The 57134-nt window shown below is 68.2% G+C and carries 53 protein-coding genes (3 of these 53 running past the window's edge); 21 read left to right on the forward strand and 32 right to left on the reverse strand.

Translation table 11 applies throughout. From position 1 onward, the window contains the following. The 3 genes in view from HQ312_RS03615 to HQ312_RS03625 are tightly spaced (each overlapping or abutting the next) and all read right to left on the reverse strand, a layout consistent with a single transcriptional unit that may run on beyond the window. Positions 1-1241, reverse strand: the 5' portion of a protein-coding gene (locus tag HQ312_RS03615; RefSeq protein WP_222637853.1) for a tripartite tricarboxylate transporter permease. Its footprint begins 265 nt before the window's first position; 1241 of the gene's 1506 nt are visible here — the first part of the coding sequence; it begins with the start codon at positions 1239-1241; its stop codon lies off the left edge, out of view. Beyond that, positions 1241-1789: a tripartite tricarboxylate transporter TctB family protein gene (locus tag HQ312_RS03620; RefSeq protein WP_222637854.1), complete on the reverse strand. Its 549-nt coding sequence runs from the start codon at positions 1787-1789 to the stop codon at positions 1241-1243. Before HQ312_RS03620 ends, HQ312_RS03615 begins: the two co-directional genes overlap by 1 nt. Further along, the gene (locus HQ312_RS03625) at positions 1786-2769 is read right to left on the reverse strand and encodes a tripartite tricarboxylate transporter substrate binding protein (protein WP_231476358.1); all 984 of its coding nucleotides are present in this window, start codon (positions 2767-2769) and stop codon (positions 1786-1788) included. Before HQ312_RS03625 ends, HQ312_RS03620 begins: the two co-directional genes overlap by 4 nt. A 177-nt stretch (positions 2770-2946) precedes the next feature. On the opposite strand from HQ312_RS03625, the gene HQ312_RS03630 reads away from it, so the two are divergent. Next, positions 2947-3333 (forward strand): universal stress protein, encoded by a 387-nt coding sequence (locus HQ312_RS03630; RefSeq protein WP_027505984.1) that lies wholly within the window; start codon positions 2947-2949, stop codon positions 3331-3333. A 24-nt stretch (positions 3334-3357) separates the two neighbouring features. Here HQ312_RS03630 and HQ312_RS03635 read toward each other — a convergent pair whose 3' ends face one another. After that, positions 3358-4029 (reverse strand): SDR family oxidoreductase, encoded by a 672-nt coding sequence (locus HQ312_RS03635; protein WP_027505985.1) that lies wholly within the window; start codon positions 4027-4029, stop codon positions 3358-3360. A 9-nt stretch (positions 4030-4038) separates the two neighbouring features. Continuing rightward, on the reverse strand, positions 4039-4497 hold the full coding sequence (locus HQ312_RS03640) for a MarR family winged helix-turn-helix transcriptional regulator (RefSeq protein WP_027505986.1): 459 nt from the start codon (positions 4495-4497) through the stop codon (positions 4039-4041). Positions 4498-4596: 99 nt separating this feature from the next. Between HQ312_RS03640 and HQ312_RS03645 the strand changes: the two genes are divergently transcribed. Genes HQ312_RS03645 through HQ312_RS03655 form a run of 3 tightly spaced genes read left to right on the forward strand, consistent with a single transcriptional unit; the run spans position 4597 to position 6561 of the window. Further along, positions 4597-5103 carry a VOC family protein gene (locus HQ312_RS03645; protein ID WP_027505987.1) on the forward strand — a complete coding sequence of 169 codons (507 nt, stop codon included), beginning with the start codon at positions 4597-4599 and terminating at the stop codon, positions 5101-5103. A gap of 45 nt (positions 5104-5148) precedes the next feature. Beyond that, positions 5149-5748 carry an NAD(P)H:quinone oxidoreductase gene (gene wrbA / locus HQ312_RS03650; RefSeq protein WP_222637855.1) on the forward strand — a complete coding sequence of 200 codons (600 nt, stop codon included), beginning with the start codon at positions 5149-5151 and terminating at the stop codon, positions 5746-5748. 30 nt (positions 5749-5778) lie between these two features. Continuing rightward, the gene (locus HQ312_RS03655; RefSeq protein WP_222637856.1) at positions 5779-6561 is read left to right on the forward strand and encodes a pirin-like bicupin family protein; all 783 of its coding nucleotides are present in this window, start codon (positions 5779-5781) and stop codon (positions 6559-6561) included. A 14-nt stretch (positions 6562-6575) separates the two neighbouring features. Here HQ312_RS03655 and HQ312_RS03660 read toward each other — a convergent pair whose 3' ends face one another. After that, the gene (locus HQ312_RS03660) at positions 6576-8006 is read right to left on the reverse strand and encodes an amino acid permease (protein ID WP_222637857.1); all 1431 of its coding nucleotides are present in this window, start codon (positions 8004-8006) and stop codon (positions 6576-6578) included. Between the two features lie 23 nt (positions 8007-8029). Beyond that, the gene (locus HQ312_RS03665) at positions 8030-8971 is read right to left on the reverse strand and encodes a universal stress protein (RefSeq protein ID WP_222637858.1); all 942 of its coding nucleotides are present in this window, start codon (positions 8969-8971) and stop codon (positions 8030-8032) included. 133 nt (positions 8972-9104) lie between these two features. Between HQ312_RS03665 and HQ312_RS03670 the strand changes: the two genes are divergently transcribed. Further along, positions 9105-10442 carry an amylo-alpha-1,6-glucosidase gene (locus tag HQ312_RS03670; RefSeq protein WP_204869410.1) on the forward strand — a complete coding sequence of 446 codons (1338 nt, stop codon included), beginning with the start codon at positions 9105-9107 and terminating at the stop codon, positions 10440-10442. Positions 10443-10469: 27 nt separating this feature from the next. On the opposite strand, the gene HQ312_RS03675 is transcribed toward HQ312_RS03670, so the two are convergent. Beyond that, positions 10470-12524, reverse strand: coding sequence for a PhoX family phosphatase (locus HQ312_RS03675; RefSeq protein WP_222637860.1), 2055 nt, complete (start codon positions 12522-12524; stop codon positions 10470-10472). 153 nt (positions 12525-12677) lie between these two features. Here HQ312_RS03675 and HQ312_RS03680 point away from each other — a divergent pair, with 153 nt between their 5' ends. Beyond that, positions 12678-13508 (forward strand): alpha/beta fold hydrolase, encoded by an 831-nt coding sequence (locus HQ312_RS03680; protein WP_222637861.1) that lies wholly within the window; start codon positions 12678-12680, stop codon positions 13506-13508. Between the two features lie 46 nt (positions 13509-13554). On the opposite strand, the gene fdhA is transcribed toward HQ312_RS03680, so the two are convergent. From fdhA to HQ312_RS03695, 3 genes are all read right to left on the reverse strand, one after another. After that, positions 13555-14775: a formaldehyde dehydrogenase, glutathione-independent gene (fdhA, locus tag HQ312_RS03685; protein WP_027505994.1), complete on the reverse strand. Its 1221-nt coding sequence runs from the start codon at positions 14773-14775 to the stop codon at positions 13555-13557. Between the two features lie 112 nt (positions 14776-14887). Next, complete coding sequence (locus HQ312_RS03690; RefSeq protein WP_056440906.1) at positions 14888-15643, reverse strand: amino acid ABC transporter ATP-binding protein; 756 nt, start codon at positions 15641-15643, stop codon at positions 14888-14890. A 3-nt stretch (positions 15644-15646) separates the two neighbouring features. Then, positions 15647-17470 (reverse strand): ABC transporter substrate-binding protein/permease, encoded by a 1824-nt coding sequence (locus tag HQ312_RS03695; protein ID WP_037185965.1) that lies wholly within the window; start codon positions 17468-17470, stop codon positions 15647-15649. 190 nt (positions 17471-17660) lie between these two features. On the opposite strand from HQ312_RS03695, the gene HQ312_RS03700 reads away from it, so the two are divergent. Then, positions 17661-19025, forward strand: a complete 1365-nt coding sequence (locus tag HQ312_RS03700; protein WP_027505997.1) for an ammonium transporter — start codon at positions 17661-17663, stop codon at positions 19023-19025. Between the two features lie 3 nt (positions 19026-19028). On the opposite strand, the gene HQ312_RS03705 is transcribed toward HQ312_RS03700, so the two are convergent. From HQ312_RS03705 to HQ312_RS03720, 4 genes are all read right to left on the reverse strand, one after another. Then, a complete protein-coding gene (locus HQ312_RS03705; protein ID WP_027505998.1) occupies positions 19029-19796 on the reverse strand; it encodes an LLM class F420-dependent oxidoreductase in 768 nt (255 codons plus the stop codon). A 52-nt stretch (positions 19797-19848) separates the two neighbouring features. Continuing rightward, a complete protein-coding gene (locus HQ312_RS03710) occupies positions 19849-20367 on the reverse strand; it encodes a TIGR04338 family metallohydrolase (RefSeq protein WP_056440909.1) in 519 nt (172 codons plus the stop codon). Next, complete coding sequence (locus tag HQ312_RS03715; protein WP_222637862.1) at positions 20364-21179, reverse strand: DUF2786 domain-containing protein; 816 nt, start codon at positions 21177-21179, stop codon at positions 20364-20366. The genes HQ312_RS03710 and HQ312_RS03715 overlap by 4 nt, the downstream gene beginning before the upstream one ends. 113 nt (positions 21180-21292) lie before the next feature. After that, positions 21293-24742: a BREX system ATP-binding domain-containing protein gene (locus HQ312_RS03720; protein WP_222637863.1), complete on the reverse strand. Its 3450-nt coding sequence runs from the start codon at positions 24740-24742 to the stop codon at positions 21293-21295. A gap of 134 nt (positions 24743-24876) precedes the next feature. Here HQ312_RS03720 and HQ312_RS03725 point away from each other — a divergent pair, with 134 nt between their 5' ends. Next, positions 24877-25419 (forward strand): hypothetical protein, encoded by a 543-nt coding sequence (locus HQ312_RS03725; RefSeq protein ID WP_056440918.1) that lies wholly within the window; start codon positions 24877-24879, stop codon positions 25417-25419. Between the two features lie 67 nt (positions 25420-25486). On the opposite strand, the gene HQ312_RS03730 is transcribed toward HQ312_RS03725, so the two are convergent. The 4 genes from HQ312_RS03730 to HQ312_RS03745 form a co-directional block, all read right to left on the reverse strand. Next, entirely contained in the window at positions 25487-26578 is a 1092-nt protein-coding gene (locus tag HQ312_RS03730) for an inositol-3-phosphate synthase (protein WP_027506003.1), read from the reverse strand. After that, positions 26571-27209, reverse strand: coding sequence for a PadR family transcriptional regulator (locus HQ312_RS03735; protein ID WP_027506004.1), 639 nt, complete (start codon positions 27207-27209; stop codon positions 26571-26573). The genes HQ312_RS03730 and HQ312_RS03735 overlap by 8 nt, the downstream gene beginning before the upstream one ends. Positions 27210-27336: 127 nt before the next feature. Further along, positions 27337-28176, reverse strand: a complete 840-nt coding sequence (locus HQ312_RS03740; protein WP_222637864.1) for a DUF1707 domain-containing protein — start codon at positions 28174-28176, stop codon at positions 27337-27339. 9 nt (positions 28177-28185) lie between these two features. Further along, on the reverse strand, positions 28186-28983 hold the full coding sequence (locus HQ312_RS03745; protein ID WP_222637865.1) for a DUF1707 domain-containing protein: 798 nt from the start codon (positions 28981-28983) through the stop codon (positions 28186-28188). A gap of 138 nt (positions 28984-29121) precedes the next feature. Between HQ312_RS03745 and HQ312_RS03750 the strand changes: the two genes are divergently transcribed. The 3 genes from HQ312_RS03750 to HQ312_RS03760 all read left to right on the forward strand — a co-directional run bounded on the left by HQ312_RS03750 (position 29122) and on the right by HQ312_RS03760 (position 33930). After that, on the forward strand, positions 29122-29541 hold the full coding sequence (locus tag HQ312_RS03750; protein WP_056695695.1) for a DUF5318 domain-containing protein: 420 nt from the start codon (positions 29122-29124) through the stop codon (positions 29539-29541). A gap of 655 nt (positions 29542-30196) precedes the next feature. Then, positions 30197-32287: a transglycosylase domain-containing protein gene (locus tag HQ312_RS03755; RefSeq protein ID WP_081821327.1), complete on the forward strand. Its 2091-nt coding sequence runs from the start codon at positions 30197-30199 to the stop codon at positions 32285-32287. Between the two features lie 125 nt (positions 32288-32412). Beyond that, the gene (locus tag HQ312_RS03760; RefSeq protein WP_222638091.1) at positions 32413-33930 is read left to right on the forward strand and encodes a glycosyltransferase family 87 protein; all 1518 of its coding nucleotides are present in this window, start codon (positions 32413-32415) and stop codon (positions 33928-33930) included. Here the strand turns inward: HQ312_RS03760 and HQ312_RS03765 are convergent. The 7 genes from HQ312_RS03765 to HQ312_RS03795 are packed head-to-tail and all read right to left on the reverse strand — an operon-like array spanning position 33893 to position 41393. After that, positions 33893-34360 carry a universal stress protein gene (locus tag HQ312_RS03765; protein ID WP_027506008.1) on the reverse strand — a complete coding sequence of 156 codons (468 nt, stop codon included), beginning with the start codon at positions 34358-34360 and terminating at the stop codon, positions 33893-33895. The genes HQ312_RS03760 and HQ312_RS03765 overlap by 38 nt on opposite strands. A gap of 22 nt (positions 34361-34382) precedes the next feature. Beyond that, positions 34383-35612, reverse strand: a complete 1230-nt coding sequence (locus tag HQ312_RS03770; protein WP_231476359.1) for a TerD family protein — start codon at positions 35610-35612, stop codon at positions 34383-34385. Positions 35613-35650: 38 nt separating this feature from the next. Then, the gene (locus tag HQ312_RS03775; protein WP_222638092.1) at positions 35651-36478 is read right to left on the reverse strand and encodes an HAD family hydrolase; all 828 of its coding nucleotides are present in this window, start codon (positions 36476-36478) and stop codon (positions 35651-35653) included. Positions 36479-36522: 44 nt separating this feature from the next. Next, entirely contained in the window at positions 36523-37632 is a 1110-nt protein-coding gene (locus HQ312_RS03780) for a cysteine protease StiP family protein (RefSeq protein WP_222637866.1), read from the reverse strand. Beyond that, entirely contained in the window at positions 37629-38903 is a 1275-nt protein-coding gene (locus tag HQ312_RS03785) for a phosphoribosyltransferase family protein (RefSeq protein WP_222637867.1), read from the reverse strand. The genes HQ312_RS03780 and HQ312_RS03785 overlap by 4 nt, the downstream gene beginning before the upstream one ends. Beyond that, positions 38900-40084 (reverse strand): HpcH/HpaI aldolase/citrate lyase family protein, encoded by a 1185-nt coding sequence (locus tag HQ312_RS03790; RefSeq protein ID WP_056440932.1) that lies wholly within the window; start codon positions 40082-40084, stop codon positions 38900-38902. Before HQ312_RS03790 ends, HQ312_RS03785 begins: the two co-directional genes overlap by 4 nt. A gap of 16 nt (positions 40085-40100) precedes the next feature. Continuing rightward, complete coding sequence (locus HQ312_RS03795; protein ID WP_056440935.1) at positions 40101-41393, reverse strand: hypothetical protein; 1293 nt, start codon at positions 41391-41393, stop codon at positions 40101-40103. Between the two features lie 77 nt (positions 41394-41470). Here HQ312_RS03795 and HQ312_RS03800 point away from each other — a divergent pair, with 77 nt between their 5' ends. Together HQ312_RS03800 and HQ312_RS03805 are read left to right on the forward strand one after the other, a co-directional pair. Continuing rightward, positions 41471-42046: a TerD family protein gene (locus HQ312_RS03800; RefSeq protein ID WP_027506015.1), complete on the forward strand. Its 576-nt coding sequence runs from the start codon at positions 41471-41473 to the stop codon at positions 42044-42046. A gap of 171 nt (positions 42047-42217) precedes the next feature. Continuing rightward, a complete protein-coding gene (locus HQ312_RS03805; protein ID WP_027506016.1) occupies positions 42218-43333 on the forward strand; it encodes a DUF475 domain-containing protein in 1116 nt (371 codons plus the stop codon). Positions 43334-43343: 10 nt separating this feature from the next. Here HQ312_RS03805 and HQ312_RS03810 read toward each other — a convergent pair whose 3' ends face one another. The 3 genes from HQ312_RS03810 to HQ312_RS03820 all read right to left on the reverse strand — a co-directional run bounded on the left by HQ312_RS03810 (position 43344) and on the right by HQ312_RS03820 (position 45810). Next, positions 43344-43655, reverse strand: a complete 312-nt coding sequence (locus tag HQ312_RS03810) for a LuxR C-terminal-related transcriptional regulator (RefSeq protein WP_081821310.1) — start codon at positions 43653-43655, stop codon at positions 43344-43346. Positions 43656-43822: 167 nt separating this feature from the next. Continuing rightward, positions 43823-44404 (reverse strand): GNAT family N-acetyltransferase, encoded by a 582-nt coding sequence (locus HQ312_RS03815; protein WP_056440941.1) that lies wholly within the window; start codon positions 44402-44404, stop codon positions 43823-43825. Continuing rightward, a complete protein-coding gene (locus HQ312_RS03820) occupies positions 44401-45810 on the reverse strand; it encodes a hypothetical protein (protein ID WP_222637868.1) in 1410 nt (469 codons plus the stop codon). The genes HQ312_RS03815 and HQ312_RS03820 overlap by 4 nt, the downstream gene beginning before the upstream one ends. Positions 45811-45981: 171 nt before the next feature. Here HQ312_RS03820 and rpsF point away from each other — a divergent pair, with 171 nt between their 5' ends. The 6 genes from rpsF (at position 45982) to dnaB (ending at position 53480) form a co-directional block, all read left to right on the forward strand. Beyond that, positions 45982-46269 carry a 30S ribosomal protein S6 gene (gene rpsF / locus HQ312_RS03825; RefSeq protein WP_027506019.1) on the forward strand — a complete coding sequence of 96 codons (288 nt, stop codon included), beginning with the start codon at positions 45982-45984 and terminating at the stop codon, positions 46267-46269. A gap of 79 nt (positions 46270-46348) precedes the next feature. Continuing rightward, on the forward strand, positions 46349-46900 hold the full coding sequence (locus HQ312_RS03830; protein WP_027506020.1) for a single-stranded DNA-binding protein: 552 nt from the start codon (positions 46349-46351) through the stop codon (positions 46898-46900). Positions 46901-46947: 47 nt separating this feature from the next. Further along, a complete protein-coding gene (gene rpsR / locus HQ312_RS03835) occupies positions 46948-47190 on the forward strand; it encodes a 30S ribosomal protein S18 (protein ID WP_027506021.1) in 243 nt (80 codons plus the stop codon). A 14-nt stretch (positions 47191-47204) separates the two neighbouring features. Continuing rightward, positions 47205-47657, forward strand: coding sequence for a 50S ribosomal protein L9 (gene rplI / locus HQ312_RS03840; RefSeq protein WP_027506022.1), 453 nt, complete (start codon positions 47205-47207; stop codon positions 47655-47657). A 338-nt stretch (positions 47658-47995) separates the two neighbouring features. Beyond that, a complete protein-coding gene (locus tag HQ312_RS03845) occupies positions 47996-50269 on the forward strand; it encodes a SulP family inorganic anion transporter (protein ID WP_373428244.1) in 2274 nt (757 codons plus the stop codon). 571 nt (positions 50270-50840) lie between these two features. After that, the gene (dnaB, locus tag HQ312_RS03850) at positions 50841-53480 is read left to right on the forward strand and encodes a replicative DNA helicase (RefSeq protein ID WP_222637870.1); all 2640 of its coding nucleotides are present in this window, start codon (positions 50841-50843) and stop codon (positions 53478-53480) included. On the opposite strand, the gene HQ312_RS03855 is transcribed toward dnaB, so the two are convergent. After that, positions 53477-54037, reverse strand: coding sequence for a YceI family protein (locus HQ312_RS03855; RefSeq protein WP_027506024.1), 561 nt, complete (start codon positions 54035-54037; stop codon positions 53477-53479). The two genes, dnaB and HQ312_RS03855, sit on opposite strands and share 4 nt — an antisense overlap. A gap of 41 nt (positions 54038-54078) precedes the next feature. Between HQ312_RS03855 and HQ312_RS03860 the strand changes: the two genes are divergently transcribed. After that, positions 54079-54786 (forward strand): YoaK family protein, encoded by a 708-nt coding sequence (locus HQ312_RS03860; protein WP_222637871.1) that lies wholly within the window; start codon positions 54079-54081, stop codon positions 54784-54786. 6 nt (positions 54787-54792) lie between these two features. Here HQ312_RS03860 and HQ312_RS03865 read toward each other — a convergent pair whose 3' ends face one another. Beyond that, positions 54793-56208, reverse strand: a complete 1416-nt coding sequence (locus HQ312_RS03865) for a diguanylate cyclase (protein WP_222637872.1) — start codon at positions 56206-56208, stop codon at positions 54793-54795. A 242-nt stretch (positions 56209-56450) separates the two neighbouring features. Between HQ312_RS03865 and HQ312_RS03870 the strand changes: the two genes are divergently transcribed. After that, positions 56451-57134, forward strand: the 5' portion of a protein-coding gene (locus HQ312_RS03870; RefSeq protein ID WP_222637873.1) for a YitT family protein. Its footprint extends 12 nt past the window's final position; the window shows 684 of its 696 coding nt (coding positions 1-684); it begins with the start codon at positions 56451-56453; the stop codon falls past the right edge of the window. After that, a protein-coding gene (locus tag HQ312_RS03875) for a hypothetical protein (protein ID WP_027506026.1) crosses the window boundary here: on the reverse strand, positions 57089-57134 show its 3' portion. 347 nt of this gene lie beyond the right edge of the window; 46 of the gene's 393 nt are visible here — the last part of the coding sequence; its start codon lies beyond the right edge, outside the window; it ends in the stop codon at positions 57089-57091. The genes HQ312_RS03870 and HQ312_RS03875 overlap by 58 nt on opposite strands.

A 57134-nucleotide genomic window follows, 5' to 3' on the forward strand; every position in this document is an offset into this window, starting at 1 on the left:
ATCGAGGCGCTCACCGCGTAGACGCCGAGCGAGGCGAACACGGTGATGCCGGCGTACAGGTAGTTCTTGGGGATCTTGAGCAGCTGCGCCCACAGGGGGGCGAACGGCAGATTCAGGATCAACAGGACCACCATGCCGACGAAGAGGCTGGCGAGCAGTGCCCAGACGACCTCACCGTTGCGCTCGAACAGCAACGGTCCCGGTTGGATCCCGTACTGCTGGAACGCTGCGAGCAGGATCGCTGCCGTCGCCGACGTGGGGAGCCCGAGAGCGAGAAGTGCACCCATCGCGGTACCGGCGGTGGAGTTGCCGGCGGCTTCCGGTCCGGCGACACCGCGGATCGCGCCCTTGCCGAACATCGGGTTCTTGCTGCGTCGGTCCAACCGGCGCTCGGTGCCGTAGGCCAGGAAGCTCGGCACCTCGGCGCCGCCGGCGGGGATGACGCCGAAGGGAACACCGAATGCGGTGCCGCGCAACCATGCAGGCATCGCTTCGCGGAACTCTGCCTTGCTCAGGAAGGGTCGACCCCTCGACGGGATCAGCGTGTTGTCGTCGGGCTTGCCGATCTTCGAGGCGATGAAGATGACCTCGCCGAGGGCGAGCATCGCGACGGTGATGACCACCACGGAGATGCCGTCGAACAGTGCCGGCACCTCGAACGTGAACCGTGATGCGCCGGAGGGTCCGTCGATACCGATGACGGCGAGTGTCAGGCCGATCAGCAGTGCGCTCAGACCCTTGAGGACGGAGTCGGACACCACTGCGGACGTCGCGATGAAGGCGAACACCGCCAGGGCGAAGTACTCCGCGGGTCCGAAGTTCGTGGCCAGGTCGGCGAGCGTCGGGGCGAAGAACACCACGAGGGTGGTGGCGATGATGCCGCCGATGAAGGCGCCGATGGCGGAGGTGGCCAACGCTTGTGGGGCGCGGCCGTTCTTCGCCATGCGGTGCCCCTCGAACGTTCCCGCGATCGCCGTGCTGTTTCCGGGGGTGTTCATGAGGATGCCGGAGATCGAGTCACCGAACAGGCCGCCGAAGTAGACGCCGGCGAACATGATGAGCGCCGAGGTCGGCTCGAGGGTGAACGTCACGGGCAGGAGCAGGGCGACAGCCATGGCCGATCCGAGTCCGGGGAGGACACCCACCGCGGTGCCGAGCAGGGCGCCGACGACGACCCACACGATGTTCATGGGCGTCAGCGCGGTGCCGAAGCCGTCGATGAGATTGGAGAGTGCGTCCATCAGAACACCGCCGCGAGGATGCCGCCGGGCAGCGTGAGCCCGAGTCCACCGGAGAAGACCAGCTGGACGACGGACGACATGACCAGCGCCACACCGGCGTCGAAGACGAACCGGGTGCCGCCGAGTCCGATCGAGACGCCCCAGAACAGCAGCGCACCGGCGAGAACCCATCCCAGCGGATTCAGCAGGGCGATGAACAGGGCGATCGAGCCGACGGTGATGCCGACGGAACGCCAGTTGGACACGGTTCCGGTGTTGGGCTCGCCGGCCTCGTCGACGCCGAGGTCGACCTCGTCCGGAGTGCGCAGCAGTTGAACCGCGACGAGCACGGCGATCACGAAGCACAGTCCCGCGATGATGGCCGGGAAGACCTGCGGGCCGGGCGATGTCGCGGTGTCGGGTACGTCCATGGTGACGGTGCCGTAGATCAGGAACAGGCCGAGGGCGACGAGAAGCCCCGACACCACCAGTCCGCTCCGGCCGTGGAGGAAACCACGATCGGTATCGGGCGGCGTTTCCACCCGCGTGGTCGAAACACTCTCACTCATACCAGGCCCAACTCTCGGAGGATGTCGGTGATGCGGGTCTGTTCGACCTCGAGGAAGTCACCGAAGTCGTCCCCGGTGACGAAGGACGGCTTCCATCGGTTGCGCTCGATGGCGGTGTCCCACTGTTCGGTCTCCTGCATCTCGGTGACGATCTCGATCAACGTCTGCCTGTCGGTGTCCGAGATGCCGGGAGGTGCGACGAATCCGCGCCAGTTGACCAGGTCGACGTCGTACCCGAGTTCCTTGAACGTCGGGGTGTCGATCCCCTCGACGGGCTCGGGTGCCGCCACCGCGAGGGCGCGGACGTTCCCGGATTCGATCTGGTCGCGGAAGTCGTTGTATCCGCTGACGGCGATGCCGACGGTGTTGGACAACAGCGAGGTCAACACCTCACCACCGCCGGAGAACGCGATGTAGTTGATCGCTGCCGGATCGATGTCGACCTGCTGTGCCAGCTGGCCGGAGACGATGTGGTCGATACCGCCGAGCGAGCCGCCGCCGATGGGGAGACCGCCGGGGTTGGCCCGCCATGCGGCGATGAAGTCCTCGAGGTTCTGGTACGGCGAGTCTCGCGGTACGACGAAGACCTCGAAGTCCTCGGCCATCTTGGCGATGGGCACGGTGTCCTGCAGGGTGATGTCGGAATCGTTGATCGCGATACCGCCGAGCATGACCGTGCCGGTCACCATGACCGTGGTCGACTGGCCCGTGAGATTCTCGAGCTGACTGAGCCCGATGGTCCCGCCGGCTCCGGGGACGTTCACCACCTGGGCGTTGTTCACGATGCCGTCGGAACGGAGTGCTTGCTGCGACTCACGCGCCACCAGGTCCCATCCACCTCCCGCGGCGGCGGGAGCGATCAGGGTCAACTTGGCGCGGGCGTCGGATCCGCTGGCGCTGCCGGCCGCGTCGATGCCGGCGACGGCGACGACGGCGACGACAGCGAGCGTGCCGAGCGCGCGCTTCACTGTGATCTGCATGGGCACGACAACTCAGGAGTGGTTTCGGTCACATCAGGAGGCTAGGTTCTGGATGTCCGAATAGTCCAGGGAATCCGAGTTGTGGCCATAGTGTGCACGGACGAATACCGCGAAACGTACGTCGCCGCGACGGAATCTCGGTGAACCTGGAGTCTCCCCGATGTGAAAGGCACCGTCATGACCGTTGCAGTAGCGATGAATTCGACACCCGAAGGCCGTGAGGCGCTCGTGCAGGGACAGGCGGAGGCGACGCTGAGGGGAACCGATCTCGTCGTCCTGTCGGTGATCGACGCCGATTCGGTCACCACCGCCCACCGGGACGCAGCCGAGGCGCAGGCACGTCAGGTGCTGGGAGAGAACTCCTTCACGGTGCGCGTCGAACCCGACGGCGGCGATCCGGCGGGGGCTCTCGTCGATCTGGTCTCGGATGTCGGTGCCACACTGGTGATCATCGGATCACGTCGCCGAAGCGCGGTCGGAAAGTTCCTGACCGGCAGCACGGTTCAGCGCGTGTTGCTCGACAGTCCGGTCCCCGTGCTCGTGGTCAAGGCGAACGAGCACTGAGTCACGCTCGCCCCTGATCCCCGATCACCGTGTGCGCAGGACGATCTCGGTGGGATGCGCATCGGCAGGGGTGTCCACGGCCTGGCGGACGGCGCGGGCGACGGTCTCGACGGTGAGGTACTTCGAGGCGTCGTACTCGTCGCCCTCGCCCGCGACGATCGCGCGCTGCATGTCGGTGTCGATGCGCCCCGGGTGGACGGACGTCACGCGCAGGGTCGGCTCCTCGAGGCGCAGTGCGTCGCCGAAGGCCCGCAGCGCGAACTTGCTCGCGGCGTAGGCACTCCACCCCGGGTTGGCCCTGATGCCGGCGCCCGAGTTGATCAACACGACGTGGCCGCCGGCTGCTCGGAGCGCGGGCAGCAGGAGGCGGGTGAGCTCGGCCACCGCGAAGACGTTGGCCTCGAACGTGTGTCGCCAGTCCGCGAGCGTCAGCGTCTCCACCGTGCCGAGATCGGCGACGCCCGCGTTGTGCACCAGGACGTCGAGGCTCGTGATGTCCGCGGTGGCCGCGGCGAGAGCGTCCGCGTCGGTGAGGTCGACGGGCCACGGCCGCGCGCTGATCAGTTCGTCGGAGATGCCCGCGACGGAGTCGGCCGTCGATCCCCCGACCCAGACGTCGTGATCGGCGGACAACAGGCGAGCGATTCCCGCTCCCAGTCCGCGGGCGGCTCCGGTGACGAGTGCTGTGCGTGGCATACAGCGAGGCTATCCGGCGCCCTTCTGGATGTGCGTCCGCATGTCGGAGTACGCCCTCGCGAAGGTCGCGACGTCGTCGTCGGTGAGGACGTCGAACATCGACGCCCGGACGGCGCCGACATGGCCGGGGCTCGACGCCGCGAGCTTGTCCATACCCGCGTCGGTGAGTTCCGCGAGCATCCCCCGACGGTCGTCCTCGCACTCGACGCGGACGACCCAGCCGGCGTCGACGAGTCGGGTGATCGCCCGGGTGACGCCACTGCGGGTGGTGGTCACCGCATCGGCCAGGTCGCGCATCCGCATCTGTCGGCCGGGTGCCTCCGAGAGCACGACGAGCAGCTCGAAGTCGGTGAAGGAGATCCCGGAATCGCGCGTGAGCTGCCGATCGAGCGTCTGCATCAGCAGACGCGTCGCGTCGAGGTACGAGCGCCAGGCGCGCTGCTCGTCCTCGGTCAGCCACTGAGTCATGACACGAGTCTACCCAAGTAGTTGACAGCGCAACCATGTGCGGTACTGTTCTCGGTAGTTGACAACGCAACGATTCGATCGAAGGCGGAGACGATGAGCATGACAGCCGACGAGCAGCAGCGCTCGGACGAGTTCGAGGCCCGGCGCGACCGACTGCGGGGCCTGCACCTGCAGCCTGCGGAGTCCCGCCCGACGTCCTCGGCGCGCGGACTGCACCACACCGCGCTGATCAGCAGCGACGTCGAGCAGACCATCCTGTTCTACCAGGGTGTGCTCGAGTTCCCACTGACCGAGTTGATCGAGAACCGCGACTACCCCGGCTCGTCGCACTTCTTCTTCGACATCGGGAACAGCAACCTCCTCGCCTTCTTCGACTTCCCCGGCCTCGACGTCGGCCCCTACGAGGAGGTGCTCGGAGGACTGCATCACGTGGCCATCAGCGTGGAACCCGACCGCTGGGAACACCTCCGCACCAAGCTGACGGATGCGGGCGTCGAGCTCACGGAGCACAGTGGAGTCTCGATCTACTTCCGTGATCCCGATGGTGCACGCCTCGAACTCATCGCCGACCCGCTCGGCGAGATGTACGGCCACCACGTTCTCTGAGTCCGAATCACCCCCGAACCACGTCCCTCTCCCGAAAGGTCATTCATGACGAAGCTCGCGATCCTCTACTACTCCTCCACCGGCCACGGCACCACGATGGCGGCCGAGCTCGAGAAGGCCGCTCAGGCGTCCGGCGCCGAGGTGCGCGTCCGGCACATCGCCGAGACCCGTGACCCGGCGACCTTCGCCGAGAACCCCGCCTGGACTGCCAACTACGAGGCCACCAAGGATCTGCCGGCCGCCACCGGTGACGACATCGTGTGGGCCGACGGCGTCATCTTCGGCTCGCCGACCCGTTTCGGCAGCGTCGCGTCCCCGTTCCAGACCTTCTTCGACACGCTCGGTGGCCTGTGGGCCCAGGGCAAGCTCGCCGACAAGGCCTACGCCGCGTTCACCTCGAGCCAGACGGCCCACGGCGGCCAGGAGACGACCATCGTCAACCTGTACACCTCGCTCATGCACTTCGGCGGCATCCTCGTTCCCCCTGGCTACACCGACGGACTGAAGTTCGCCGACGGCAACCCCTACGGCGTCGGCCACGTCACCGGACCCGACAACCAGAACGAACTGGACGACGCGACCCGCGCCGCCCTCGGACATCTCGCCACCCGCGTCGTCACCATCGCGGGCAAGCTCGCTCGGTAGTCTCACTTCCCATCCCGAGAAGGGACCCCCATGACGACCTCCACCGCACCCGGACTCGACGTCCGTCGCGCCGACGACCGGCCGGCCACGAACATCGGCTGGCTCGACTCGCACCATTCGTTCTCGTTCGGACATCACTACGATCCCGACAACACCCACCACGGGGTGCTGATGGTGAACAACGACGACATCGTGGACGCGGGTACCGGTTTCGACACGCACCCGCACCGGGACATGGAGATCGTCACGTGGGTCCTGCAGGGATCCCTCGTGCACCAGGACTCCATCGGGCACAACGGGCTCATCTACCCGGGGCTCGCCCAGCGGATGAGCGCCGGCACGGGAATTTTGCACTCGGAGAAGAACGACTCGTGGCGTCTCGCGTCAACGGAGAACCCGTCGCAGAAGCATCGGGACCCGGTGCACTTCGTGCAGATGTGGGTCGTGCCCGACGAGGCCGGCATCACCCCCGGGTACGAGCAGCTCGAGATCGACGACGAACTGCTCTCGGGCGGGCTGGTTCCGGTCGCGTCGGGAATGGACGCCTACAAGGACCACTCGGCGATCCGCATCAAGAACAAGTACGCCGCGATGCACGTCGCACGGTTGCGTTCCGACACCCCGGCTCAGGACCTTCCGGATGCTCCGTTCCTGCACGTCTTCGTCGCCCGCGGCGAGGCCTCGCTCGAGGGCGTGGGCCTGCTGCGCGAGGGTGACGCGGTCCGCATCAAGGGCGGTGGCGGACAGACACTGTCGACGACGTCCGCAGCCGAGGTCATCGTCTGGGAGATGCACGCCACCATCGGTCGCTGACCGTCACGCTTCGATCAGCCCTGGAGCCTGTTCGGCTCCAGGGCCGATCGCCGTCGTGAGTAGGTGAAGTAGAGCACCGACGTGGCCGCCAGCCAGACCGCGAAGAGGATCCACGTCTGGATGTGCAGGGTGCTGATGAGGTACAGGCATGCGCAGATCGACAGGATCGGGAGCACCGGGTACAGCGGAACCTTGAAGCCGCGCTCGATGTTCGGCTCGCGGCGGCGCAGGATGATCACTCCGGCGGAGACGACGATGAAGGCCACGAGCGTGCCCATCGACACCAGGTCCGCCAGGAAGTCCAGCGGCAGGAAACCCGCGAGCAGGGACACGAAGAACGCCACGATGATCGTGTTCTTCACCGGTGCGAGGCTGCGAGGGTTCACCTGCGAGAACACCGTCGGGATCAGACCGTCGCGGCTCATCGCGAACAGGATCCGAGTCTGCCCGTAGAGGGTGACCAGCGTGACCGAGAAGATCGAGACGACGGCGCCCGCCGACAGCACGATCGACGGCCAGCTCGATCCTGTGACGTACTGCAGGATCTCGGCGAGACCGGCCTCCTGGCCCTCGAACTCGGTGTACTTCTGCGCGCCGATCGCCGACATCGTCACCAACAGGTAGATTAGCGTGACCACCACCAGCGCGCTGATGAGCGCGATGGGCAGCGTGCGCTTGGGATCGTGCACCTCCTCGCCGGCCGTCGACACCGCGTCGAGTCCGATGAACGAGAAGAAGATCAGGCCGGACGCCGCACCGACACCGGCGACTCCGAACGGGGCGAACGGTTCCAGATTCTCGAGACTGAATCCGGTGAAACCGACGATGGCGAACATCGCGAGGATGCCGATCTTGATGACGACCATGACGGCGTTCGCACGAGCGGACTCACTCGTTCCGCGGATCAGCAACACGGCGCACAGCGCGACGAGAACGATGGCGGGCAGGTTGACGCCGAAACCGGCGCCGTCCCCGGGTGCATGCGACAGCACGTCCGGAATGCTTAGTCCGACAGTTCGATCCAACAGGTCGTTGAGATACTGGGACCACAGCACCGACACCGCGGCCGTCGACACGCCGTACTCGAGGATGAGGCAGGCGCCGACGAGGATCGCGACGAACTCGCCGATGGTGGTGTACGTGTAGGTGTAGGTCGACCCGGAGGCCGGGATCGACGACGCCAGCTCGGCGTAGCAGAGCGCCGTCAGGCCGGCCGTGACGGCGGCGATGACGAACGAGAAGATGACGGCGGGCCCCGCCACCGGGACGGCGGACGAGAAGATGAAGAAGATGCCGGTGCCCACGGTCGAGCCGACGCCGATGCACGTCAGCTGGAACGTGGTGATCGACCGCTTCAGCCGACCTTCGCCCGTCGCCTCCAGGGCTGCGATGTCGCTGATCGACTTGCGTCGCAGCAGTCCCGAACCGTTGCCCGGATCGCTCATGTTTCCTCCACTATCGGCGCGGTTCACCGAGCGAATCGGCTTCCACGGGGAACGACCAGAATCGGAACAGGGCTGTGCCGCAGAATCTTCGACGCGGTGGAGCCGAGGAACACCCGGGCGAGAGGTCCGAGGCGGGACGAACCGAGCACCAGCAGGTCCTCGGGCCCCAGCTCGACCGAGTCCACCACGTGCTGCCAGTCCCCGCCGGAACCCACCGCGCACGTAGGGGACAGGGCCGGGTAGGCGGACGTGACGTCCGACGCCGCGGAGTGCAGCATCTCGGTGGCCTGCTCGCGCCACTGCGACGTCACCAGATCCTCCGCGTCGTAGCCACCGAAGGGGGGATACGTCGTCGAGCGTCGTGGTGCGAACGCCACCAGGCGCAGCGCGATGTTCCAGCGCACCGCGAGAGCCGCTGCGGAATACAGCGCATCCTTGGCTTCCGGGGTCCCGGTGTAGGCGCAGGAGATGCGGGAGACGGCGTCGGTGCGGCGGCGTGCTCCGCGCGGCGCCAGTGCCAGCGGAACAGCCGACGAGTGCAGCAGCGTCTCGCTCGTGCTCCCCGGCGTGAAGCGATCGTCGGGACCGTCGGAGCTCCCCAGCACCACCAGTTCGGCATGGTGAGTGGCCGCCGCCGCGGTGAGTGCGGCCGACTCGGCGGCGTTCTCGGCGAAGAAGGCGGAGGGCGATCCCAGATCGGCCGGAGTGAGCAGGTCCGCCATCGCCGCATCGGCCCGAGCGGCCGCATCCGTGCCGCGCTCCTCGAGCCAGCGTCGGTACTCCGCGTCCACGTGCGCCATCGACGGGAACGGCCACGTCCGCGGCAGGACGGTGCACGTGCGGACCGTCATCGCGCCGCCCGCGGCCCGAGCGGTGGTCGCCATGCGCGCGGCCAGACCCAGAGCATCGTGACCGGAGTCGTCCGGCAGCCACCCGACCAGCGCGGACATCGACGCGGTCGACACACCCACCACCCCCGACCAATTGCCCCGGCGCGTTCGACGCCGATGGCTCAGTATGCGACCGACGCGCCGGGCCCGCACCCCGACTCACCGGCGCGTCCTGCAGGATCGCGCCGTCCGACGGATGATGTCTCCCATGGCCGCCCCCGGATTCACCCCGACTCAGCTCGCGGCACGGGCCGCCTATCTCCTGCGCGGCAACGATCTGGGCACCATGACCAGCGCGGCTCCGCGTCTGTACCCGCACATGTGGAGCTGGGACGCCGCCTTCGTGTCGGTCGGGCTCGCCCCGTTGAGTGTCGAGCGGGCCGTCGTCGAGCTCGACACCCTGTTGTCCGCGCAGTGGTCCAACGGCATGATCCCGCACATCGTCTTCGCCAGCGGTGTCGACGGATACTTTCCCGGGCCCGCCCGCTGGCAGGTGAACGAACTCGCCGCGCACGCACCCGTCGGCGTCCACACCTCGGGCATCACGCAGCCCCCCGTGCACGCGATCGCCGTGCAGCGCATTCTCGATCACGCCCGTCGACGTGGGCGGACCACGCGGCAGGTCGCCGGTGAGTTCCTCGATCGGCGATGGCCGGATCTGGTGCGGTGGCACCGCTGGCTGGCACACGCACGCGATCAGAACCACACGGGGCGCATCACGCTGTACCACGGGTGGGAATCGGGCATGGACAACTCGCCGCGCTGGGACGCGGCGTACGCGAAGGTGATTCCGGGGGCGGTGCCGCCGTACATCCGGGAGGACACGTCCATCGTCACCGACTCGTCGCAGCGCCCGAGCAACATCGAGTACGACCGCTATCTCTGGCTGCTCGAGGAGATGAAGCTCGCCCGGTACGACGATCTCGCGCTGAACAGTGCCATGAGCTTCGCGGTGGAGGACGTGTTCGTCAGCGCGATCTTCGCCGTCGCCTGTGACGTGCTGGCCACCATCGGCGAGGACCATTCCCGGCCTCATGCGGACGTGCGGGACCTGCGCGCCTGGGCCGACCGGTTCCGGAGCGGCGTCGTCGCCACCACCGACGCGCGTTCCGGCGCGGCTCGGGATCGCGACGTGCGGTCCGGGGAGTGGATCAAGACCGACACGATGGCGATGTTCGCGCCGCTGCTGTGCGGTGGGTTGCCTCGTGACACCGAGCGGGCGCTGCTGCGACTCTTCGAGGGTCCGCGCTTCTGCGGGCACCCGGACTTCAAGTACGCCGTTCCCCCGTCGACGTCGCCGATCTCGCGGGACTTCCGACCTCGCGAGTACTGGCGCGGTCCCGTGTGGCCGGTGGTGACGTGGCTGTTCTCGTGGGCCTTCGCTCGACGCGGGTGGTCGGAGCGGTCGGCGATGTTGCGCGAGGAGGGGCTGCGGCAGGCCAGCGACGGCAGCTTCGCCGAATACTACGAGCCGTTCACCGGAGAGCCGTTGGGAAGCATGCAGCAATCGTGGACCGCGGCCAGCGTGCTCGACTGGCTGGGCTGACCGCGGTCCACGACGGCAGGGAGAAGGTCAGACCTTCCACACCGCGACGACCGACGGACGGGGCTGCGAGTCGCCACCGTCGGGCCAGTGCGAGGCGGGGGCGTCGGCACTGGCGTCGTCCTCCTCGCCCGGGTGCTGCACGCTCACGACGACACGCTGCTCCTGCACGATCGGACCGCAGGTCTCGGCGCCCTTCGGCACGGTGAGGAACTGCTTCGTCTGGCCGCGGCGGTCACCGTCGAGAACCACCGAGAACAGGCCGTCGTTGGAGTCGAGGGCGTTGCCGTCCGTCGACACCCACAGGTTGCCGTCGGCGTCGAACGCCAGGTTGTCCGGGCACGAGATCGGGCTGACCTGCGACTTGTCGAAGCCACCGAAGTAGGTGTCGGCGGCTGCGGGATCGCCACAGACGAGCAGAAGGTTCCACGTGAAACTGGTCCCGGCGTGGTCGTCGTCGAGCTCGAGGACCTGGCCGTTCTTGTTCTTGTCCCGCGGATTCGCCTCGTCGGCGGCGGCCTTGCCCTCGGTGCCTCGGTTCGAGTTGTTGGTCAGCGCCACGTACACCTTGCCGGTGACGGGGTTCGGCTCGAAGTCCTCCGGCCGGTCCATCTTGGTGGCGCCGACCTTGTCACCGGCAAGGCGCGTGAAGACGGCGACCTCCTCGGCGGACATGCCGTCGACCAGGGACTCGCCGCGGCCGTCCTCGCCGGTACGCAACAACGGGATCCACTCGCCCTTGCCGGCGAACTGTCCCGTCGTCGGGAGCTTTCCGGAGCCGTCGATCTGGTCGGGCGCGTCACCGGAGAGCGTCGCGACGTAGAGGGTTCCGGCGTCGAGAAGCGTCACGTTGGACCGCAGTGCCGCAGCGCCGGTGCCCTGCATCATCTTCCGGCTGGAGACGAACTTGTACATGTAGTCGAAACGCTCGTCGTCACCGCTGTAGGCGACCACGGTGCCGTCGTCGGTCACGTGGATGGTCGCGGCCTCGTGCTTGAACCGGCCGAGTGCCGTGTGCTTGATCGGCGCTGCGGTGGGATCCCACGGGTTCACCTCGACGACCCAGCCGAAGCGATTCACCTCGTTCGGCTCCTGCGCCAGATCGAAGCGCTTGTCGAATCGCTCCCATTTGCGCTCGGACGCAGCACCTTCCACGCCGTAGCGCGCCAGACGCTCGGCGACCACGGGGTCGGTCACACTCTCGGCGTTGGCGAAGTACTGGTTGATGTTCTCCTCGCCGGACAACACGGTGCCCCACGGGGTGACGCCACCGGAGCAGTTGTTGAACGTGCCGAACACCCTGGTGCCGGTGGGATCGGCGGAGGTCTTGAGGAAGTCACTGCCGGCCGCGGGTCCGGTGAGGACGAACTCGGTCGATCCGGTGATGCGACGGTTGTAGCGGCCCATCTGCGGGGTGAGCTTGCCCGAGCCGTTCTCACCGGCCACCTGGACCACCGAGAGACCATGGGCGGCAAGGCCGATGGCGACCTGCTCCGCGGTGGGGTTCTCCGCGTCGTACCCCTTGAAGAGGAACGGTTCCGTCGTGTACTCGTGGTTGACCACCAGCAGGTACTCGGTGGACGACCCGTCGATCGGCAGCAGACCCGCGAAGTCGTTGTTGAATCCGAACTGCTTCTCCTGGGCCGCCGAGGTCTGGTTGTCGAAGTCGAAGGCAGGCGCACCCTCGACCACCGGGTCGCCCCACCGGATGACGACGGCCTGCTCGTACCCCTCCGGGACGACGACCGCGTCCTCGGTGTTGGGCGCGACGGCGGCGAAGTCGAGTCCACGCGGCTCCGGGGTCGGGGTGGCCGACGCGGTGGTGGCCGTGCCCGAGTCCTCTGTGCCGCACGCGGCGAGGGCGCTGGTGGCGCCGACGGCCAGCACGGCCATCGCACTACCGCGCAGGATGCCGCGGCGCGTCATCGCCGTCTTGACTATGTCGCCGAAGTACGCGCTCGACGACGTGTTGGGCACCTCGTGGAAGCAGGCGTCGCCGCACTTGTACTTGCACGTCAGCGACGACCGCGAGGAGCTGCCGTCGTGCTGATGGGAGACGATCAGGGGAAGCGGAATCGTGGTCACCGGTCGACCGTAGAAGTGCCGGGCAAAAGGCAAAGGGAAGGTAAGCAACTCCCCGGGTGCAGGAAGGTGAACGGTGGGCGAACGTGTGTCGTCGGGGCACGCTCCGGGTAGACCGAGAGCGACGCGGAGACACCGCGACGAAGGAGGCACGACATGCCGATGCTCTCGGTGGGAGTCGAGAACGACGCCCCGATCGACCTGCACTACCAGGACCGAGGCGAGGGCGCGCCGGTGGTGTTGATCCACGGCTGGCCGCTCAACGAGCGGTCGTGGGAGCCCCAGATCGTCGCACTGCTCGACGCGGGCCACCGCGTCGTCACGTACGACCGGCGTGGATTCGGCAGCTCGTCGCAGCCCGAGTCCGGTTACGACTACGACACGTTCGCCGCGGACCTGTCGGTCCTGCTGGAGACGCTCGACCTGCGGGACGTGACGCTGGTGGGTTTCTCCATGGGCGGCGGCGAGGTGGTGCGCTACCTCGCGAAGTACGGCAGCGACCGCATCGCGAAGGCGGTGCTCGCCGGTGCTGTTCCCCCGTACCTCTACAAGTCCGAGGACAACCCCGACGGCGGCCTCGACGACGAGACGATCGCGGGGTTCGAGAACGGCGTCGAGGAGGACCGCAACGCCTTCCTCGACGGCTTCGCCACCAACTTCTTCAGCGCGAACGGCGAGCTGAAGGTCTCGGAGGAGGATCGTCAGTACGCGGTGGACATGGCGGCCGAAGCGTCGACACCGGCGATCCTCGGCTGCATCGAGGCGTTCGCGCGCACCGACTTCCGTGAGGACATGCCGAAGATCGACGTCCCCACCCTCGTCATCCACGGCGACGCGGACGCCATCGTTCCGTTCGAGGTGAGCGGCAAGCGCTCACACGAGACGATCGCGAACAGCACTCTGGTACTCGTCGAGGGCGGCCCGCACGGGTTCAACACCTCGCACCCGGATCGGTTCAACCAGGAACTGCTCGCGTTCTTGGGCTGACGCGCACTCGCGAGGTGGGCGCGACAGCCCACCTCGCGAGAGTCGGTCAGGCCGCGCCGAGGAGCCCGTGGGGGTCGAGCACGAACTTCGTGGCCTCACCGGAGTCGAAGTCGGCGTAGCCCTGCGGAGCCTGCTCGAGTGAGATAGCGCGTGCGTTGACGGCCTTCGCGATCTGCACGCGATCGTGCAGGATCGCCATCATCAGCCCGCGGTGGTACTGCATCGTCGGGCACTGTCCGGTGGCGAAGGACAACGACTTGGCCCACCCGGTGCCGAGGCTCAGCGACAACGCGCCGACCTTGGCGGCTTCGTCGGATGCGCCGGGATCGCCGGTGACGTACAACCCCGGAATTCCGAGCGACCCACCCGCCGTCGTGATGTCCATCAGCGAATTCAGCACGGTGGCCGGCGCTTCCGTCGCCGACCCGTCACCGTGACCGCGTGCCTCGAAACCGACGGCGTCGACGCCGCAGTCGACTTCCGGTACCCCGAGCAGCTGCTCGATCTGATCCTTCGGATCGCCCTTGCTGACGTCGACGGTCTCGCAACCGAAGCTTCGGGCCTGCGCGAGCCGGCTCTCGTTGAGGTCGCCCACGATGACGACGGCGGCGCCGAGCAGTTGCGCGCTGGCCGCCGCGGCGAGTCCGACGGGTCCGGCGCCGGCGATGTAGACCGTCGACCCGACTCCTACTCCGGCCGTCACGCAGCCGTGGAAGCCGGTGGGGAAGATGTCCGACAGCATCGTCAGGTCGAGGATCTTCTCCATGGCCTGATCGCGGTCGGGGAACTTCAGCAGGTTCCAGTCCGCGTACGGCACCATGACGTATTCGGCCTGGCCGCCGACCCAGCCGCCCATGTCGACGTAGCCGTAGGCGGCGCCGGGACGATCAGGATTGACGTTCAGGCAGATGCCGGTCTTGCGTTCCTTGCAGTTCTTGCAGCGACCGCACGCGATGTTGAACGGCACCGAGCACAGATCACCCTGCTTGATGAACTCCACGTCGCGGCCCACCTCGATGACCTCGCCCGTGATCTCGTGCCCGAGCACCAGGCCCTCGGGTGCCGTCGTGCGGCCGCGAACCATGTGCTGATCGCTGCCGCAGATGTTGGTGGACACCACCTTCAGGATCACTCCGTGCGGGCACTCGCGGCCCACACTCGCCGGGTTCACGCCGGGCCCGTCTTGCAAGGTGAAGCTGGGGAAGTCGATGTCGACGACCTCGACCTTCCCGGCTCCGGCGTAGGCGACGGCTCTGTTGTCGGCCATGTTTTCAGCTCCCGTTCGAGGTAGAGCGCCGACATTCTCGAGTGCGAATGTCGGCATCTCTCTCGACCGTACGCGGGATGCTGTGCGCCGCGTCACATTCGCGGCTCGGGGATCAGAGCACTTCGGACAGGAACCTCTGCAGTCGCTCGGTCTGCGGGTCGTCGAACAGCGCTGCGGGCGGGCCCACCTCGACGGCGCTGCCGTGGTCCATGAACAGCACGCGGTCGGACACCGAGCGGGCGAAGCCCATCTCGTGCGTGACGACGACCATCGTCATGCCGCCGGTCGCGAGGTCCGCCATGAGGGCGAGCACGCCCTTGACGAGCTCCGGGTCGAGGGCGGACGTGGCCTCGTCGAAGAACATCACCTGCGGTTCCATGGCGAGTGCTCGCGCGATGGCCACTCGCTGCTGCTGACCGCCGGAGAGGTTGCCGGGGCGCGAGCCCGCTTTCTCCTTCAGGCCCACCTTGTCGAGCTGGGCGAGCGCGGCGGCGTGTGCGTCGTCCTTGCTCAGTCCCTTCAACTTCCACGGACCGAGCGCGACGTTGTCGAGGACGGTCCGGTGCGGGAACAGGTTGAACTGCTGGAACACCATGCCGATGCGCTGGCGCAGCGCGTCTGGATCGTCCTTCAGCACCGAGCGTCCGTCGAGCAGGATGTCGCCCTGCTCGGGCTCGTGCAGTCGGTTGAGCACGCGCAGGAGCGTGGACTTGCCCGACCCGGACGGTCCGATGACCGTGGTGGTGGCTCCTGCGGCGACGTCGATGTCGACGCCGCGCAGGACCTTGTTGGTGCCGAAGGACAGGTGCAGGTCACGGCCGGCGAGTGAGACGCCGGTCAACGGCTCGGTCGAGGGTGCGGTGGTCATGTGTCAGCCTCTTTCCACGACGATGGCCTGCTCGACCGGGTCGAGTGTCTGCTCGGCCTTGCCGACGCGCAGACGCTTGTCGATGTAGTTGACCAGGTGGGTCAGCGGGACGGTCATCGCGAGATAGACGAGTCCGGCCGCCACCAGGGGTGACAGGTTTCCGGTCTGCGCGTTGAGGTCTCGGCCGACGGCGAACAGTTCGCGCTGCGTCGCCAGCAGACCCAGGAAGTAGATCAGCGACGAGTCCTTGATCAGCGAGATGAACTGGTTGACGAGTGCGGGAAGCACGCGCCGGACACCCTGCGGCACCACGACCAGGCGCATCGAGCGTCGGTAGCTGAACCCGAGAGCACGCGCTGCCTCGATCTGCCCCTTCTCGACGCTCTGGATGCCGGATCGAAAGATCTCGCCGATGTACGCGGCCGCGAGCAGCGACAGCGCCACCGCACCGAGCCAGTACGGGTTGTTGCCGGTGAGTCCACTGACCACGGGTCCGATGCCGAGACCGATGACGAGGATGATCACGACGGCGGGCAGTCCGCGGAAGATGTCGGTGTAGACGCGTGCCGGCCAGCGCAGCCAGCGGGTCCGGGACAGGCCCGCCAGTGCGAGCAGCATGCCGAGAACCGTGCCGATGATGCCCGATGCCAGCGCCAGGATCAGCGTGTTCGGCAGTCCGGTCTTCAGCAGGTCCGGCAGCGCCTGCTTGTAGAGGTTCCAGTCGAAGAACGTGTCGCCGAGCTGCTCGAACGTCGACTTCGGTGCGACGGCCTGCGCGGCGGGAGCATTCGCGTCGTTCTCGGCGGCGATGGCCGCGAAGTCGGGAAGCTCGGGCTGCGGCGCTGCCTTGCTACCGGGCTTGAATCCTTCCGGGAGTTCGCGCGGCACCCAGTCGGAGTACAGCTGGGCCCAGGTCCCGTCCTCGATGATCGCGTCGAGGCCGGAGTTCAACGCGTCGATCAGCGGCTGGTTGTCCCGCGCGACGGCCCACCCGACGAAGTTGTTGAGGCTGAACGTGTTCTGCGTGATCGCGGTGCCGTCCTCCGGCTTCACCAGGCCCTCGGCCTGCTGCGACGGTGCGACCCAGGCGTCGATCTGTCCGGTGCGGAGATTTGCGTACGCGGTGTTGTAGTCGGGGAACTTCACCGGGTCCAGGCCCAGGGTGTTGACGACGTAGTCGTCCTGCACCGTTCCCTGCACGACGCCGATACGGGTGTCCGGCCCCAGGTTCTCGAAGGCGGTGATCGGTCCGCCGGCCTTCGCGACCAGGGAGAAGTAGCCGAAATCGTAGCCGTTGGTGAAGCCGACCGTGTTGCGCCGCTCGTCGGTGGTGGTGATGGACGACGACCCGACGTCGAAGCGTCGGCCGGCGACCTGCGCGAGCAGACCCGAGAACTCGGTGCCCGAGAAGTTGATCTGCAGGCCGAGCTTCGCGGCGACGGCCTTCAGCAGCTCGTTGTCGTAGCCGGTGTAGGTGCCGGAGCCGTCGACGCAGATGCTCGGCGGCGCGTCGGAGAGCGTGCCGACGGTGAGCTGGCCGGGCGTGATCAGTCCGAGCTGCGAGGTGTCGATGCGATCGAGCGGCGTGACCGACGGCGTCGTGTACCGATCCTCGGTCGCGGCGGCGGCCGCGGCGTCGAAGTTGGTCGGCGTGGACGACGCGCTGTCCACACCGGGAGGTGAGCACAGTTCGGTCGGTGCCGCGGCAGCGGACGAGGAGCCGTCCGACGAGCCGCCGTCCGAGGTGCCGCAGGACGCGAGGAGGACGGCGAGGAGAAGTGTGGAGACGAGGACGATGAGTTTCCGTCCCACGCGGTGCGCAAGCATGAGATGAACACTAGGGCTCACGTGCCGGGATCACCGAAACGTCGAACGCGCAATGGTTGTGCTCAGTGATCTGTTGCCGGTGATCGCCGTGGGGACCGCTCCGACCAGGGGTCTAGTCTCCGTCGGGGCGCACGTCACCGACTATCCAGGACGCCTGGAGGGTGTGCGCCGGGGGACGGAAGGTGTTCGTATGTACTCCAGTCTCGAGTACCCGCTGACGGGCGCTCCGGATGCCGGCAACACGGCGTGGGTTCTGGCCAGTGCCGCGATGGTGCTGTTGATGACTCCGGGGCTCGCGTTCTTCTACGGCGGCATGGTGCGCGTGAAGAGCGTGCTGAACATGATGATGATGAGCCTGTCGGCCATCGGGGTCGTGTGGGTCCTGTGGGTCCTGTTCGGATACTCGATGGTGTTCGGCGACGACAGCGTCGGTGGGTGGATCGGGGACCCGACGCAGTTCGCCGGCCTCACCTCGTTGATCGGCGGCAGCTTCGGAGCAGGGGGCGGCGCGGTCGAGATCCCGCTGGTGGGAACCGTTCCGGCGCTCGCCTTCGTGGCCTTCCAGGCAGGCTTCGCGATGGTCACCGTGGCGCTCGTGTCCGGCGCCGTCGCCGACCGGATGCGTTTCATGCCGTGGGTGATCTTCGCCGGCCTCTGGGCGACACTCGTCTACTTCCCCGTCGCACACTGGGTGTTCGCGTTCGACGGTGTCACGGCGGAGACCGGGGGCTGGATCGCCAACCAGCTGAAGGCCATCGACTTCGCCGGGGGCACCGCGGTGGAGATCAATGCCGGCGCGGCCGGACTGGCGCTCGCCCTGGTCGTCGGCAAGCGTCGTGGGTGGCCCCGGGAGGCGATGCGGCCGCACAACCTGCCCGCCGTCATGGTGGGTGCCGGGCTGCTGTGGTTCGGCTGGTTCGGCTTCAACGCCGGATCGTCGCTCGCGGCGGACGGCGTCGCCGCGGTCGCGTTGGTCAACACGATGGGCGCGGGCGCGATGTCGATGGTGGCGTGGCTGGTGGTCGAGAAGATCCGCGACGGGAAGGCCACATCCTTCGGCGCGGCGTCGGGTGTCGTCGCCGGTCTGGTGGCCATCACGCCGTCGTGCACGGCCGTCACCCCGATCGGCGCTCTGGGCGTCGGCGCTGCCGCCGGTGTCGCCTGCGCCCTGGCGATCGGCCTCAAGTACCGCTTCCGGTACGACGACTCGCTCGACGTGGTCGGAGTGCACCTGGTCGGCGGCATCGTCGGCACGCTCATGATCGGCCTCCTCGCGAGCAGCGACATGCCGCCCGGTGTCGACGGCCTGTTCTACGGCGGCGGCGTCACGCAGCTGGGTCGACAGGTGGTCGCCGTCGTCGTCGTTCTCGCCTATGCGTTCCTGGTCACCGCGGCCATCGCCACGGTGCTGAAGCTGACCATCGGGATCAGAGCGGATCCGCAGCACGAGACGGACGGCATCGACGAACACGAGCATGCCGAGTCCGCGTACGAGTTCGCCTCCTCGCACGGCGGACACGGCAGCTCGGGGCTGTTCGGAAAGCAGTCCGGCTGACTGTCAACCCTGGTGCGACCGCGCCCAGGAGATCGCGCCGGTCAGCTCGGTGAGGTCGTAGTCGGGGCCGTTGACGCCGACGGTGAAGAGGGTGGCTCCGGCGTCGACGAAGGCCTGCGCGTCGTCCGCGCCCGGCCACGCCACCGATCGCTCGATCTGCGACACGTCGCGGCCGACGGTCTCACCGTGTCCGGCCAGGACCTCGGACTTGTGCTTCAGCGCGTCCAGGTCGGCGAAGCTGTGCCAGACGTCGGCGTAGCGGGCGACCATCTTGAGCGTCTTCTTCTCACCGCCACCGCCGATGAGAATCGGGATGTGGCGAGTGGGCGCCGGATTGCCGACGGCGAGACGCGAGGTGATGCGGGCGAGACTCTCGTCGAGCAGTGCCAGGCGTGAGCCGGCGGTGCCGAAGTCGTAGCCGAAGTTGTCGTAGTCCTTCTGGTTCCACCCGGCGCCGATGCCCAGGATCAGCCGTCCTCCACTGATGTGGTCCACGGTGCGCGCCATGTCGGCCAGCAGGTCGGGATTGCGGTAGCCGCCGCCGGTGACGAGCGCGCCGATCTCGACGTTCGAGGTCTGCTCGGCCCAGGCGCCCAGCATCGTCCAGCACTCGAAGTGGGCGCCGTCGAGGTCGCCGTACAACGGGTAGAAGTGATCCCAGTTGAAGACGATGTCCACGCCGGCGTCCTCGGACCGCAACACCGCGTCGCGGATGAGGCCGTAATCGGGGGCGTGTTGGGGCTGAAGCTGAACTCCGATGCGAACGGACATGTGTGATCCTTCGGTGAGTGCGCTGGCTGTCGCTTCCATGGTGCCCGGCCTGTCAACCGATGCGCACTCCACACGAGTGCATCGTCGCGCGGAGGACGAAACCTGCCTCGGCGCCGATGATCTCCGAGACCAGGGTGAGATAGCGATCGACGAACGCGCCGCCGTGGGCCGGTTCGGGGTGGTCGTCCGGATCGCCGGGTTCGAGATGGTGCGCGATCTCGTGCAGCACCACCATCTCGCGCAGGGCCCAGGCGCGTCCCCGTACGTGGAGTGGGACAGCGATGGTGGCGGTGTCGACCTCGTAGTGCGCGGCGCCCGCGCCCGAGCGGGCCCGGACCCGTACCGGGACCGCCGCGCGTGGCCACTCGCTGCGCACCCAGTCCAGAGCGGTGACGCCGTCGACGTAGGTCTGGACCGAGTCGAGCGAGGCGAAGCGCCGCTCGATCGGCAGGGTGACCGTGGACCCGAGGATCTCGACGGTGCGCAGGCCCCGTTCGTCCGCGCGGTCGAACATGGTGCGGACCTGATGCTCGGCGTCGTAGACGCGGGAGCGCTGGCTGTCGCGGGTCACCGTTCGAGTTGTCCTCGGGGGCCGCCGATCTCGCTCTGATTGCCCAGGCGTGCACGTCGACCGGCGTGGTCTCCGGCTCGCCGAGCCTCCGACGAGTACGAGCGACCCGAGCTGCCGCGCCAGGTACCCCGGGCGGTGGAAGCGGACCGGTAGAAGTCGCGCAGCTCGATCTCCTTGTGACGCAACACCAGTGCGGTGCCGGCCTCGGGAGCTTCCGTGGCGACCGCCTCGGCCTCGGCCTCCTTCTTGACGGCGGCCAGGCGCTCGCCGACCCGGTGCGCGAACGCGGTCTGGAACTCGATCCTGGCAGTGACGCCGGCGAGCGGCGCCCGCTCGACCGTGCGATAGCGCCGGCGTCCTCGGACGACGGTGACCTCACGGTCCACGGTGGCGTCCCGGTACGCACCCGACGAGATGTACGTGTCGCTCGCGCGCACCATCTGCACGAGCAGGCTCGCGTACAGGGCCTCGCACGTGTCGATGTCGCTCTCGAACCCGTACGCGAAGACCTGCGTCGACGACTGCGCCACGTCGCACTGCACGTCGTTCGCGCGGGCGATGGCCACGAACAGCAGGACGTAGGTGCGCAGGCCCTTCTTGCCGTGCTCCCCGATGTGGACGACGCGCTGCACCGGCGTCGCCCGCTTCTCGCGCGAGGCGGTGTGCGAGCGTGCCACGGCCAGATCGACCGAGGCGGCGGTCGCGAGACGCTGCGCGGCCTCCATGAACGCCTCGGCCTCGTGGGGATTGTCCGTGGACTCGGCCTGACGCAGAAGCCCACCGATGCGGGCCACCATCCTGTCTGAACTCACGGGCCGAGAGTACGCCCGGACCAGCCGTGAGCCGGGCCCACCGAGCGTCCCCGGGGACGGCCGTCCACAGGCGCTCGCAGGGTCTTGCGGACGGCCGCGTCGGCGAGTAGCAGTCAGCGCTCGGAGTTCTCCACCAGTGCCGCGACGGCGTCGATGCGCCGCCGGACCGCCGAGGCTCCGATAACGTCCGCACGGGTGCGGGCCGACGCCAGAGCGCGGGCCGCGAGCCGTCCGGTGCGGGCGTGCTCGATGCGGAGACCGAGATACGCGTCCTCCGCGCTCCATCCCTCGAAGCCGCGGGCGACGTGCAGGCGCCGCGCGGCGTGCAGATGGCGACCCGCTCGCTCGACGTGACCGGTGGCCAGGGACGCGTCGGCCAGGTGGTGGTGCACCACGCCGAAGACGCTCGGGGCGACCGACACGGTCTGCTCCGCGTAGGGCAGCAACCGTTCGTACACGTCGGTGCACACCAGTGTGTTGCCCACCGTGGCACCGGCACGGGCGATGAAGGTCATCGACATCAGCCAGAGCATGTCCGGGGCGATCGCCGCGAGCCGTTGCTCGTCGTACCAGTCCATCAGCTCGCGCGCCTCGTCCATGCGTCCGACGTCGGCGAGCGAGGACGCCACGACCGGGCGGAACGCCGGGATCAGGTCGAACATCGTGGCCATCTCGTCGCGCCGATCCGCGAAGTGCCGGAGATCTCCGCGCATCGTCCGGAGGGTGAGGATCGACGTGTGTTCGCGGCCGTAGGTGTGGCTGCCGAGCGCGGCGTCGGGCGTCTCGCAGATCCGTGCCAGCACGGTCTCCGCGCGCACCAGTCGTCCTGCCGACACGTCCACGCCGAACTTGGAACACACCATGGCCCAAGTCATCTCGGGGTCGTCCGCGAGATCGGCCCGGGTCACCGCCGCGAGTGTCGAGTCGGCGCCGCCGAGGTCGCCGAACGCCTGCTGGGTCCTGGCCAGGATGGTGGCGGCGGACGGATCGCGATGCCGCCGAGACGATGTCGACTCCAGCTCGACGAGGCGCGTCATCGCCTCCTGGCGCAGATCCCAGCACTGGGGCACCAGGAGGCACCACAGCATCGCGCGCAGCGCCGACTCGAGGGCACTGCGGTCTCCCACCGAATGCGCCAGCGTCACAGCCTGTTCGAGAAGGTCTCGGCGTTCCTTCCAGTCATCGGTCCAGCTCAGCTCCATGGCCAGCAGTACCAGGACCTTGGCCGTGGCGGCGCTGTTCGAGCGGCCGGAGTCCTCGAGGACGTGCAGTGCGTCGTGCAGGCTGTCGAGTCGTTCCGGCAACGGGTCGAACATCTGGAACAGGCCCGCACCACTGATCGTGTCCGCCAGCGTCGCGTCGACCTGTAGGTCGACGTCGACCAGTCTCCGCGCCATGGCGATCGCGTCGAAGAGAGTGGCCCGGTAGGACCGGTCGATGCACTTACGCTGCGCCCGGCCGAGGTCGATCAGCAGTCGGCACCGCTCGCGGGAGTCGCCGTGCGGCACCATCTTCCGAAGGGCGGTCCGGTACCCCACCACCGCGTCCTCGTACGCGGACACCGCGTAGGCGGCGTCGCCGGCACGCCGCGCGTAGAGCGCGGCCTCGGAGCGGTCGGAGTCCAGCGCCCTGCCGAAGTGGTACGCGATGCGCGCGAGTTCGTCGGCGGTGGTGTCGGCACCGAGATCGACCAGGGCCCGAGCCACGTCGGAGTGCATCTGCGCTCGCCGCGCCCCGGGTATCGCGTCGTACAGAGTCGACTGCACGAGAGCGTGTCTCATCACCAGCTCGTCGTCGGTGTCGCCGGCGACCAGGAAGTTCACGGCCAGCAGTTCGTCGAGGGTCTCGGCGAAACGGAGATCGGACGGGATCGTCGAGGCGGCCCGCAGCAGCGGGCGCGAGACCGTCACCCCGGTCACCGCGCACAGTTCGAGCAGAGTGACTGCGTCACAGCTGAGTTCGCGACTCGCGAGACGCACCGCGTCCGTGACCGTGAAGGGGAGCGAGCCGCCGGGTTCGCGCTCGTGTGCCGCGATGACGGCTGCGACCAGCAGGGCGGAGCCACCCGTCCGTGCCACGATGGCCTCGGGGTCGAGGGTCGAGTTCTGCTCGCGGAGGAGGTCGTGCACCGCGGCCAGAGACAGTCCGCCCAGGGTGATCTCGCGGAACCCCGCCGACAACCGGGTGACGTCGAGGGTCGCCTGGAGTTCCGGGGACACGAGGTTCTCGTCCCGCACGGTGGCGAGGATGCAGAGTCGGTCGTTCTGCGTCGACCGCGCGAGATGGCGGACCAGGGCGGCCGTCGTGCCGGAGGCCCACTGCAGGTCGTCGATCACGAGCAGGGTCGGGGCCTGTCGAGCGGGCCCGACGAGCCACCGCTGCACCGCGTCGGACGCCCCTGTGCGGTCGTCGTCCACGTGCGGGGGGATGAGGTCCCCGAATCGACGTGCGGCCCCGGGGATGATGCCGAGGATGTCGGCGCCGTTGGTCCGCAGCCACTGACGCGCTCCGATGACGCCGCGCGAGTCGAGGTCGCGGGTGACCGCCTCCACGAACGGTTCGTACGGGATGGTCGAGTGTTCGCTGCAGCGACCCGACACGACGTCCGTCCCGGCGGCGCGGGCACGCTGCATCACGGCGCGGGCGAGTGACGTCTTTCCTGCCCCCGGCGGACCCGAGACCAGGAGAAACCGTCCATGACCGGCAGTGGCCGCCTCGAGGTCCTCGACGATGCGGCTCATCTCGACATCGCGTCCGACGAAGGCGGATCCCACCGGCGGCTCCTCGCGCTGCGGTGGGGTGGTCTCGGTGTCGTCCTCCAACAACTCCAGGTACAGCGACTGGGTCTCGCGTGAGGGGCTCACCCCGAGCCGGTCCGCCAGCACCGCTCGGCATCGCGCCGCCGCCCCGAGAGCCTGTCCGCGGTCGCCCAGTGCCACGTAGCCACGCATGGCGATGCGGTACGCGCTCTCGCGCAGGGGGTCGGCTGCCAGCAGGGACTCCGCGGAGGACACGGCATTCTCGAACGCACCCAGATCCATCGACGCGGTGGCGTCCGCTTCGAGGGCCGTGAGCCGCAGGTCGTCGAACTCTCGCCGGACGTCGTCCGCCCACGCGCCGTGGGCTCCGACGAGCACGGGTTCGGCGAGCAGACGCAACGCCGTCCGGGCATCGCGGGCGCGGTCCGCGGGTGATCCCTCCGTGCGCCGGCACGCGTCCCGGATCTCCTCGAGATCGACCGTGGTGTCCGGCGGAAGAGTCAGACGCACCATGCCGGTACGGGACACGATCGACGTACCCGCGATGTCCGCGGCGTCGAGAACGTCCCGCACCTTCGAGATCACCCCACGCAGCACAGAATTCCAGGTGCGCGGCCGCTTCTCGGGCCAGAGCAGGTCCGCCAACTCGTCGTGCGAGACCTCTCGATGGCGATTGAGCGTCAGATACGACAGCAGTTCGACGCAGCGCGGCCCACCGATGATGCGGGGATCGACCACCCGAGAGCCACGCTCGACGGTGACGGCACCGACGAGTCGGACGGAAGCGGGTGAGTCACTCGTCACCGGACAAGTCTAGTCAGCTGTGCGTATTCGCGCCGCACGCAGGCACTTTTGCACTTCTTGTGCACGCGTCGGGCACGGTGAGTCAAGGAGAATCCGGCCGACCCGGCCGGCGCACGACCCTCAGGAGCGACCCCATGCCTCGAACCTCCGTCACGGCCTGCCTGCTGGCGGGGTCCGTCGCCTCGCCCCTGTGCCCACAGCGGAGCCACCGACTGGGTTCCGGCCCGTCCTGCGGTACCGCGGACGTCGCGTCCGACGGGATGTTCACCTACTCGCGTACGGCGTCCGTGGACCGGTGGGAGGACGACCCGTCGTCCTTCGGCTCCGATCGCTTCACCATCGTCGTCACCGACGGGGACCACGAGGTGGGGGAGATCGTGATCACGCCGGTGTTGTCCACGAGTGCGACGGAACCGATCACGGCCGTCGGCGTGGTCACCACCGAGGGCACCGTCGTGACGTACGAGCACGACGCGGCGGCGTCCGCACGTCGCCGACCGCTCACGGAATCGTCTCCTCCGCGGGGGCCGCGCGTGACGGGTGCGCATCATCGACTCGCCGTCGTCCGCTTCGGTACCGAGACCTGCGATCAGACGTTCCAGGTGTTCGTGTCCGACGGTGTCCGCGGCACCACGTCGTACCTGCTCGGCGTCCCCGACGGCCCGCTCGACCGGTGAGACGCCGACGGGGTCGCCGCGGCCGAGTGATCGACCGTGACGACCCCGTCGGGACGTTCGCGAGTGGCTACTGCTCGTCGGAGCCGATGATGAACGCCTCGAGCTGCTGACGAGCGATGTCGTCGGCGAGCTGCTTCGGCGGGCTCTTCATCAGGTACGCGGACGCGGGCACGACAGGTCCGCCGATTCCGCGGTCCTGAGCGATCTTCGCTGCGCGCACGGCGTCGATGATGACGCCGGCGGAGTTCGGGGAGTCCCAGACCTCGAGCTTGTACTCGAGGTTCAGCGGGACGTCACCGAACGCGCGACCCTCGAGGCGGACGTAGGCCCACTTGCGGTCGTCGAGCCAGCCGACGTGATCGGACGGGCCGATGTGCACGTCCTTCGCATTGAACTCACGCTGCAGGTTGGACGTGACGGCCTGCGTCTTCGAGATCTTCTTCGACTCGAGGCGCGTGCGCTCGAGCATGTTGAGGAAGTCCATGTTGCCGCCGACGTTCAGCTGCATCGTGCGATCGAGCTGGACGCCGCGATCCTCGAACAGCTTGGCCATGACGCGGTGGGTGATGGTGGCACCGACCTGGCTCTTGATGTCGTCGCCGACGATGGGCACACCGGCGTCGGTGAACTTCTTGGCCCAGACCGGATCGGACGCGATGAAGACGGGCAGCGCGTTGACGAACGCGACCTTCGCGTCGATGCAGGCCTGCGCGTAGAACTTGTCGGCTTCTTCGGATCCGACGGGCAGGTAGGAGACGAGCACGTCGACCTTCGCGTCACGCAGTGCCTGCGCCACGTCGACCGGCTCCGCGTCGGAGATCTCGATGGTCTCCGAGTAGTACTTGCCGATGCCGTCGAGTGTCGGGCCGCGCTGGACGCTGACGTCGCTCGGGGGCACGTCGGCGATCTTGATGGTGTTGTTCTCGCTGTTGAAGATGGCTTCGGACAGATCGAAGCCGACCTTCTTGGCGTCCACGTCGAACGCGGCGACGAACTCGACGTCGCGGACGTGGTACTTGCCGAACTTCACGTGCATGAGGCCGGGAACGGTGGTGTTCTCGTCGGCGTCCTTGTAGTACTGCACGCCCTGAACCAGGGACGACGCGCAGTTACCCACGCCCACAATGGCCACGCGCACCGCAGTGCTGTTGTCACTCATGGTCGGGTTCTCCTTCTTTTCCGTATCGGGTGGCCGGAGCCGACGTGCTCTCCGGGTGTGCCACGGCCGAGGTGTCGGTCGTGGGTGCGGGCGGTGGACTCTCCGAAGTGATCGCCATTGCCTCGGCAGCGATCAATTCGTTGAGCCACCGCACTTCGCGCTCGCTCGACTCGAGGCCGAGCTGATGCAATCCGCGCGTGTACCTGTCCAACGACCCACTTGCTCGGCCGATGGCGTCGCGGAGCCCCTCACGGCGCTCCTCGACCTGGCGACGCCGACCTTCGAGTATCCGCATCCGCGCCTCAGCGGGGGTGCGCCCGAAAAAGGCCAGGTGTACGCCGAATCCATCATCTGTGTAGTTCTGCGGACCCGTGTCCGCGACCAGCTCGGTGAACCGAGCTCGGCCGGCCGGCGTGAGTTCGTAGACACGACGTGCCCGACGCTTGACGGCGCCCTGGACTCCGGGGTTCTCGACGATGAGCCCGTCCGCCTGCATACGACGCAAGGTGGGGTAGAGCGAACCGTACGAGAAGGCCCGGAAGGCACCGAGAAGTCCGGTGAGTCGCTTACGAAGCTCGTAACCGTGCATGGGTGTCTCCAGGAGCAGGCCGAGGATCGCCAGTTCGAGCATGTGCGGTCCCCTTCCCGTTCCGACCCGAGTCCGCGTCGAGATGACGCTCGCTCACTATAACCGCCACATGTATCGGGCCGATATATGGGGGTACATGTAACTGTCGAGAACATGAACACGGGCCCCGTCAGGGACGGTGGGGGCTGACCCGCGTGACCTCACCGGCCAGGGTGGCCTGCAGGTATCCACCGCGGCCGTCCGCATCCGCGGCGTAGACCAGTACCTCCGGCACTCCCTCGTTGCGCACGAGCACGTGGGTGACCGACGCGTCCGGTACCTCGACGAACGACGCGGAACCCGCCATCAGGCCCGCCAGTGCCGCGACGTCGAGCGCGGTGAGGTCGAAGGGCAGCTCGTCCGTCTCCCTCGGGCTCGTCGCGGCGGACTCCTCGAAACCGCCGCGGACCGACACGTCGCGCACGCGGTCGCTCTCGGCGAGGCGGGTCAGAGAGGCGCGATCGTCCGACGGGTACAACGCCAACTCGGTGACCTCGGGGTCGCCGAATCGTGTGATCCACCGGTCGCGGAAGTCGGCCAGGCCCTCCGGGGTGTCGAACACGAAGGGTCGCGCGACGATCGGCGTCACGGTGCCCGCGGCCGTCGCTCCCGGGCCGACGGACGACGACGGAGCCGCGACGCTCGGCGACGACGGTGCATCGGATCCGCGGACCGCCAGCACGACGGCGACTCCGAGGACGAGGACCACGACGAGCAGACCCACGATCACCGGGCGCCGGGACGGTCCGGGTGCGGGCCGTATCGCCTCGGGCAGCGGTACGGCCGCCTGCAGATCGGCGGCCAACGCGTGGAGATCGCCCAGTGTCGTCGCCGTTCTCGCCGCCGCCACCCGTGACCGGTGCTCGTCGAACGTCAGCTGCCCGTCCGCGTACGCGGTGTCGAGAGCGGTCGCGACCACGGCGCGATCGATGTCACGGGCGCACAGTCGTCGATCCTGTCCGGTCGCCATCGTCGTCTCCTACTCGGTCGGATCGAACGGGGTGACGCTGAGGAAGTCGCCCGACAGGGACGCCTCGAGGTATCCGTCCTCGTTCGCGGCCTCGTTGCTCGCGTGCAGGCTGATCGCGGGGCCGGCGCCGGTGTCACGGACGAACAGGTACAGCGAGTCGATCTCGGCGATGTTCAGGCTCGCGCCGGCGCCCAGAACCAACCCGCCGAGCACGCCGGGGCCCAGGTCGGCGAGGTCGACGGTCGCCGTCTCACGGTCCCTGTCCGCGTCGTCCGACTGTCTCCACTCGCCGTCGCGGTACTGATAACGCCTCTCCCGGCCCGGATCGTCGGGACTCGGCGCCCTCAGCAGCGCGTACTCGGAGTAGAACATCAGCTCGTCGACGACGGTGGTTCCCAGCAGCATGCCCGTCGACGCCACGATGTCGTCCATCGCGCGCGGTTCGAGATAGCCGGCCGAGCCGTAGGTGCCGGTCGCGCTGTCGTCGGACGCACAGGCGCGGACACCGAAGAACAGGAGTGCGGCGACGACCAGGAGAACAGCCCACCGGATCACCGCGCTCAGCACGCTCGGCCGACCCCGACGGGAGAGCCCCGCGGCTGCCGTCCCGGGCGACGCCATCGGAGCCAAATCGGACTCGCCCTGCAGATCGCCGATCAGATCGTGGAGGTCCTCGAGCGCACGTGCATCGGTGGCGAGGGCGATACGGGTGGCGTGCTCCTCGGCGTCGATCTGGCCGTCCGCGAGCGCACGGTCCAGCGCGGCGCACGCGTGCACTCTGTCCTGGTCACGCGCTCTGACACCCACAGATCGGACCGTCGGCATCGCCAGATGGTAGGCCCGTGGACCGGGTCCCTCAAGTGCTCCGGCTCCACGGCTCCGCTCCAGCGCACGGGACGGGGTCGAGCACCACCCCACCTCGACGGCGCACGTACTCTGGTCACCGTGAGATCACAGCGGCAGGTGGTGGACTACGCGTTGCAGCGCAAGTCGCTGCTCGCCGAGGTCTACTCCGGACGAACGGCGATGGCCCAGGTCTGCGACGCCGATCCCTACCTCCTCCGAGCGGCCAAGTTCCACGGTCGGCCGTCCACCGTGGCGTGCCCCATCTGCCGGAAGGAGCAGCTCACGCTGGTCTCCTGGGTGTTCGGAGAGAAGCTCGGGACGATGAACGGCTCGGCCCGGACCGCGGACGAGCTCACCCGCCTCGCCGGCACGCAGGAGGAGTTCTCCGTGCACGTCGTCGAGGTCTGCCGAACCTGCAGTTGGAACCACCTCGTGCAGTCGTACGTCCTGGGTGCCGTTCCGGCGCCCAAGAGCCCCCGCACACGCTCCGCCTCCCGCCGACGCACGGCCAGTGAGTGACGGACGCAGGTCGTCGGCGGTACCGTCCGTCGGTGGTCCCCCGCGCAACCGAGTCGAACGAGCCCGACGCACACGTGACCGTCGCCACCTGGTCACACGTGCGTCCTGACAGTGGAGTACGTGAGTGAGTTCCCCCTACGACAGTTCCGGTGACGATCGCGGGCGTCCGTCCGGCCGCCACGGTCGACCCGACGGGCCCGGGGAACCACCGCGTCACGGGCGCCCGAGCCACGAGCCGGTCCGCGATCCCCAGCAGCGGCCGTCGGGCCCACCCCCACCGCGTGCGCCTCGCCGGGACGGCCCCGGTGGTCCCCCACCGAGCTGGCCGCCGGCCGATCACCCGCGGCGCCCGGCCTACGGTCCGCCGTCCTACGACGATCGTGGACCGGACACCACCCAGATTCCCCCGACCGCGCCCCCGCCGCGGTCGCAGGCGTTCTCGCAGCCGCGCCCGTACTCGGACGATCCACGGGCGACCGACGTTCCACCCTCCCGGCCCGTGACGTCCCACTCGCGTGGCGACGCCGACGGTGACCGGGACCGGTTCGGTGGAGGACCCACCGAACCGCCATCAGGAGGTACTGCCACGAAGACGAAGAAGAAGTCGAAGTGGAAGGTCCTGCGGCGCACGCTGTACGGCTTGATCGCGCTGGGCATGGTCGTTCCTGTCCTGGTGTTCATGGTCGCGTACGTCGTCGAGGACGTTCCGCGGCCCGGTGACATCAAGACCAACCAGGTCGCCACCGTCCTCGCGTCGGACGGAACGTCCGTCCTCGGCACGGTGGTCCCTCCCGAGGGCAACCGCACCGATGTCGAGATCGGACAGATCCCCGAGCACGTCCGCAATGCGGTGTTGTCGGCCGAGGATCGTGACTTCTACTCCAACCCCGGATTCTCGGTCACCGGCTTCGCACGCGCCGCTCGCGACAACGTGCTCGGGCGCGACAGCGCCGGTGGTGGATCCACCATCACGCAGCAGTACGTGAAGAACGCGCTCGTGGGGTCCGAGCGGACGCTCACCCGCAAGATGCGCGAGCTGGTCATCTCCTCGAAGATGGCGCGTCAGTGGACCAAGGACGACATCCTCGCCGCGTACCTCAACACCATCTACTTCGGCCGCGGCGCGTACGGCATCGCGGCGGCGTCGAAGGCGTACTTCGACAAGCCCGTCGAGCAGTTGAGCGTCGAGGAGGGTGCCGTGCTCGCGGCCACCATCCAGCAGCCCTCCGGACTCGATCCGGAGAACAACCCGACGGGTGCGCAGAGCCGCTGGAACTACGTCCTCGACGGCATGGTCACGATGGGTGCGCTCGATCAGACCCAGCGTCAGGCGATGCAGTACCCGCAGTGGCGACCGCTCGCCTCGGTGGACAGCGGCGACGCCGCCGACGCCGGCCCGAACGGACTGATCAAGAACCAGGTGCTCAAGGAGCTCACCGCGTCGGGCATCAGTGAGCAGGACCTGAACACCGCCGGACTGCAGATCACCACGACGATCGATCCGCAGGATCAGCAGGCCGCCATCGACGCCGTGAACTCCAACATGGAGGGTGAACCGTCCGAGCTGCGCACGGCGTCGGTGTCGATCGACCCCCGCACCGGTGCGGTGCGCTCGTACTACGGCGGTGTCGACGGCCGCGGCTTCGACTTCGCGCAGTCCGGCCTGCAGACCGGTTCGTCGTTCAAGGTCTTCGGCCTGGCGGCGGCTCTGGATCAGGGCATCCCGCTGTCGCAGATGTACGACAGCTCGCCGCTGACGGTCAACGGCATCTCCATCGGCAACGTCGAGGGCGAGTCCTGCGGCACCTGCACCATTGCCGAGGCGCTCAAGCGGTCGCTCAACACGAGCTTCTACCGGTTGCAGCTCAGCCTCGACGGCGGCCCGCAGGCAGTGGCCGACATGGCGCACCGCCTCGGTATCCCGACCGAGGTCGAGGGCATCGGCGAGACCCTGACCGAGCCGAACGGCGCCGGCCCCAACAACGGCATCGTGCTCGGGCAGTACCAGTCCCGTGTCATCGACATGGCCAGCGCCTACGCGACGCTCGCCGCATCGGGTACCTACCACGCACCGCACTTCGTGCAGAAGGTCGTGACGGCCGACGGCACCGTGTTGCTCGATCGCGGAGCGGACCCCGGCGAGCAGCGGGTCGACCCCGCCGTCGCGGACAACGTCACGGCGGCCATGCGTCCCATCGCGGGCTACTCGAACGGCCACAACCTGGCCGAGGGACGCGCCTCCGCCGCGAAGACCGGCACCGCGCAGCTCGGTGACACCGGCGAGAACAAGGACGCCTGGATGGTCGGGTACACGCCGTCTCTGGCGACGGCCGTGTGGGTCGGTACCGAGCAGGGCCTCCCGCTGGAGAACAGCTACGGGGGACCCATCTACGGCTCCGGACTTCCGTCGGACATCTGGAAGGACACGCTCGACGCGTCCCTCGAGGGCTCGCCCGTCGAGTCGTTCCCTGCACCGGGTGCGATCGCCGGCCAGGCCGGTGTGCCGCAGTACTCGGCACCCGCGCCGACACGGACCGCGGCGCCGCCCACGTCCTCTTCCGCAGCGCCGGAGCCCACGACGCCGGAGCCCGTCGCTCCGCCGGTCGTCGTCCCGTCGCAGGTCGAGATCCTGCCGGGCATCACCATTCCGGTTCCCGGTCTGGCCCCGGCGCCGGCGGAACCTTCCGCCGTCACCCCGCCCGACGACGGGGCGGCTCCGGAGCCGGCCACGCCGCCCGGCGGCTAGGGGTGACGGGCAGGCCGGAGGCCGGTCGGGACCATTCGTCCGACGAGTTGTTGGCGAGTCCGGGTGAGTTGGCGACGGATCGACGCTCCGCTCGTCGGCGCGATCGGCCGAGTCTGACCGACCCCATGGTCGCGGAGTTGTCGACGGTGGTCGGCGGCCCCGTGGGCAAGCACGCGTTGGTGGGGCGGCAGCGCCACATCACGCCACTGCGCGTGATCTTCGCGTTCACGGTCGTGTTTCTCGCGCTGGGCTGGTTCGGGAAGGCCGCGTGCATCCAGCAGGCCCCGAACAGCCCCGGCGGCGAGCTGGGACTCGACTGGAGCGGGAGCCGTCAGTACGTCGCGATGTGTTACTCCGACGTGGTCCCCCTCTACGGCGCGGAGCGACTCGATCAGGGCGCGTTCCCGTACAAGAAGTCGTGGGAGGAAACGGGTTCCGACGGTTCCACGATCACCCGGTACATGGAGTATCCGGTGGTGGCGGGGCTGTACCAGTACGTGTCGATGCAGGTGGCCCACGCGTGGTCTGCGGTCCCGTGGTTGCCGCAGGCGCTCACGGTCGCGCTGTATTTCAACGTGGTGGCGTTCGGCTCCGCCCTCGCCTGGCTCGTGACGATCTGGGCGACCACGATGTTGGCGGGACGTCGGGTGTGGGACGCCGCGCTGGCCGCGTGTTCTCCTCTGGTGATCGTGCACGTCTTCACCAACTTCGACGCTCTCGCAACGGCATTCGCCTCCGGTGGGTTGCTGGCGTGGGCGCGACGTAGGCCGGTGCTGGCCGGAGTCCTGCTCGGCATCGGGGGCGCGACGAAGCTCTACCCGCTGTTCCTGCTCGGTCCGCTCCTCGTGCTGTGCATCCGCACGGGGAACATCAGGGACTGGTCGCGGACCACGGCGGCGGCGCTCTCGGCGTGGGTTCTGGTCAATCTGCCCATCGCACTGCTGTTTCCGCGTGGCTGGTCGGAGTTCTTTCGACTGAACTCCGACCGCGGCGCCGATCCGGACTCGCTCTACAACGTGGCCCGGTCGTTCACCGGCTGGGCCGGATTCGACGGTCCGCTCGGTCCCGGGGAGAAGCCGGTGATCCTCAATCTCGTGACGGCGCTGCTCTTCGTGGTCGTGTGCCTCGCCATCGGCTGGGTGGCGCTGACGGCCCCGCGGCGTCCTCGCCTGATGCAGCTGTGTTTCCTCGTGGTCGCCGGTTTCCTGCTGACGAACAAGGTGTGGAGTCCGCAATACTCCCTGTGGTTGGTGCCGCTCGCGGTCCTGGCTCTGCCGCACCGGCGAATTCTGTTGGCGTGGATGACCATCGACGCACTCGTCTGGGTTCCGCGGATGATGTACTACCTGGGCGTGGCCGACAAGGGTCTGCCCGAGCAGTACTTCACGGCGACCGTCCTGGTGCGCGATCTCGCCGTCGTCGGATTGTGTGTCCTGGTGGTGCGGCAGATCTACCGGCCGGTGGACGATCTGGTGCGTCGCAGCGGCGACGACGATCCGGCCGGTGGTGTGCTCGACGGAGCACCCGACGCGTACCCGTCGTGGGTGCCGGCGATGGTGCGTCCGCGGCCCGTCGAGGTTCCGATCGCGGATGCGGCGCCACCGCCTAGGGCACCACGGTCACCGGCCACCGACCCAGCTTGACCAGTCGGACGGCGACGGAGCCGAAGATGCGGTGCCCGGCAGACTCGGACGTGCCCACGACGATCGCGTCGGCACGCAGTTCGTCGCCGACGGCGGCGAGTCCCATCGCCGGGTCGCCGCGGAACGTCCGGAACTCCCAGTTCACGTGCTGGTGCTCGCCGAAACGCACCACGTGGTCGCGGATCTCGGTGAGCAGCTGGTCCGCCACCTGGCTTCCCGAGTCGTAGACCACGCCGCTCGCCTGCGCGAAGGCGCCGGCCGCCAGCGTCTGCACGTAGACCAGCACGAGCTTGGAGTGCTGCCGGCGCGCCAGTCCGGCGGCGTACGCGGCCGCCCGCCAGGAGGAGTCGGAGCCGTCGAGGCCCACGACGATCAGCTTGGGGCCGTCCACTCCGTACTCGAAGACGGAGGGATCGTTCGACGAGGTCACGACCCGAGCCTACGACTCCTCGTCAGGAGAGGTACGGACGGAGCTGCGGCAACGCTTCGCCCGCGTGCTTGGCGTTGATGCCGTCGCCGATCGCCTGCAGCTTCCACTCGCTCCCGGCTCGGTACACCTTGGCCATGACCAGCCCGGTGAACGGCATGCCGCCCTGCAGCGTGAAGCGTGCCAGCTCGGTGTTGATCGTGTTGTCGACCAGGCGGGTGAAGGCGTTCGCCACCTGCTCGAAGGTTTGCCCGCGGTACGAGGTCACGATGAAGACGATCGAGCTCACATGGGCGGGCACCCGCGTCAGGTCCACCGTGATCACCTCGTCGTCGCCCTCGCCCTCGCCGGTGAGGTTGTCGCCCTGGTGGACGATCGACCCGTCCTTCGACCGCAGCTGGCCGAAGTAGACGACGTCGGCGTGCTTGTCGCCGGAGAACATCAGTGCCGAGGCGTCGAGATCGACGTCCGCGCTGCGCCCGCCTCCGAAGAAGCCGGCCTTCTTGATGGGGTCCCAGCCGAGGCCCATGCGGATGGTGGTCAGTGCGACGCCACCGTCCTTCTTCAGCGTCACCTTCTGACCCTTGGTGAGGCTGACGGGCCGAGCCTTCGTCAGGCTCACCTCGGCGGGGGCCGCGGGCGCAGAAGGTGCCGGAGGTGCCGCGGGCGGCGGCGTGGGGGCCGGCGGAGGTGTGGGAGCGGCAGGCGGAGGTGTGGGTGCAGCAGGCGCAGGCGCCGCTGCGGGAGCGTCGTCCACCGAGACCCCGTGGTCACCGACGAGAGCGGCGAACCCGCCCGCGTAACCCTGGCCCACGGCACGGACCTTCCAGCCGTCGCCGCGCCGGTACAGCTCGAGCGCGATGACGATGGACTCCGTCGTGAGGCCGTCCACGGTGTACGAGTAGAGCGTCGCACCGGTGCCGCCGTCGATCACGTGGGCGGTGGGCGCGGAGACGCGTCCGAAGCTGCTCGACGAGTCGTCGAGCGTGACGACGACTCGGATCTGCGTGATGTCGGCCGGGACCGCGGCGAGGGTCACGGCGACTTCCTGCGGCCCACCCTGGCCCGGAACCAGCTGCACACCGGGGCCGGAGGGCTGGTTGAAGAAGACGAAGTCGGCGTCGGAGCGAACCTTGCCGCTGTCGGTGACGAGCAGGGCGGAGATGTCCGCCGGTGCGGTCAGCTCGAGACCGATACGAACGGTGGCGGTGGACAGAGGAGCATTCTGTCCCTTGGTCAACGGCTGTGCAGCCACGTCTCGTCCTCTTCCGGGGTGGTCGGGTACGTCCGAATTCAGCGTACGTGTGTCGGCGGGGCAGCGGCGGAGCCCGACGTGCCGGCCGTTGCCCGGAACCAGTGCAGGATCTCCTCGCTCGCAGCACCGCCGGACCGTTCGGTGACCACGAGCCCGGGGGCGTCCCACTGCAGCAGTTCCAGTTCACCGTGCCGCGGACGGATGGCGGCGGTCGCGGCACGAAGCATCTCCGCGTCGAGGGCGCCGTCCCCGGCGGCGAGCACCGGGGCGTCGGCCTCCAGAGTTCCCGCGTTCACGCACCGTCGGCGCACCTCGGCGACGGCATGCGACTTGCACACCGCGTCGGGCATCGCATAGACCTTGCGGCCCTGCCGGGACACGCCCCAGCCGCGCTCGGTGCACCAGTGTGCGAACTCGTCGACGAAATCCTCGGGCATCGTCTCCACGTTCACGACGAGGTAGCAGAACAGATCGTCCGCCGTCCGCTGCGTGAGCACCCACGAGTCGTCGCCCCGCCGTGTCATCTCCGCGGTCACCTCCGCGAGCGGCGCCGCGGATCCGGCGACGGCGTCCTCGACGGCGCGGCGCCAGTCGAGATCCGGCTCACCGTCGACGAGGATGGTGGCCCCGTTGGTCGTGATCGCGTGCCGCCAGGGTGCTCCCGGCAGGGCGATGCGTCGGAACTGCTCGACGGTGCGCGTCGTGGTCGGCACCACCACCACCTCGGACGCGAGGCTGGTGAGCAGGTCCGCGGCGCGTGCGGTCATGTACGACAGCGGCGCACCCTCGTAGTACTCGACGCAGCGCACGTCGTCGTCGTGTCCGTCCGTGCGACCCTCCGCCAAGGCGGCGGCGCTGTAGATCATCGTGCGGTCGAGATCGGTCGCGACCAGTGCGGTCCTCGCCTCGGTCACGAGACGTCCCGGACGAGACCCATGCAGGAGTAGGCGAGATCGGGAACGACGTCCACGGGCACGCCCCTCGCCTCGGCGAGCATCCGGATGTGGCGGTGCTCCGGCGCCTGCGCGTCGCGCACGAGAACGCGCCACGGGACCCGGCGGAGCAGCACGCGGGTGGTCTCTCCCACTCCGGGTTTGACGAAGTTGACCGTGCTGATGCCGTACTCCTCCCGTACGCGCTCGACCGAGGCCCAGCCACTCCACGTCGGAGTCCGGTCGGCGGACCGCACCGTCGACAGTCCCTCTACCACGGCGTCCGCGACGTCGTCGAATCTGGCGGACACGCTGTCCAGCAACAGGTTCGACACGTCCACCGCGGCGAGGTCGGCGTAGAACTTGGCGCCGTGGAACTCACCGGGCCCGATGAGCGTGTCGTTGAGCACGGTGCGGGAGATCAGGCCCGACACCGTCGAGTTGAGGCATGCCGACGCGATGAGGAAGTCGTCGCGGGTGCCGTAGGTGGTCACACAGTGCCCGGGGTCCGCCAGTACCGCGAGCCGGTCGTCGAAGCGGGGGCCTCCCGCCCGGTGCACCGCGTCGAGGGCGGCGGTCAATTCCCGAGTGATGGCGCCCTTGCCGGTCCACCCGTCCACGAAGACGACGTCGGCCGGGTCGTGGTGACGGGCGAGATGATCCAGTGCGGCCGAGTCGATTCCGCGGTCGCGCACGATGGACACGGCGTAGTGCGGCCACGTCAGACCGCGCACGTCCCGCGCCCAGCGGCGCATCAGGATGCCGATGGGGGTGCCGGCGCGGGCGAGAGAGGCGAGCACCAGGTTCTCACCGCGCTCGGCGATCACCAGATCGGTGACGACGCCGACCGCGGTGGCGAGGCGCGTCGCGCTCTCCTCCAGGACGGTGGCGAACAGGTCGCGGTAGGCGGCATCGGGTTGATACTCGACGGGCAGGCTCTCGGCGTAGTGCGCTGCGCCCGACTGGATCTGCTGCTCCCGCGACGCGGTGTCCGCCTCCAGCGAGACGTGCGAGAGATCCTTCAGGAGCCAGGACACCTCGTCCGCCGCGTAGGACCCGAACGCCGGACCGTGCAGCGGTGCCGTCATCGAGACCCCGTCCGCAGCGAGTGCGGATCCGCCGCCACCACGGCGACGGTGACGTCGATACCGGTGCGGGTGAGGGCGTCCACGAGACCGTCCGGACCCGTCAAGGCCTCGGTGTCCGCGGGCGGATCCACGACGAGAAGAATGGGGCTCGGCGCCGCCTCGTCCGGTACCCGAGCATTGTAGAGATGACGTCGGCCACCGGCCGCGGGTTCCGGTGCGACGAACGAGAAGCCGCGCCGCAGCGGGTAACCCGGCTCGTCGAGCACATGAGCGGGTGAGCGGGTGGTGGTCTGGAACAGTGTCGGCGTTCCGCGGTCCGACAGTGCGCGGGCGATGCGGAGCGGGAGGTACATCAGTTCCTCGTGCCCGATCACGACGGTGGTGCCCGAGCCGAGGTGCGGTCGCAGCAGATCGGCCGACTCCTCGACCGCGGCGTCGAAGGCGGCGACGTCCTCGGCCCGAAAACCGTGGCGACCGCCGTCGGGCACTCCGGCCGGCCAGGGCACGTCGACCCTGGTGACGGTCCCTCGGTGGGGAGCATCCACCGGTGCAGACGCAGCGGGTAGCGCTTCCACGACGGCGATCATGTCGTCGGGCAGATGCACGGTGCCCGTCGCGAGCGACACCGAGTCGATGACCACCCCGAGTTCCGCAGCGACGCGGTCGGTCTCGCGGCGCTGATCCGCCGAGCGCATGTCGACGAGCGAGGCGATCACGTAGCGCGCCCGCGGCGCGAGTGCGTGCACCGCGCGAATGGCACCGAGGGCCGTCGTTCCCGTGGAGATCTCGTCGTCGACCAGGACCATCGGGAGGTAAGAGGGCAGGTCGCGCTCCGGATCGGTGGGTAGGAGGCGATGATCCGTCGCGTGCGAGTGGCCCTCCTCGAACTCGCCGTGCACGGCGAATCCCTCGACGGGTCGACGGGTCGAGTGGATGTAGGACCGTGCGCCGAGGCGCGTCGCCACGCAGTGACCGAGTCCCGTCGCGGTCTCGGCGAATCCGAGTACCACCACGCCGTCGTCGTGCCCGGCGAGCACGTCGGCGCACAGGGAGCCCAGGAGCTCACCTGCTCGGATCACCTCGGCCGGGTCCTGCGGGATGTGTTTGCCCAGAACGGTCGACACCAGCAGGTGTGCTCGGCGCGGGTTGCGCCGCAGCCCCGGCTGCACCAGGTCGCCCACCCGCCGGCCCACCGACGAGGTGCCGTGCTCGAGGACGAGCCCCAGTTCCGCTGTCGCCCAGGGCAGTCGACGGTCCATCGCGCGGCTCATCGTGCAGTGCCGGTCGTGGACGCGGGACGCCTGGCCAGTGCCTGCATCACGTCGACGAACGACACACCCTCGGCGGTGACGCCGAAGACGGCGGCCCGGCGCAGCGTCTGCTCGGCCCACGGCCGGTGCGGGCCGAGTTCGTTCATCTTGTTGCCGTAGCCGGAGGCGAGGACGCCGCCTCCGCCGGAGGACGACGCGATGGCCTGTGCATCCTGATACTCCTCGTGGGTGACCACCGACAGCGAGTGCACGGCGGCGACGTGGGACGGGTGGATGACGGTCTTGCCGTGCAGCCCGTTGGCACGGTCGAGCGCGACCTCACGGAGCAGACCGTCGATGTCGCGGCTGACCAGCTGCTGGCGGAAGCGGACGGCGTCGTGCTCGGCGAAGGGCGTGGCTCGCAGCATCGGGCGGAACAGCCGCTCGTGGTCGGCGAAGTACTCCCAGACCGGGCCGGTGACGACGAAACCCGTTCCGTCACTGCGCCCGAGGTGGTTGACGATGGCGCCGATGGTGTCCGCGACCACCCGCACGTCGTAGATCGTCAGGTCGCGGTCGCGTCGGATCCCGAAGGCGCCGCTCATGTCGGTGGCACCGACTCGCACCGCCAGGACGCTGTCGCGGTATCGGTCGAGCACGTCACGTGCACCGGCCAACTCGTCGTCACGGGTCTCCCGGTAGACCATCTCGCGGGACTCCATCACGGGCATGACCACCAGGTGTCTGCCCGCTGCGGCCGACCGAGCGGCCACCTCCTCGAGAAACTTCTCGCCGCTCTCCGGCCGGAACTTGGGAAGAACGAAGCCGTGCAGGACGTCGATGCCGGTGGTGAGACGGTCGCAGACGTGGTGCATGTCCTCCGCCGTGCGGACGCGGACGAAGACGGCGGCCTCGGGCGGATCGACGGCGAGTGCGTCCAGCGCGGCGACGACGTGTCCGCGCGCCGCTTCGAGGTCGGCGTCGGCAACGGCGTCCTCGAGATCGAGCACGACGGACCGGGAGCCCTCGGCCGCGCGCTTGCGTACCGTCTCCACCAGGTTTGCCCTGGTGGCCGGGACGTAGAGCGTGGCGCCCAGGGCGAGCGCCCGCGTCGTGAGGTCGCTCTCCGCGGTCACGGCGACGGGCGGGCGGTGGAACAGGTACTCGAGTGTGGCGGGTTCCAGGTGAGAGAAGTGCTGCACTGCAACCCCTTTCGTATCAGGTCCGACTCTGTCGGCCGCGGATGCGGTCGACCACACCGGAGATGAAGTCCTCGACGGAATCGAGTTCGCGCAGGTACGCCCAGTAGTCGGGCCGGCCCGTTCCGAGTGCCGCGGCGGCCCTCTCGATCCGTGCGAGCTGAGCATCCAACACCGAGCCCCATTCGGCAACCAGTCCCCGGTCGACGGCCAGCAGCTGCGCGTCGCGCAGCCGGAACCGGACGCGCCGATCCACGGCCCCGGGGTCGTCCCGCACCTCGCGCAGGCGTGCCAGGCGTCCGGTGACGGCCTCGATGTCCGCCTCCGCGTCGGCCAGATGCTGCCGTGCGGCGGTGATCCGGTCGAGTGCCTCCTCCGGGTCGCCTCGGTCGCGTGCGGTCGCCGCGTCGTCGATGTCGCGGGCCGCCTCGACCATGTGGGTCTCGCAGTTCTCCCGAGCTCGGGAGAGATCGTCCGAGCTGGCGGCCACGAACTCGCGCAGCAGGGCGGAGTAGGCGGGCGCGATGTACTCGGCCTTGGTGCCGACCGCCTGGAGCCGGGTGCGGACCGATGCCAGGGCGGTGGACGCCGATCCGGCGCGGCCGGGTGCCTCGGCGAGTGCCTGGCGGAGATCGTCCGCGGCGGAGCGCACCTGCGCTGCGCGGCCGGTGACCGCGGTGCCGCTGCCCCCGGATTCCGCCGCCGCGAGACCGTCCAGTGCACGGTGTACCGCGGCGACGGCGTCACGCACGGAGCGATAGGAGTGGTGCGGTTCCGATCCGGTGACGGTCGCCAGCACCGAGGTCGCCGCGGTGCGTGCGTCGTTCGCCAGGCGCGGGACCGCGGCGTACTCGAGCGTCGCGTGCTCGAGCCGTGCCCGGTGCGCCTCGTAGAACTGGTCGACCGCGGCGCTGGCGGCGGAGAGGTGGGCGATGGCGGTGGCGAAGGCGTCGTACGCCTCCTCGCTCGCGTCGGACTCGGGGCGCTCCGTGGCCGCCAGATACGAGGCACCCGCTGCGAAGCACTGCTCCTCCACCGGCCGCCAGCGCGCTCGCAGACTGTCGTCCGACCTGCCCAGTCGTTCCAGCGCGTCGACCCCCGCGGACGCGATCGACTGACGCTTGTCCATGTCGAGGAAGGTCCGGACCGTGTCGGCCCGGATGGCGGCGACCGCCTCGGTGCGCGCCCGGCCGCGGCTCAGGCGCCCGGGCCAGCGGTGTGTCACCCGCCCGATGGTACTGGCGGCGCCGTTCTCGGACGCGCCGGCGATCTCGAGTCGCACCGGCTCGCGGGAACGCTGGTGCGATGCCACACGTTGAGGGTATGAACGCGAGTGGACCGCAGTTTCCATTACGCAACCGGTAGCACGCAACCGAAAGGACTCGAGCCATGGGCGTCAGCCTGACCAAGGGTGGCAATGTCTCCCTCACGAAAGCCGCACCGAATCTCACGGCCGTCTCGGTGGGTCTCGGATGGGACATCCGCACGACCACCGGCACCGACTTCGACCTCGATGCCAGCGCCATCGCGCTCGGTACGGACAAGAAGGTCGTCAGCGACCAGCACTTCGTGTTCTTCAACAACCTGAAGAGCCCCGACGGGTCGATCGAGCACACCGGTGACAACACCACCGGTGAGGGCGACGGCGACGACGAGGTCATCAACGTCGAGCTCTCCGCCGTGCCGCCGAACATCGACACCATCAACTTCCCGGTGTCCATCTACGAGGCCGACGCACGCTCGCAGTCGTTCGGCCAGGTTCGCAACGCCTACATCCGCGTCGTCGACAAGTCCAACGGCACCGAACTCGCCCGCTACGACCTCAGCGAGGACGCCTCGACGGAGACCGCCATGGTGTTCGGCGAGCTCTACCGCAACGGTGCGGAGTGGAAGTTCCGCGCCGTGGGCCAGGGCTACGCCTCCGGTCTGGCCGGCATCGCCCGCGACTTCGGAGTGAACGTCTGACCCCTGTGAAGGAGTAATGTCCCGCTCGACGGGGCATTCGGTCCGAGTACCGGAGAGTGTTGCGCGTCGTCCTCGTCGGACGGCGCTGCGACACTCTCCGTTGCATGTCGGGGCAACGACGCCCCGTCGCCGGAGCCCGCAGGGATCGACACCAGAGAAAGGCCACCACCCGTGGTTCTACGCATCTTCGGATGGTCGTTCGCGATCACCGCGCTCGCCATCGTGGTGGCCTTCATCTACGGGAGCTGGCAGGCCGTCGCTCTCGTCGTGATCCTCGGCATCCTCGAGGTGTCGCTGTCCTTCGACAACGCGGTCATCAACGCGACGGTCCTGCGCCGGATGAGCGAGTTCTGGCAGAAGATCTTCCTGACCATCGGCATCATCATCGCCGTCTTCGGTATGCGGCTGGTCTTTCCGCTGGTCATCGTCTGGGCCGCGTCCGGCCTGGGCCCCGTGGCGGCGCTCCGTCTCGCGCTCAACCCGCCCGCGGACGATGCCGCCTACTTCCCCGACGGCAGCCCGTCGTACGAGACGCTGATCACCGACGCGCATCCGCAGATCGCCGCGTTCGGTGGCATGTTTCTGCTCATGCTGTTCCTCGGCTTCATCTTCGAGGAGCGCGAGCACACCTGGCTCTCGTGGATCGAGAAGCCGCTGGCCAAGGCCGGCAAGCTCGACATGATGTCCGTGATCGTCGCCGGCATCCTGCTGGTTCTCGCGGCCGAGTTCATGGCGGAGGACGACAAGATCTCCACGGTCATGGTGTCCGGCGTGCTGGGCATGGTCACCTACATCGCGGTGAACGGCCTCGGCAATCTGTTCCACGTCCCCGGTGAAGACGAGGAGGAGGAGACCTCCGGCGGGCCGTCGGACCTCGCGAAGGCGACCGGCAAGGCCGGCTTCTTCCTGTTCCTCTACCTCGAGGTCCTCGACGCGTCCTTCAGCTTCGACGGCGTCATCGGCGCGTTCGCCATCACCGCCGACCCCATCATCATCGCCCTGGGCCTCGGCTTCATCGGTGCGATGTTCGTGCGGTCGCTCACGGTCTATCTGGTGCGCAAGGGCACGCTCGACGACTACGTGTACCTCGAGCACGGCGCCCACTGGGCCATCGGCGCACTGTCGATCATCCTGCTGGTCTCGATCGGCGTGCACATCAACGAGATCATCACCGGACTCGTCGGTGTGGTCCTCATCGGACTGTCGTTCCTGTCCAGCGTGCGCCGTAACCGGCGCCTCGCGGCCGAGGGGCATGCCGACGACGCCAAGGTGCACATCCAGGAATGACGGGCGGACCTCAGAGTTCGTCGATGTCGATCAGGCCGTCCTGCAGGGCCCGCGCGACCAGGGATGCCTTGGTCGGTGCGGGCCGGCCGACGGCCGCGTACTTCTGACGGATCCGCGTCAGGTGGGTGTTCACCGTTCCGAGCGAGAGGAACATGCTGGCCGCGACGGCCGGCTTGGAATCGCAGCGGAACCAGCTGATGAGCACCTCGATCTCACGAACCGTGAGGTTGGGGCGCTGGTAGGTGGTGCTGTCGGTGTGGCCATGCGTGCGAACGGTGGCCGAGCCGTCCTGATCCGGACGGCGCCATGTCGTGGTCGTCACTGGTGTGCCCTTGTTTCTCGTGTCCCTGGTTTCGGTCGAACTGCCGGTTTCTTCAGCAGTCTCTCACCGAACAGTCGGTTTTGTCATCGTTCCCCGGAGAATGACTCGTCACGAACTCTGCCGGACGAGTGCACACATTCTGTAAAAGGCGCAGGTCGACGGACGGCTCAGCTGTCGATGCGGCTGCGCAGAACGTCCCGGGCCGCCGGCCATTCGTCGTCGGTCATCGAGAACAGCGCCGTGGTGCGCCACGTTCCGTCGACGCGGCGACGATGCTTGCGCAGCAATCCCTCGAAGTGTGCGCCGAGCTTGCCGATCGCCGCACGGGACTGCTCGTTCAGTGCGTCGGTGTGCCACTCCACCCGCACCACGCCGGCGGAGCCGAAGGCGTGCTCGAGCAGAAGGAACTTCGACTCGGGGTTGATCCGGGTTCCCTGGGCCGAGCGCGAGAGCCAGGTGTATCCGATGGCGACGCTCCGATTCGAGGCGTCGATCTGATAGTAGGACGTCGTGCCGACCGCGACGCCGGTACGCGCGTCCCGCTGCAGGAACGCCCGCCGCGCCGTGTCCGCGAGGGCGGTGTCGATGTACGCGCGGGCGGTCGTGTCGTCGGACACGACGGATCCGGTCCAGCGGAAGATCGCGGGGTCGTCCGCGGCCGCCGCGAGCTCGCCCGCGTGATCGGGCGTCAGCGGCTCGAGGTGCACGTGCTCGCCGAGCAGGGGGACGGGATCGAACGGCGTGCTCACACGGGTACCTCCGCTTCGGCGTCGGTCCGGCGGCGCGGGGACCGGGTGGGACGGGCGTCGAGAGTGCGGCGACGGGACCGTGCGAACAGGACGACGAGAACGACCAGCAGCACGGCGCGCACCCACACCCCGAACACCACGACGTTCTCCTCGGTGGTCGCGTCGCTGCCACTCGACAACGCGGCGAAGTACCGGAAGACGCCGACACCGAGTACGACGTCGGTGATCAGGTAAGCCGTCACCACGTGCCAGGGAACGTGCACCAGGACGAAGAACGGGACGAGCCACAGCGTGTACTGCGGTGAGTGCACCTTGTGGAACAGAAGGAACGCCACGAGCATCACCGCGCTGGTCTGCACCCAGGGGTAGGTGCCCTCCGCGAGACGTCGACGCCAGCCGAACCACAGCGCGGCGGCGAACGACACCAGCACCAGCAACGGCGAGAGCACCGAGACCAGGCTCTGGTATGCCTGGTCGTTGGCGGCGCTCATGTCCGGCGTCGCCGACGGCACGTCGTAGAGGATCCGCAGTCCCCAGTACCAGATCGAGTTGGTCGTGATGTCGGCCTGCCGCATGCCCTGGAAGGCGAACGACGCTCGCCATCCGTCGTAGCCGAGGATCGCGAAGGGCAGGTTGACGGCGGCCACCACGGCAGCGGCGACGGCGATCACTCCGGCCGCCCCGCGCACGTCGAGTCGGCGCGGCGACCGGCGTGCGGACACGGGGGACTCCACCCCGCCCACGCCCCCGGCCAGGACGTACGACGCGAGCGGGAGAACGAAGGCGCCCGGATAGAGCTTGAGGCAGAAGCCCACCGCCAGGAGTGCCGACGCCAGATACGCCCGACGTCGGAGAGGCATGCGGGTGGACATCACGTACACGGCGCCGACGGTCGTCGCCACCACGGGGAGTTCCCAGTTGTGGAACGCGTAGAGAACCAGCGCGGGGCCGGCCGACCAGAGCAGCGCGACGCGGCCGCCGAGGCGTCCCAGCATCCAGGCGGTCACCGCGCCGAACGGCGCGAGCAGGAGCGCCGAGTAGAGGAGGAACTGGGCGTCGGTGTGGCTCGCCAGACCGCCGACCCACATGAGGAGTCCGCTGAGCACCGGGTACTCGACGGTTCCGCCGGTGAGTGTGCCGTCGGCGGAGATACCGCCGGTCAGGTAGGGGAACAGGTGCTGATCGATGCCGCGGTCGAGCCACAGGAACTGGATGTCGGAGTAGCAGACGGACGAGTCCTTGATGCGGTCGAACGCCAGACTGCGTCCGGTCTCGTCGAAGGGTGCTCCCGCGCACCGCGCCTTGTTGACGTAGCCGAGCACCATCGTGATCACCGAGATCGCGGTGACGGCGGCCGCCGTGGCGACCCCGGCGCGGCCGGAGATCGTCGCGCGGCCGGTGGTCATGAGGACAAGAGTAGGTGCCCCGGACCTCGCGCCGTGCTGTCCGCACCGTCGATCCGCCGATTTCGTGGTGAGCCGCGGTCCAGGTACCCTGGACCGGTTGCTGACGCAACGACCCTCCTGTCACGGATCGTCCGTGACCGTTTCACAGTCCATAGGAGGTGATGAGGTCTTATGCGTCATTACGAACTGATGGTCATCCTCGACCCCAATCTCGACGAGCGCACGGTCGCCCCGTCGCTGGATACGTTCCTGAACGTCATCCGCAAGGACGGCGGCAAGGTCGACAAGGTCGACGTGTGGGGAAAGCGCCGTCTCGCCTACGAGATCGAGAAGCACGCCGAAGGCATCTACGCGGTGATCGACATCAACGCGGAGCCCGCCACGGTGTCGGAGCTCGATCGCCAGCTCGGCCTGAACGAATCGGTGCTGCGCACCAAGGTTCTGCGCCGCGGCAAGTGATCCCTCGTGTCACCGTCTCGCCCTAGGCTGACGGCAACCGAGAAGATCATGCGCTGACAAGGCACGAGAAAGAGGAATCATGGCAGGCGAAACCGTCATCACCGTCGTCGGGAACCTGACGGCCGATCCCGAACTCCGATTCACCCCCGCAGGTGCAGCGGTCGCGAACTTCACCGTCGCGTCCACGCCCCGCACGTTCGATCGTCAGTCCAACGAATGGAAGGACGGCGACGCACTCTTCATGCGCTGCAACATCTGGCGCGAGGCTGCGGAGAACGTCGCGGAGTCGCTCACCCGCGGTGCGCGAGTCGTCGTGACGGGTCGGTTGCGGCAGCGTTCCTACGAGACGCGTGAAGGCGAGAAGCGCACTGTCGTCGAACTCGAGGTCGACGAGGTCGGTCCCTCCCTGCGGTACGCGACGGCCAAGGTCAACAAGGTCAGTCGCGGCAGCGGCGGAGGCGGCGGCAACAGCGGCGGCGGGTTCGGTGGTTCCTCCGGTGGATCGGGTGGCTCGTCGAGCCGTTCGTCCGGTGGCAGCTCGGGCGGTGACGATCCGTGGGGCAGTGCCCCGCAGGCATCGGGATCGTTCGGTGGCTCCCGTGGCGGCGGCGACGACGAACCGCCGTTCTGATCCGGTACGCACCACACATGCAGTGAATCAAGATTCGGAGATTGTCCATGCCTAAACCGCCGTTGCGCGACAAGGTGATCAAGAAGAAGGTCTGTGCCTTCTGCAAGGAAAAGAACACGTCCATCGACTACAAGGACACGACGTTGCTGCGTAAGTACGTCAGCGACCGCGGCAAGATCCGCGCTCGTCGTGTCACCGGCAACTGCGTCCAGCACCAGCGGGACATCGCCATCGCAGTCAAGAACTCGCGTGAGGTAGCACTGCTGCCCTACGCCGCGACTGCGCGATAAGGGGAAAGGTAACCATGAAGCTCATCCTCACCGCTGATGTCGACAACCTCGGCGCACCCGGAGACACCGTCGAGGTCAAGGACGGCTACGGACGTAACTTCCTGCTGCCCCGTGGACTGGCCATTGCGGCCACCCGCGGAGCGCAGAAGCAGGTCGAGGGCATCCGTCGTGCCCAGGAAGCTCGCGCCGTGCGCGGGCTGGACCACGCCAACGAGCTCAAGCAGGCCATCGAGGGCCTGACGTCCGTGACGCTGTCGGTGCGAACCGGCGGCTCGGGCAAGCTCTTCGGTGCGGTCACCGCAGCCGACGTCGCCGCCGCCGTCAAGAGCGCCGGTGGCCCGGTGCTCGACAAGCGCAGCATCGAACTGCCGAAGTCGCACGTGAAGTCCACCGGAACGCACCGCATCACCGTGGCGCTGCACCCCGATGTGACGGCGTCGTTCGACCTCGAGGTCACCGCCTCGTAAGCATCACCGACACGCAGTACCGATTGCCCCGGCCGATTCTCGGCCGGGGCATTCTGCGTTTGCGTTCGTTCTTTTCCTGCCTGTCTCGGCCGTCCTCCGGCGTGGGCGAGGTGGTGATTCTGTGCGCGGTGAGTGTTTCCGGGTGGGTCCACTGGCACCGTCCCCAAACCTCGGAGCAGACGCGGCCCGAGCACCGTCCGGCGCCGAGGGTGCGCCGAAACCTTTACGTACTCTTCGAGATGTCTTGACCAACGATGCGCCCCGAGGAGAGACCGGGCGTTCTGCACCGACGAAACCGCACAGACCCACACCATCCGTGTCCGCCTGGAGGCTTCACCGTGACTGCACAACTCGATCGCTCGTCCCCCGCCGAACCACCCGTACCCGCCCCGAGCCCCACACCGCGCGACCGGCTGGCGAGCGTCGCCCGGTACGACGTGCCCGCGTCTCTCGTGGTGTTCCTGGTGGCGGTACCGCTCTCCATCGGAATCGCGGTGGCCTCCGGCGCTCCCGTCATGGCGGGCCTCATCGCGGCCGTCATCGGCGGCATCCTCGCCGGTGCGCTGGGTGGGTCCCCGCTGCAGGTGAGCGGGCCGGCCGCCGGCCTGACCGTGGTGGTGGCGGAGTTGGTGAACCAGTTCGGTTGGCGCATCACGTGTCTCATCACGGTGTTCGCCGGTGTGCTACAGGTGGTGCTGGGTCTGAGCCGTATCGCCCGCCAGGCGCTCGCCATCTCGCCGGTGGTGGTGCACGCGATGCTGGCCGGTATCGGTATCACCATCGCGCTGCAGCAGATCCACGTGCTGCTCGGTGGGGAGAGCCGGAGTTCCGCCGTCGCCAACATCACGTCTCTGCCTTCGTCGATCCTGAACGCCGAGGCGGCGCCGGTCGCCATCGGCGGCGTGGTCGTTGCGCTGATGCTGCTGTGGCCGCGCATCACCGGCCCACTCGGTAAGGTCCCCGGCCCGCTGGTGGCCGTGGTCGCGGGAACTGGTCTCTCACTGGCCTTCTCGATGAACGTCGAACGAATCGATCTGCCCGGCAACCTGATCGAGGCCGTGGAGTTGCCGGCATTCCCGGACGGGCAGTGGGCAGCGTTCGCGACCGGTGTGCTGACCATCGCGTTGATCGCGAGCGTCGAGAGTCTGCTCTCCGCCGTCGCCATCGACAAGATGCACTCGGGCAGACGCACCAACTTCGATCGCGAACTCATGGGTCAGGGCGCCGCCAACATGGTGTCCGGTGTCGCCGGCGGACTGCCCGTCACCGGCGTCATCGTGCGCAGCGCCACCAACGTCCGATCCGGCGCCCGATCCCCCGCTTCGGCTGTGCTGCACGGTGTCTGGGTTCTCATCTTCTCGGTCCTGTTCATCGGTGTGGTCGAGCTGGTCCCCTACGCCGCACTGGCAGGTCTGCTCGTCATGATCGGTGTGCAGCTGGTCAAGCTCGCGGACATACGCTCGGCGACGAAGACCGGCGACGTGGTGGTGTACGCGGCGACGGTCGTCGGTGTCGTCACCCTCAATCTGCTCGAGGGTGTGCTGATCGGGCTCGCCATCTCCGTCCTGCTGGTGTTGCGCCGCGTGCTGTGGGCACGGGTGCGTGCCGAGCAGCTCACCGAGGACTCCTGGCGCGTCGTGGTGGAGGGATCGCTCAGCTTCCTGTCGCTTCCTCGCCTCACGCGGGTGCTGCAGTCCGTTCCTGCCGGCCGATCCGTGACGATCGAGCTGACCGTCGACTTCCTCGACCACGCGGTGTACGACGCGCTGCACGAGTGGACGAAGCAGTACGAGGCGACGGGCGGCACCGTCGTCGTCGACGAGGTCGGCGCCGTGGACATGGCGTCGGCCACGGCCGGGCCACCGAGACGCATGCCCCACATGCTGTCCGCGCGCACGTTCATGCCGTGGTCGCAATGGCAGACCGTCGACAGCCACTCCGGGCCGTTCACCGCCGACGCCGTCACCCCGGCGGCGCTCCGGCCGGTCCTGGCCGGTGTCGAGGAATACCACCGTCGCAGCGCGTCGTCCATGCGCCCGCACCTCGAGAAGCTGAGCGAGTTCCAGGACCCGGACACGTTCTTCCTGAGTTGTGTCGACTCGCGCGTGCTGCCGAACACGATCACCAGCGCCGGACCCGGAGACCTCTTCACCGTCCGCAACATGGGCAATCTGATCCCGGTCGGTGATCCGGACACGTCGCTCGAGGCCGCTCTGGAGTACGGCGTGAACACGCTCGCCATCAGTTCCGTCGTGGTCTGCGGCCACTCCGGATGTGGAGCCATGCGGGGGCTGCTCGCGGACGCTCACGACGCCGACGGGGTGGTGGGTGAGTGGCTCTCGCACGGCCGGGCGAGCCTCAGTGCGTTCCGGAGTGGCCACCCCGTCGCGCGGGATGCCGCGGAGCTGGGGTTCTCCGAGATCGACCAGCTCGCCATGGTGAACGTGGCAGTACAACTGCAGACCCTGTCGCGTCACGCCGTGGTGGGCAAGGCGGTCGCCGAGGGGAGGCTCAAGGTGGTCGGACTCTTCTTCGACATTCCCACGGCGCGGGTCGTGCTCGTCGACGCGGCCTCGGTCACCGAGCTCGATCAGGAGCAAGCGCAGAACTGACCAGGGTCTCCACGGGGCGCCGCGATGCACTGCATCGCGGCGCCCCGTCGCGTGTCCGGCGGCTGTTATCCGGACCGGATCAGAATCACTCGGCGGTTTCACCGGCGGATACCGACATGTGACCCAGGTCATGTTGATAACTCCAGCCATGGAGACCTGACACGCCCGACATGTCAAGTCGGCAGGACACGCCGAGTGCGGATTCATCCACAGAGAGAAAAATTGCGAAATCGCCCTGACGTGCACTGATGGGCTGTGTGATCTTGTTGCTGCACAGGTTCTGCACAGGTGGTCAACACGACTCGCCTGCGTTGTCCACACCCCGTCCACAGATTGCTCAACAGGCTCGTTTGGTGCTGGCGGACCGAGCACCTAACGTCCCTCCGGCACACCATCGACGGGCCTCGTCGACCGCCGGACAGCCGCTCGCGCACGCGCGTGCAGTCACCTGTTCGGACCGTGTCGGAGGCCGGGGGTACAACGTGGTGAGCACGGACTCGGCCGACACGGCCGAGGACGGACGAGATCTCCGGGGGCGAGCTTCGGTCGAGCGAGAGGGCGGCGAACTTCTGTGGCAGTCGTGGACGATCGGGGAACGAACGACTACCAGGGGCCGTCCGAGGCGCCCGGTGAGGACTTCGGTCGTCAGCCCCCTCAGGACATGGCTGCCGAGCAGTCCGTTCTGGGCGGCATGCTGCTCAGCAAGGACGCCATCGCGGACGTCCTGGAGGTTCTGCGTCCCGGCGACTTCTACCGCCCGGCCCACCAGATGGTCTACGACGCCATCCTCGATCTGTACGGCCGCGGCGACCCCGCCGACCCGGTCACCGTCTCCGCGGAGCTCGAACGGCGCGGCGAGCTCAAGCGCATCGGCGGCCCGCCCTACCTCGTCACGCTGACGCAGACGGTCCCCACGGCGGCCAACGCGTCGTTCTACGCCGAGATCGTCGTCGAGAAGGCGATCCTGCGTCGCCTCGTCGAGGCCGGTACGCGCATCGTCCAGTTCGGCTACGCGGGCGCGGACGGTCAGGACGTGTCCGAAGTCGTCGACCGGGCTCAGGCCGAGGTGTACGAGGTCACCGAGCGGCGTACCGCGGAGGACTTCGTCCAGCTCGAGGAACTGCTGCAGCCCACGATGGACGAGATCGACTCCATCGCCAGCCGCGGCGGCATGTCGAACGGTGTCCCCACCGGCTTCACCGAGCTCGACGAGGTGACCAACGGTCTGCACCCGGGCCAGATGATCATCGTCGCGGCGAGGCCTGGTGTGGGCAAGGCGCTCGCCCTCGACACGCCGTTGGCGACGCCCACTGGGTGGACGACGATGGGTGAAGTCGAGGTCGGGGACCATCTCATCGATGCGTCCGGATCTGCGACTCGGGTCGTCGCTGCGACCGACGTGATGGTCGGTAGGCCGTGTTACGAGGTCGAGTTCTCCGACGGCACGGTCATCGTGGCCGACGCGGAGCATCAGTGGCTCACGGATACCCGCGCATCGCGAAAGTCGGCGCAGGCTGCGGCTGCTCGATACAACAGGACCAAGAACCAAGGAACGTTCGCCGAGGTGCGAACCACCGAGCAGATCGCCGGTTCGGTCAGGTGCGCGACCAAGGACGCTCGACTGAATCACTCGGTGACCAACGCGAAGCCGATCCAGCGTCCGGACGCGGTCCTTTCCGTCCCTCCCTACACGCTGGGCGCGTGGTTGGGGGACGGCACCAGCGCTTGCGCGCAGATCACCTCCGACGATCCCGAGATCATTGCTCGGATCGAAGGTGAGGGGTTGGTGGCCGTTCGATCCGCAGCAGCTGAGTTGCGATACTCGATTCAGCTTCCCGCACCCGAACCTGTACCGGCCAAGTTCTGTACGGTGTGCGGAAAACGCTTCGTGCCGTTCTCTTCTCAGGTGCGTACCTGCGGCCGTTCATGCGGTGGCCGGGCTCGTTTCCAGGATGACGTGGTGGATCAGCCGCTGTGCCCGCTCTGCGGTGAGCTGTGCACCGGACTTCGGATGTGCCAGAAGTGCCGAAACGCCACGGGGACGGTGCAAGCTCGCCTCCGAACACTCGGTGTGTTGAACAACAAGCACATTCCCATGGAGTACCTCAGGTCGTCGGAGTCGCAGCGGCGAGCTGTACTCGCCGGCCTGCTGGACACCGACGGGACCGTCACGGCAGGCGGATCCGCGCAGTTCAGTGTCACCAATGAGCGACTGGCACTCGACGTCGAGGAACTCATCGTCAGTCTGGGGTACCGAGTACATCGATCGACGAAGAGGGTGGCAGGACGCACCGAGGCGTCGTCGACGGCGTTCACACTCACCTTCTCGACCGATGATGTGGTCTTCGGTCTGCATCGAAAGCAGTTGCTGCACAAAGAGCGTCGTGCCTCGTCGAATGTGTCCAGGTCTTCGAGTCGCTTCATCGTCGACGTTCGTCGCGTCGACTCGGTGCCGGTCAGATGTGTCGAGGTCGATAACACGGACCACCTCTATCTCGCCGGTCGTTCGATGGTGCCGACACACAACTCCACTCTCGGAATGGATTTCATGCGCTCGTGCTCCATCAAGCACGGCATGGCCAGCGTCATGTTCTCGCTCGAGATGAGCCGCACCGAGATCGTCATGCGTCTCCTCTCCGCCGAGGCCAAGATCAAGCTCGGCGACATGCGCTCGGGAAAGATGACGGACGACGACTGGACCCGCCTCGCCCGCAGGATGAGCGAGATCAGCGAGGCACCACTCTTCGTCGACGACTCCCCCAACCTCACCATGATGGAGATCCGCGCCAAGGCGCGGCGACTGAAGCAGCGACACGATCTCAAGCTCATCGTCATCGACTACCTGCAGCTGATGTCGTCCGGCAAGAAGGTGGAGTCGCGTCAGCAGGAGGTCTCGGACTTCTCGCGATCGCTGAAGCTGTTGGCCAAGGAGCTCATGGTTCCGGTGGTCGCCATCTGTCAGCTCAACCGTGGTCCCGAGCAGCGCACGGACAAGAAGCCGATGGTCTCCGACCTGCGTGAGTCCGGCTCGCTCGAGCAGGACGCCGACATGGTCATCCTGCTCTACCGTCCGGATGCGACCGAGCGCGACGATCCCCGCGGCGGCGAAGCCGACCTGATCCTCGGCAAGCACCGCAACGGACCCACGGCCACCATCACGGTGGCGCACCAGTTGCACCTGTCGCGCTTCGTCGACATGGCGCGCGGCTAGTCCGCCGAGGCCGGCAAGGAGATCGAGGCGGAGAAGGACACGTCGACGTCGTCGACGACCTTCATCGATCCGAGCAGCTGGGAGTAGGGCTTCACGCCGAAGTCCGTCTGCGTCACCACCGCGTCGAAGGCGACGTGCGTGGTCCCGTCGGAGGTGGAGACCGAAAGGTCGACGGTGTGCTCGCGTGTCACGCCGTGGATCGTCAGCGTGCCGTCGAGACGGTAGCCGTCCTTCGTCGACTCGACGGTGGTCGCGTCGTAGCGGATCTCGGGATGGTCCGACGCGTCCAGCGTGCCGAGGGCGTTGGACCGCGCGAGCATCTTCTCGGGGCCGAACATCGGTGTGACGCCGCCCTCGCCACTGACGACCTCCATGGAGTCGACGCGGACCCGAACCGTGACGGCCGTCGGAGCGCCGTCCGACTCGTCGACGGTGACGCTCCAGTCGCGGAACGCGATGGTCAGCCGGTGCCCCATCTTCGACGCTCGACCGGTCACCCCGGTGTGGACGTTCAGCGTGCCGTCCGCCGCGGTCAGGGTCCTGCTCGAGGTGGTCATCACCCGACTGTATCCGCGCTGCTGGGGCAGAATGCGTGGCCGTGACCACACATGGCTTCTCGGACTACGTCGCGCATCCCCGCCACGGGCCGCTACCGATGATCCTGCTGGCCGTCACGGTCGTCACCGGTGCGATCGACGCGCTCAGCCTGCTGGCTCTCGGTCGAGTGTTCGTGGCCAACATGACGGGCAACGTCGTGTTCATCGGTTTCGCACTGGGCGGGGCGCCCGGTTTCTCGTTGTGGGGCTCGGTGCTCGCCCTGGTCGGATTCCTGGTGGGCGCGATGGTCGGTGGAACACTGATCACGCGGGCCGGTGGTCGACGAGATCATCTGCTGCGCAACGCACTCGGGGTCGAGCTCGTCCTCGCGCTCGCGTCGCTGATCGCCGCGATCCTCATGGTGGACGGTCCCGGCCGCGGATACGTCATCGTCGTGCTGCTAGCGCTGGGCCTGGGGCTGCAGAACGCGGCGGTGCGGCATCTCGCCGTCCCGGACATGACCACCACCGTGCTGACGATGGCCCTCACCGGCATCGGGTCCGATCTCCGAAAACGGGACGGGGCGGCTGTACTGCGTCGGCTCTCCTCCGTCGTCGCCATGTTCCTCGGTGCGATCCTGGGCACCGTGGTGGTGTTGCATTCGGGTGTGGTGGCGACACTGGTGCTCGTGGCCGCGTTGTTCGCGGTGATCCTCGTGGTCGTGTGGGCGGTGGGGCGCCGCGAGCAACCATGGCAGGTCGCCGCCTGACGTCGGTCAGTCGAGGCTGACCGCGACCACCGTGTTCCGGCCGCGTCGCTTCGCGTCGTACAGCGCATGATCCGCGGACACGAGCAGCGGCGAGACGGACTGCGGGGCGTAGCTCGTCCAGGCCAACCCTATGCTCACCGTCGCCGTGCGCGACGAGAGTACGTGCAGCCGTTCGTGATCGCGGCGGATCGAGTCGGCGATGGAGGCGGCGTCCTCCTGATCCGCGTGCGGGAGGAGGATTGCGAACTCCTCACCGCCCATGCGCCCGGCGATCGCGTCGTCCGGTAGGGCACCGAGGATGCAGGCGGCGCTGCGGACCAACGCGATGTCGCCCACGGCGTGGCCGAGCGTGTCGTTGATGGACTTGAAGTGGTCGAGGTCGAGCATGAGCAGCGCGACCGGCCGCGAGTCGGTGATGAGGGTGTCGAGGCGCTGCTGGCTCCGTCGCAGGAAGGCGGCGCGGGAGAGGACGCCGGTGAGACTGTCGTACTCGAGGGCCTCGCGGAGCTTGTTCTGCACGGCCATCCGGTCCAGCGACACGGCGGCGACCAGCAGCGGTCCGAGTGCGACCAACGCGACGGACAGCACCGCGGAGGCGCCGTCCTGGCCGTCCGCGCCCAGCAACCCACCGGTCTGGAGTTCCCCGCGTCCGAGGAAGAGCAGCGTCCATGCGGACCACAGTGCGGTGAGCAGCGCGGTGCCGAAGATGGGGATGCGGGTGGCGCACCAGAGCAGCGCGGGCAGCGGCAGCGCGAGCAGCAACGGGCCCTGGACGATGAGACCGGCCAGCATCAGCAGGACGGTCAACGCGATCGGTGCCGTCTCACCCGTGATCAGGCGTCGGAGCGAGGCGGGGCCGGTCCGTCGGCGCGGCGTAGACGCGCGGAAGGACAGTAGGACGGGGACGATCAGCAGGTAGCTCGTGAGCTCGGATCCGAACCAGCTCAGAGCCTCGACGGCGGGTGCGTGCGGTCCCAGCCGGCTGCTCGAGAGGGTGGCGACGGTCGTCGACAGGAGGGCGGCGACAACGATGCCGAGGCACATTCTGGCGAAGTCCGCGGATCCCGCGAGGGTCATCGGCTCGGGGTGCCGCCGCCGGATCACCAGCGTGCCTCCGAGGACCCCGACGATGTTCGCGACATTGAACGCGACCGCAGCGTAGACGTCGGTACCCGAGACGAGGTCCGCGGTGACGAGGGCGAGCAGCGCTGCGACGGCCGCCGGCGCGGTGAAGGTGCGGGGCCAGCGTACGAAGACGCTCAGCGCCACCGCGTTGGCCACCCACACCGAGGCGAGAAGTCCCGGTGGCCGCGAATGGATTCCGATGATCGCCGCGATGAAGACGGCGGCGGTCAGGAGGGCGATGTCGGTCGCGGCGCGCGCGGCCGGACTGCGCATGTCCGGCTCGGGTGTCGCAGGCAAGGTCGTCCTTCGCATGGACGGGAACCCCCTGTGACATCTCAGTCGTCCCCAACGGTTTCGTTGTTATCGAGTGCAGTATCTACTACCGCAACCGCACGTGGCGACCGATGCGGCAGACTGCTCACTCGCGCTGAGGCGCCGCGCTCGCCCACGTCTCCGGTTCCGGTACGAGGACCGATATTCAGTCCACTGCCGGTCGGTGGACTGGACTCGAGCAGTGGACGGGCGGACAGACTCGAGACATGAACGCCCGCGACCTCGCACTCCGGACCACCCTGCTCGTGGGTGGCCTCACGCTCTACGGCACGTCGATGGCCATGATGATCACCGGTGGTCTCGGGCTCAACCCGTGGGACGTGTTCCACCAGGGGCTGGCCGCACGGCTCCCGATCAGTTTCGGGGCGATCACGGCGGTGACCGGCGTGATGGTGCTGCTGCTGTGGATCCCGTTGCGTCAGCGGCCGGGCATCGGAACCGTCGCGAACATCGTCATCATCGCGGTGAGCGTCGACCTCGCGCTGGACTGGCTGCCCGATGTCACCTCGGTCCCGTCACGCGCAGCGCTGCTCACCGGAGGAGTCGTGCTCAACGGACTCGCCACGGCGGCCTACATCTCGGCCGGCCTGGGCGCGGGTCCGCGCGACGGCCTGATGACAGGACTCGTCGCGCGGACCGGACTGTCCGTGCGCCTGGTGCGCACGGCCATCGAACTCGCGGTGCTGGGAACCGGATGGCTCCTCGGCGGCACGGCCGGTGTGGGGACGGTGCTGTACGCGCTCGCGATCGGCCCGCTGGTGCACTTCTTCCTCGGCGTGATGCCCCAGAAGTTCACGGCCCAGAAGTTCACGGCCCGGAAGTGCACGGTGCGAGCAGGAGGAGATCACTCCTCGGTGGAGAGCTCCGAACCGGCCGACAGGATCCCGACC

This window comes from Rhodococcus sp. BP-316 (assembly GCF_019836105.1).
In the GTDB taxonomy this organism is placed as follows: domain Bacteria; phylum Actinomycetota; class Actinomycetes; order Mycobacteriales; family Mycobacteriaceae; genus Rhodococcoides.

Coding starts and splice junctions, on each gene's coding strand:
- HQ312_RS03620 (WP_222637854.1), bottom strand. CDS start 1,789: ATGAGTGAGAGTGTTTCGACCACGCGGGTGGAAACGCCGCCCGATACC.
- HQ312_RS03625 (WP_231476358.1), bottom strand. CDS start 2,769: ATGCAGATCACAGTGAAGCGCGCGCTCGGCACGCTCGCTGTCGTCGCC.
- HQ312_RS03630 (WP_027505984.1), top strand. CDS start 2,947: ATGACCGTTGCAGTAGCGATGAATTCGACACCCGAAGGCCGTGAGGCG.
- HQ312_RS03635 (WP_027505985.1), bottom strand. CDS start 4,029: ATGCCACGCACAGCACTCGTCACCGGAGCCGCCCGCGGACTGGGAGCG.
- HQ312_RS03640 (WP_027505986.1), bottom strand. CDS start 4,497: ATGACTCAGTGGCTGACCGAGGACGAGCAGCGCGCCTGGCGCTCGTAC.
- HQ312_RS03645 (WP_027505987.1), top strand. CDS start 4,597: ATGACAGCCGACGAGCAGCAGCGCTCGGACGAGTTCGAGGCCCGGCGC.
- wrbA (WP_222637855.1), top strand. CDS start 5,149: ATGACGAAGCTCGCGATCCTCTACTACTCCTCCACCGGCCACGGCACC.
- HQ312_RS03655 (WP_222637856.1), top strand. CDS start 5,779: ATGACGACCTCCACCGCACCCGGACTCGACGTCCGTCGCGCCGACGAC.
- HQ312_RS03660 (WP_222637857.1), bottom strand. CDS start 8,006: ATGAGCGATCCGGGCAACGGTTCGGGACTGCTGCGACGCAAGTCGATC.
- HQ312_RS03670 (WP_204869410.1), top strand. CDS start 9,105: ATGGCCGCCCCCGGATTCACCCCGACTCAGCTCGCGGCACGGGCCGCC.
- HQ312_RS03680 (WP_222637861.1), top strand. CDS start 12,678: ATGCCGATGCTCTCGGTGGGAGTCGAGAACGACGCCCCGATCGACCTG.
- fdhA (WP_027505994.1), bottom strand. CDS start 14,775: ATGGCCGACAACAGAGCCGTCGCCTACGCCGGAGCCGGGAAGGTCGAG.
- HQ312_RS03690 (WP_056440906.1), bottom strand. CDS start 15,643: ATGACCACCGCACCCTCGACCGAGCCGTTGACCGGCGTCTCACTCGCC.
- HQ312_RS03695 (WP_037185965.1), bottom strand. CDS start 17,470: ATGCTTGCGCACCGCGTGGGACGGAAACTCATCGTCCTCGTCTCCACA.
- HQ312_RS03700 (WP_027505997.1), top strand. CDS start 17,661: ATGTACTCCAGTCTCGAGTACCCGCTGACGGGCGCTCCGGATGCCGGC.
- HQ312_RS03705 (WP_027505998.1), bottom strand. CDS start 19,796: ATGTCCGTTCGCATCGGAGTTCAGCTTCAGCCCCAACACGCCCCCGAT.
- HQ312_RS03725 (WP_056440918.1), top strand. CDS start 24,877: ATGCCTCGAACCTCCGTCACGGCCTGCCTGCTGGCGGGGTCCGTCGCC.
- HQ312_RS03730 (WP_027506003.1), bottom strand. CDS start 26,578: ATGAGTGACAACAGCACTGCGGTGCGCGTGGCCATTGTGGGCGTGGGT.
- HQ312_RS03735 (WP_027506004.1), bottom strand. CDS start 27,209: ATGCTCGAACTGGCGATCCTCGGCCTGCTCCTGGAGACACCCATGCAC.
- HQ312_RS03740 (WP_222637864.1), bottom strand. CDS start 28,176: ATGGCGACCGGACAGGATCGACGACTGTGCGCCCGTGACATCGATCGC.
- HQ312_RS03755 (WP_081821327.1), top strand. CDS start 30,197: ATGGTCGTTCCTGTCCTGGTGTTCATGGTCGCGTACGTCGTCGAGGAC.
- HQ312_RS03760 (WP_222638091.1), top strand. CDS start 32,413: ATGGTCGCGGAGTTGTCGACGGTGGTCGGCGGCCCCGTGGGCAAGCAC.
- HQ312_RS03775 (WP_222638092.1), bottom strand. CDS start 36,478: ATGATCTACAGCGCCGCCGCCTTGGCGGAGGGTCGCACGGACGGACAC.
- HQ312_RS03780 (WP_222637866.1), bottom strand. CDS start 37,632: ATGACGGCACCGCTGCACGGTCCGGCGTTCGGGTCCTACGCGGCGGAC.
- HQ312_RS03785 (WP_222637867.1), bottom strand. CDS start 38,903: ATGAGCCGCGCGATGGACCGTCGACTGCCCTGGGCGACAGCGGAACTG.
- HQ312_RS03800 (WP_027506015.1), top strand. CDS start 41,471: ATGGGCGTCAGCCTGACCAAGGGTGGCAATGTCTCCCTCACGAAAGCC.
- HQ312_RS03820 (WP_222637868.1), bottom strand. CDS start 45,810: ATGACCACCGGCCGCGCGACGATCTCCGGCCGCGCCGGGGTCGCCACG.
- rpsF (WP_027506019.1), top strand. CDS start 45,982: ATGCGTCATTACGAACTGATGGTCATCCTCGACCCCAATCTCGACGAG.
- HQ312_RS03830 (WP_027506020.1), top strand. CDS start 46,349: ATGGCAGGCGAAACCGTCATCACCGTCGTCGGGAACCTGACGGCCGAT.
- rpsR (WP_027506021.1), top strand. CDS start 46,948: ATGCCTAAACCGCCGTTGCGCGACAAGGTGATCAAGAAGAAGGTCTGT.
- rplI (WP_027506022.1), top strand. CDS start 47,205: ATGAAGCTCATCCTCACCGCTGATGTCGACAACCTCGGCGCACCCGGA.
- HQ312_RS03855 (WP_027506024.1), bottom strand. CDS start 54,037: ATGACCACCTCGAGCAGGACCCTGACCGCGGCGGACGGCACGCTGAAC.